Here is a 56,635-nt window from a genome sequence, read left to right as displayed (position 1 = left end):
TCGAGGGATCGTCCTTCTGCATCTCCTTGCCGAACGGGGACATCCATCCCGAACATCCACATGGACTTTTCTTCCAGGACACCCGTATCCTGTCCGGCTGGAGCCTCACCATTAACGGCCAGCCGCTTGAGCCGCTGGCGGCGGAGACGAAGGAGCCTTACCGGGCGCTGTTTGCCGGCCGCGTTCCCCGCTCGGACGGGTATGCGGACAGCCCGCTGATCGTGGAGCGCCTGCGCGAAGTGGGGACCGGCATCCAGGAGCAGGTCACCGTTCGCAATTACTCCCTGGAGCCGGCCGAATGCGTGATCTCCCTGAGGATTGAGGCGGATTTCGCGGATCTTTTTGAGGTGAAGGAGGCGCGGATCCAGCGGCGCTGGGACGAAACCCGCCAAGCGGACGGCGACGCGCTGACCATCCGGGCGCTCTGGCAGGAGATCCGGAAGAGCGTCACCATCCAGGCCCCCGGCGCAGACGTCTCACCGGAGGTCCTTACGTACCGGGTGTCCGTCCCGCCGCACGGCCAGTGGAGCACGGTACTCACCGTGGTGCCCGGCATCGAGGGAGCCGGTACCGCGGCGGCGTTCGTCCATACTGGCGGGGACGAGTTGTCCCCCCGGGACCGGCGCTGGCAGGAGTGGGTGGCCAAGATTCCGGTGCTGCACTTGGGAAACCGGTCCATCGAACGGACTTTGCGGCGCAGCTACGACGACCTGGGCGCCCTTCGCATCGAGGACCCGAATCATCCGGACCGCGTGGTGGTGGCCGCCGGCGCGCCCTGGTTCATGACCCTGTTCGGCCGGGACTCGCTGTGGGCCTCGGAAATGGCGTTGCCGGTGGACCCCTCCCTGGCCCTGGGCACGCTCCAGACGCTGGCAGACCTCCAGGGAAGCGTGGTGGACCCCATGAGCGAGGAGGAACCGGGGAAAATCCTGCATGAGGTCAGGCTCGATGTCTCCAGCGGTTTGGCCCTGGGCGGAAAGTCCATCTACTACGGCAGCATCGACGCGACGCCGCTGTTCGTGGACGTGCTCGGGGCAGTCAGCCGCTGGGGGTTCGCCAAGGAGACCATTGCCGCATTGCTGCCTCACGCGGACCGCGCGCTGGACTGGATCCGGGACTACGGGGACAAGGACGGCGACGGTTTCGTCGAGTATGAGCGCCTCAACGACCGGGGGCTGATCAACCAGGGCTGGAAGGACTCCTGGGACGGAATCAATTTTGCCGACGGCCGTCTGGCCCAGCCGCCTATCGCGCTCTGCGAGGTGCAGGCCTATGTCTACGCCGCCTACTTGGCGCGCGCATGGATGGCGTACGACGCCGGTGAGGCGGCTTTGGCGGACGAGCTCGCCGATCGAGCGGCGCAGTTGAAGAAACGGTTCAACGAGCAGTTCTGGCTGCCCGAGCGCGGATACTACGCTGTCGCCCTGGATGGAAAGAAGCGGCAGGTCGACGCGTGCGCGTCCAACATGGGCCACTGCCTATGGCTCGGCCTCGTGGACGAGGACAAGGCCCCACAGGTGGCCGAACGGCTGATGTCCCCCGAGATGTTCAGCGGCTGGGGCGTGCGAACCCTGGCAAGCGACATGGGCGCCTACAACCCGGCCAGCTACCACAACGGATCGGTCTGGCCACATGACAATGCGATTATCCAGGCCGGCTTGCTGCGCTACGGCTTTGTGGCGGAGGCACAGCGGATCTCCACGGCCCTGCTGGAGGCGGCCGAGTACTCGGGCGGCCGGCTGCCGGAACTGTTTTGCGGTTTCAGCCGGGACCAGTTCGCCGAGCCCGTGCCCTATCCGACGGCCTGCTCGCCCCAGGCCTGGGCAGCGACCACACCGATCCTGCTGGTGACGAGCCTGATGCGCTATGACGCCCACGTTTCCCGCGGCGGCCTATGGATGGATCCCGTACTCCCGGAGTCCTATGGCGACCTGCACATCACCAACGCGCCTCTGGCCGGGGGCCGGATCACCATCGATATCGCCGGTTCCGTCCCATCCGTGCAGGGGCTGCCCGAAGGGATGGTATTTCACCGCGGGCACCGGCCGTGGATTACAGAACTGGTGGAGCAAGCCAGCCAGCGCCGAAAGGCTCAGCAAGGGGCCCAGTCGGGCAGGCCGCCTTCCGGTTGATTTCTTTCTCGGCGCTGCAGAGGGCCGCCTGGGCGACGACGGAGACGGCCTGCGATTGGCTCCGTCAAAGAAGACGGTTGCTAGGCAAACCTAGTGCTCGGCAAACCTAGCTTTGGTTGCTTTTTTCGGTGTTCCTGGGAGCACGTCCGCCGAGGCGTGAGGTGACCAGGTGCGCCGCGGCTGCGCATGCTTCTCCCAGACTTTGCAGTCGTTCCCGCGAGACGCGGAACCGGGGGGCCGGGATCAGCACGGCGGCCACGATGTCGCCGCGGTGGTCGTAGACGGGTGCGGCCACGCCCACTTCGTCGATGGAGGATTCGCCGTAGTTGATGGCCCAGCCACGACGGTTCACATCCTTAAGCCTGATCTGGTACGCCTCGAGGCTGGTGTCATCCAGTCCCGGATAGGTGATGGCTCCGCTGCGCAGCAGGGCACGGACACGTTCGGCGGTTTCGGCGGAGAGGAAGACCTGCACGGAGGAGCTCATGGCGTCCTTGTAGCGCGCGCCGAGCGGGGTGGTGTGTTTGATCTGGTGATGGCTGGCGATCTGTTCCACGCACATCGATTCGGTGCCGTTCCACACCATGAGGGCGCTGGTCTCGCCGGTCTGTTCGGTGAGTTCACGCAGGACCGGGTATGCCACGCGCCGTTCTTCCAGTTCCGCGAGTAACGGGCCGGCGACGGCGATCAGCCCCAGACCGAGACGGAAACGGCGCGTTTCCGGGTCCCGTTCCACCAGGCGTTCCTGTTCAAAGGTGGACAGGATCCGGGAAACGGTGCTTTTGTGCAGGCCGACCCTGTTGGCAATCTCGGTGACGCCGAGCAATGGTTCGTCTGCCGTGAAGGTCCGCAGGACGGCGATGGCGTTGACGATGACGGAGGTGCCCTTGGTGTCGCCGTTTCCGTTGGTGTCAGGAGATTCTGCTGGAGTCATGATATACACCATCATTCCGTATGGGAGCCGAAAAGCGGCGCCACGTTGGACGTGGCGCCGCTTCCTTGCGGGCTAGGGTTTGCGGGCTATGGTGTGCGGTTCAGGGGACGGTCAGGCGCTGATGATGTTGTACTCGGGGCCGAAGGGGAACTTGGTGATGTTCTCGGCTCCGTCCTCACCCACCACCAGGATGTCGTGCTCACGGTAGCCGCCGGCGCCGGGCGCACCGTCCAGGACTGTGATCATGGGTTCCATCGAGACCACCATGCCGGGCTCCAGCACGGTGTCGATGTCCTCGCGGAGCTCCAGTCCGGCCTCCCGGCCGTAGTAGTGGCTCAGGACGCCGAAGGAGTGTCCGTATCCGAAGGTCCGGTTGGCCAGCAGCCCGTGGCCCACGTAGATCTCGTTCAGCTCGGCGGCGATGTCCTTGCAGACAGCGCCGGGCTTGATGAGCTCGAGTCCGCGCTTGTGGACTTCCACGTTGATGTTCCACAGCTCCAGGGAGCGGGCGTCGGGTTCGCCGTAGAACAGGGTGCGCTCCAGTGCGGTGTAGTAGCCGGAGGTCATCGGGAAGCAGTTCAGGGACAGGATATCGTGTTCCTGGATCTTCCGCGTGGTGGCCCAGTTGTGGGCGCCGTCGGTGTTGATGCCGGACTGGAACCATACCCAGGTGTCACGGATTTCCGAATCCGGGAAGGTCCGGGCGATTTCGTGGACCATGGCTTCGGTGCCGATCAGGGCGACCTCGTACTCGGTGATCCCGGCGGTGATGGCGTTGCGGATGGCCTCGCCGCCCAGGTCCCCGATCCGGGCACCGTGCTTGATGACCTCGATCTCCTCGGCCGACTTGATCATCCGCTGGCGCATGGCGGCCTGCGCCACGTCCACCAGGGTGGCCCCGGCGAAGGCCGCCTGGATCTTGTTGCGGTTGTCCAGCGGGAGCGAATCGTCTTCGACGCCGAGCCGGCGGACGGAAATGCCGCGGGTGCGGAGGGCTTCCTGAATGGCGAAGATGTAGTTGTCCCGGCGCCAGTCGGTGTAGACGACGTTGTCGCCGTAGCTGCGGCGCCACGGCATGCCGGCGTCGATGTTCGCCGTGACCGTCACGGTGTCGTCCTTGGTGACCACCATGGCGTAGGAGCGGCCGAAGTAGGTGAACAGGAAGTCGGAGTAGTACTTGATGGAGTGGTAGCTGGTCAGGACGACGGCGTCCAGATCCTTCTCCTCCATGATCCGGCGCAATCCGCCGAGCCGGCGCTCAAACTCGGCGTTCGAGAAGGTCAGCTTTTCCTTCTGCCCGTTGTGCAGGACTTTCAGTCGCTCCAGTTCGGCGATGGACGAAGCGGTGGCGGATGTGGTGCTGGTCATTAGGGTGGTGCCTTTCTGCAGTGCTGTTCTTTTCGTGAGGAAAGTTGAAGAGACTGATCTACTCGTGGGTCAGTGGTTCCTTGCTGGTTTCCCGGGACACGATGACGGCAATCAGGGAGATGACTGCGGCAGCGACCAGGTACCAGGCGGGAGCCAGGTTGTTGTGCGTGGCGGCGATCAGGAGGGTGGCCATGAAGGGTGCGGTGCCGCCGAAGAGGGCGTTGGAGAGGTTGAAGCTGACGGCGAAGCCGCTGTAGCGGACGCGGGTGGGGAACATTTCGGCCAGGAAGCTCGGGAGTGTGCCGTCATTGAGTGTGAGCATGCCGCCCAGCAGGATCTGGACGAGGACGATGACCAGGAAGTTCCCCGTGCCGAGCAGGGCGAAGGCAGGCACGGTCAGCACGATGAAGGTGATGGATGCGGCGATGAGGACCTTTTTCCGGCCGTAGCGGTCCGAGAGCATTCCGGTCAGGAAGATGAACCCGATGTACGTCACCAGCGCGATGGTGGTGGCCAGGAAGGATTCGGTTTTCCCGAGGCCCAGTTCCGAGGACAGGTACGTGGGCATGTAGCTGAGGATCACGTAGAAGCCGACGGCGTTGAGCAGCACTGCTCCGACCGCCTTTAGCAGCAGCCGCCAGTGCTTGCGGAACAGGCTGGATACCGGTGCCTTGATGGCGTGGTCCTCTTCTGCCAGTTCGCGGAACACCGGGGTGTCTTCGAGCTTGGTGCGGATGTAGCGTCCGATCAGGCCCATCGGGGCTGCGAGCAGGAACGGCAGGCGCCAGCCCCAGCTTTGCATGGCCTCGGCGCTGAGCAGGGTGGTCAGCAGGCCCGCGAGCAGGGAGCCGAGCAGCAGGCCTGCGGCCGTGCTGGCGGGTACGACGGCGGCGTACAGGCCGCGCTTGTTGGCGGGGGCGTACTCCACCAGGAAGGCGGACGCGCCCGCGTATTCACCTGACGCGGAGAAGCCCTGCGCGACGCGCACCACCAGGAGCAGGATGGGAGCCCAGATGCCGATGGAGTTGAACCCCGGGATCAGTGCGATGCAGAACGTCGCTCCGGACATGATCAGGATTGACAGGGAGAGCGCATTCCGGCGCCCGACCCGGTCGCCGATGTGGCCCCACACGAAACCGCCGAGTGGCCGCACCAGGAACGAGATTGCGAACAGGGCGAAAGTCAGCAGCAGCCCGGTCTGGGGATTGGATTCGGGGAAGAAGACCGAGGCGATTGTTGCGGCCAGGTAGCCGTACACCGCGTAGTCAAACCATTCGACGAAGTTCCCGATGAAGCTGGCGGCGATCACCCGCCGCCGGGTTTCCTTGCTGACCACGGGGTGTCCCCCGCCAGGGCCGGACACGCCGGCCGTCGGAGGGTGTGGGGCTGCCGGGTCCGGAGCCCGTCGTGACTTACTGCCCGGAATGGTTGCCGCTGGGTTTGGTTCGTTACTCATATGTCCACCAATGAAAATTTGGGTTGCATTGAACGCAACGCTGTTGCATCAGACTATGCGTGACCTGAAACACAGTCAAGACCTCATGGATAATCCGCAAGAAGAATTTCTTTCCATCCCCACGCGCGGAAAAGTGATTGACGCAACACCTTCTGCGTTCTAGAGTTGCATTCAACGCAACACTGTTGCATTCATGTATGAGTTTCCTTGAACCGAAAGAGGCCGCCATGACGGGCACCCTGAATGAACCCCTGGCCAGCGTCGACGCTGAAGTCAAGCGGGCCATTGACCACGAGCTGGAACGTCAGCAGTCCACCCTGGAGATGATTGCGTCCGAGAATTTCGCCCCCGCCTCGGTCATGGAGGCCCAGGGATCGGTGTTGACCAATAAGTACGCGGAGGGCTACCCGGGCAAGCGCTACTACGGCGGCTGCGAGCACGTCGATGTCATTGAACAGCTGGCGATCGACCGGGTGAAGGCCCTGTTCGGCGCGGAAGCGGCGAACGTGCAGCCCCATTCGGGCGCCCAGGCCAATGCGGCCGCGATGTTTGCCCTCCTGGAACCGGGCGACACGATCATGGGACTCTCCCTTGCGCACGGCGGGCACCTCACCCACGGGATGCGCATCAACTTCTCCGGCAAGCTCTACACCGTGGTCCCCTACCACGTGAGCGAGCACAATCACCTGGTCGACATGGCTGAAGTCGAGGCCCTTGCGCTTGAGCACCGCCCCAAGATGATCGTTGCCGGCTGGTCGGCCTATTCCCGGCAGCTGGATTTCGCCGAGTTCCGCCGGATCGCGGATCTCGTGGGCGCCTACCTGATGGTGGACATGGCGCACTTCGCTGGACTCGTGGCCGCGGGGCTGCACCCGAACCCGGTGCCGTATGCCGATATCGTCACCACCACCACGCACAAGACCCTCGGCGGGCCGCGCGGCGGCGTGATCCTGAGCAAGGAGGAGTACGCCCGCAAGATCAACAGCGCCGTGTTCCCGGGGCAGCAGGGCGGGCCGCTGGAACACGTGATCGCGGCCAAGGCCGTTGCCTTCAAGATCGCGGCCTCGGCGGAGTTCAAGGAACGCCAGGAGCGCACGCTCGAAGGCGCCCGGACCCTTGCGTCCCGGCTCCTGCGCGATGACGTCGCGGCGGCAGGGATCTCGGTGGTCAATGGCGGCACGGATGTGCACCTGGTCCTGGTGGACCTGCGGCACTCCGAGCTGGACGGGCAGCAGGCCGAAGACAGGCTGCACCGGATCGGCATCACCGTGAACCGGAACGCGGTTCCGTTTGACCCCCGCCCACCCATGGTCTCCTCGGGCCTGCGGATCGGGACCCCCGCCCTGGCTACCCGCGGCTTCGGCGCCGCGGAGTTCACCGAGGTGGCGGACATCATCGCAGCGGCGCTCATCGCACCGGCCACCAACAACGAGCTCAGCGACGAAACCGCCGCCGGGCTCCGCGGGCGCGTGGCCGCCCTGGCGGCACGATTCCCCCTCTACCCGCACCTTGGCGACAAGGCAACCGGGCTTGAGGCAGAACTGATTGGAGCAGCACAATGACCACGGAACATCTGCCGGAACACCCCGACTTCCTGTGGCGCAACCCGGAGCCCAAGTCCTCCTACGACGCCGTGATTGTCGGCGGCGGCGGGCACGGGCTGGCGACCGCCTACTATCTGGCGAAGAACCACGGGATGACGAACATCGCCATCCTGGAAAAAGGCTGGCTCGCCGGCGGCAACATGGCCCGGAACACCACCATCATCCGCTCCAACTACCTCTGGGATGAGAGCGCGGCGATCTATGAGCACGCCCTGAAGCTGTGGGAGATCCTGCCGGAGGAACTCGAGTACGATTTCCTGTTCAGCCAGCGCGGGGTCATGAACCTGGCCCACACCCTGGGAGATGTCCGCGAAAGCATGCGCCGCGTCGGGGCCAACAAGCTCAACGGCGTGGACGCCGAATGGCTGGACCCGGGCCAGGTCAAGGAACTCTGCCCCATCCTGAACACCAGCGACAACATCCGCTACCCCGTGATGGGTGCCACCTACCAGCCGCGGGCCGGCATCGCCAAGCATGACCACGTCGCGTGGGCCTTCGCCCGCAAGTGCGACGAGCTCGGCGTGGACATCATCCAGAACTGCGAGGTCACCGGCTTCCTCAAGGAAGGGAACCGCGTCGTGGGCGTCAAGACCAGCCGCGGCACCATCCACACCGAAAAGGTCGGTCTCTGCGCCGCAGGACACAGCAGCGTGCTGGCCGAGATGGCCGGGTTCCGGCTCCCCATCCAGTCCCACCCGCTCCAGGCCCTGGTGTCCGAACTGCACGAACCGGTCCACCCCACCGTCGTCATGTCGAACCACGTCCACGTCTACGTCTCCCAGGCGCACAAGGGCGAACTGGTCATGGGCGCCGGCGTGGACTCCTACAACGGCTACGGACAGCGCGGCTCCTTCCACGTCATCGAGGAGCAGATGGCGGCCGCCGTGGAGCTCTTCCCGATCTTCGCCCGGGCCCACGTGCTCCGGACCTGGGGCGGGATCGTGGACACCACCATGGACGCCTCGCCGATCGTGGGCACCACCCCGGTGGAGAACATGTTCGTCAACTGCGGCTGGGGAACCGGCGGGTTCAAGGGCACCCCGGCTGCCGGCATGACGTTCGCGCACACCATCGCCACCGGCGCCCCGCACCAGCTCAACAAGCCCTTCGCACTGGAACGCTTCGAAACCGGTGCCCTGATCGACGAACACGGCGCCGCCGCCGTGGCCCACTAGAAAGAGGTAAGGACATGCTCCTGATCCCCTGCCCCAACTGCGGCCCCCGGGACGAAACAGAATTCCACTACGGCGGACAGGCCCACGTGGCCTACCCCGCCAACCCGGCAGAGCTCACCGACCGCGAATGGGCCGAGTACCTGTTCTACCGTGACAACACCAAGGGTGCCTTCGCCGAGCGCTGGGTCCACAGCACCGGCTGCCGGCAATGGTTCAACATGCTCCGCGACACCGTCAGCTACGACATCCAGGCCGTCTACCCGATGGGCACACCCCGGCCTGCAACGGCCATCCCGGCAGCGGCAGAATCCGGCACCGCGAGCACCGGCGCTGACAGCACCACCACCGGGAACACCGCGCCCAGCATCTCCGCAACCAGCACCGCTTCCAGCACCCCCGCCCCGGAAGGAGCAACCAAGTGACTTCCCAGAACGCCCGCCTCGCCGCCGGCGGACGCATCGACCGCAGCATCTCCTGGCGTTTCACCGTGAACGGCGAGGAATTCACCGGCCACCCCGGCGACACACTCGCCTCGGCCCTGCTGGCCAACGGCCGGATCGCCGCCGGCAACTCCCTCTACGAGAACCGGCCCCGCGGCATCATGTCCGCCGGGGTGGAGGAAGCCAACGCCCTGGTCAGGCTCGCCCCGCGTTTCCCCGGGCACGTGGCCGAGTCCATGCTCCCCGCCACCACGGTCACCCTGGTGGACGGCCTGAAGGCGGACCTGCTCAACGGCCTGGGCCGCCTGGACCCGGAGGATGACCGCGCCGAGTACGACAAGAAGTACGTCCACACGGACATCCTGGTGATTGGTGGCGGCCCGGCAGGCCTGGCCGCCGCCCGCGAGGCCGTGCGCACCGGTGCCCGCGTGATGCTTCTGGACGATCAGCCCGAACTGGGCGGAACGCTCCTGTCCGGATCCACTGCGCCGGAACTGGCTGAGGCTATTGAAGGCAAGCCGGCGCTGGAATGGGTGGAGGGCGTGGAAGCCGAACTGATCTCGGCGGCGGAATGCACCGTGCTGAACCGCACCACCGCCTTCGGCGCCTACGACGCCAACTACGTCATCGCCGTTCAGAACCGCACCGACCACCTCTCCAGCCCGGCCGCGCCCGGCGTGTCCCGCCAGCGGATCTGGCACATCCGCGCCAACCAGGTGGTGCTGGCCCCCGGCGCCCACGAACGCCCGCTGGTCTTCGAGAACAACGACCGCCCCGGCATCATGCTGGCTTCTGCCGTCCGCAGCTACCTCAACCGCTACGCGGTGGCAGCCGGGCAGCGCGTTGTCATCAGCACCAGTAACGACAGCGCCTACGCCCTGGCTGCTGACCTGCGCACTGCCGGCGTCACCGTCGCGGCCGTCATCGACGCCCGTCCGCGCCTCTCGGACGTGGCTGTTGCCGCCGTCGAATCCGGCACGCGGGTGCTGATCGGCAGCGCCGTCGCGGACACCGCCGCTTCTGAGTCCGCCGACGGCCGGCTGGGCAGCGTGACCGTCCGCAGCATCAACGACGACGGCGCACTCACCTCCGGTATCGAAGAGATCGCCTGCGACCTGCTGGCCGTCTCCGGCGGCTGGAGTCCGCTGGTGCACCTCCACTCGCAGCGGCAGGGAAAGCTGCGCTGGGATGATGACCTGGCGGCCTTCGTGCCGAGCACCGTGGTCCCGAACCAGCAGATCGTCGGCTCCGGCCGCGGCAGCTTCGAACTCGAGGACTGCCTGGCCGAAGGCATCTCCGCCGGAGCAGCGGCCGGCATCGCCGCCGGCTTCGCGTCTGTTACGCAGCCGACCGTCATCAGCGAGCCGACGGCGTCCGCCCCGACCCGGCAGCTGTGGCTGGTGCCTGGTCAGTCCGGTACGCCGGAAGACTGGCACCACCACTTCGTCGACTTCCAGCGCGACCAGTCGGTGGCCGACGTCCTGCGCTCCACCGGGGCGGGCATGCGGTCCGTGGAACACATCAAGCGCTACACCTCCATCAGCACCGCCAACGACCAGGGCAAGACCTCCGGCGTCAACGCCATCGGCGTCATCGCCGCGGCCCTCCGCCAGGCCGGCGAAGCATCCCGCGGGATCGGCGACATCGGCACCACCACCTACCGTGCCCCGTTCACCCCCGTGGCCTTCGCAGCCCTGGCCGGACGCCAGCGCGGCGAGCTCTTCGACCCCGCCCGCAAGACGTCCATCCACCCGTGGCACGTCGCCCGGGGAGCCCTGTTCGAGGACGTCGGACAGTGGAAGCGCCCCTGGTACTACCCGCAGGCCGGCGAGGACATGGACACCGCGGTCCTGCGGGAATGCGCCGCCGTCCGCGGCTCCGTGGGCTTCATGGACGCCACCACCCTGGGCAAGATCGAGATCCGGGGCAAGGACGCCGGCGAATTCCTGAACCGCGTCTACACCAACGCCTTCAAGAAGCTCGCGCCGGGATCGGCCCGCTACGGCGTCATGTGCACCCCGGACGGCATGATCTTCGACGACGGCGTGACCCTGCGCCTGGACGAGGACCGGTACTTCATGACCACCACCACCGGCGGCGCCGCCAAGGTGCTGGACTGGCTGGAGGAATGGCACCAGACCGAGTGGCCCGAACTGGACGTGCACTGCACCTCCGTGACGGAACAGTGGACCACCATCGCCGTCGTCGGCCCCAAGTCCCGGGCCGTGATTGCCAAGCTCGCCCCGCAGCTGGCCGCCGACGGCGGTCTGGATGCCGAGGCGTTCCCGTTCATGACCTTCCGGGAGACCACGCTGGCCTCCGGAGTGCAGGCGCGCATCTGCCGCATCTCCTTCTCCGGCGAACTGGCGTACGAGATCAATGTGCCGTCCTGGTACGGGCTCACCACCTGGGAAGCCGTGGCCGCCGCCGGTGCGGAGTTCAACATCACCCCGTACGGCACCGAAACCATGCACGTGCTGCGTGCCGAAAAGGGCTACCCGATCGTCGGGCAGGACACCGACGGGACCGTCACCCCGCAGGACGCCGGCATGGAATGGGTCGTCTCCAAGGCCAAGGACTTCATCGGCAAGCGCTCCTACAACCGCACGGACGCCGTCCGCACCGACCGCAAGCACCTGGTCAGCGTGCTCCCGGTGGACGGAACGATCCGCCTGCCCGAAGGCACGCAGCTCGTGGAAAAGGGCATCACCGTCAACCCCGCCTACGGCTCCGTGCCCATGCAGGGGTTCGTGACCTCCAGCTACCACAGCGCCGCCCTGGGCCGTTCCTTCGCCCTGGCCCTGATCCAGAACGGCCGCAACCGCATCGGCGAGACCCTCGTGGCCGCCGCCGGGAACCAGCTGGTTGACGTTGTCGTCGCCGAAACCGTACTTTTTGACCCCGAAGGGACCCGCAAAGATGGCTGAAACAGCAGCACTCGAAAACTCAAAACAGATCCGGAATGCCCGGCAAAGCCCCGCCTCAATCCTGAGAGCGGCCTTTGAATCAGGGTCCGTTACGGGCGCGGTGAAGCTGAGCGAGGTGCAATTCCTAACCATGGTCGGCGTCAGGGTTGACCCGGACACCGAAGCAGGAATGCGAATCTCCTCCGTCACCGGAGGGCTGCCCCCAAGGTCAGGAGACGTCCGCGGCACCGGCGACACCGCCGTGCTCTGGATGGGACCCGAGGAATTCCTCGTCGTGGCACCCACCGAAGCCCACGAATCCCTCGGCGGCAATCTCATCCAGGCACTGCGCTCGGCCTTAGGCGACGGCGAAGGCCAGGTCGTGGACCTCTCTGCCAACCGCACCACGTTCGAACTCAAGGGCCCACGGGCCCGGGCCGCGCTGGAAAAGGGATGCTCCCTGGACCTCCACCCCCGTGTCCTGAAGACCGGCACCGCGCTGTCCACCGAGATCGGCAACATCCCCGCCATCCTCTGGAAAACCGGAGACGAGAGCTACCGCATCTTCCCGCGTGCCTCCTTCGCATACTTCCTGGGCCGCTGGCTCCTCGACGCCATGCGCGAATACGCCTCTCCCGAGGTCCCGTAATGGCACTCAGCGTCCTGGACCTGTTCTCCGTTGGCATCGGGCCGTCCTCCTCCCACACGGTCGGCCCGATGCGGGCAGCCAAACGGTTTGCCAACGGGCTGAGCGAGGAAGGCCAACTGCCGGCCACAGTCCGGGTGCAGGCCGAACTGTTCGGCTCCCTCGGCGCCACCGGCCGGGGCCACGGCTCGGACAAAGCCGTGGTCCTCGGGCTCCAAGGCCTGGACCCGGAAACGGTGGACACGGCCACGGCAGATGACCAGGTTGCGGCAGCCGCCCTTGACGCCGAACTGTGGATAGACGGCGACCACCGGGTGGACTTCAACTGGGACGAAGACGTCGTGCTGCACCGGCGCAAGTCCCTCCCGGCCCACCCCAACGGCATGACTTTCCGGGCGCTGGACCACACCGGGGCAGTGCTCAGCGAACGCAGCTACTACTCCATTGGCGGCGGCTTCGTGGTGGACGGCGACGCGGAAGGCGCCGACAGAGTCGTGGCCGACGCCACCGTCCTCCCCTACCCGTTCACCACTGCCGATGAGCTCCTGGAAATCTGCCGCCGTGAAGGCATGTCCATCTCCGACGTGATGCTCGCCAACGAGCTGGTCTGGCGCAGCGAAGCGGAACTCCGCGGGAAGCTGCTGGGCCTCTGGGCTGTCATGCGCGAATGCGTGGACAACGGCTGCGCTGCCGAAGGCATCCTGCCCGGTGGCCTGAACGTCAAACGGCGCGCACCCTCACTGTTCCGGACCCTCGCCGCTTCGGCCGCCACCGCTGCAGGCACGCCCGATCCCGTCCAGGCCCCCGCTGATCCCCTGCTGGCGATGGAATGGGTCAACCTCTTCGCACTCGCCGTCAACGAGGAAAACGCCGCCGGCGGACGCATCGTCACCGCCCCCACCAACGGCGCCGCCGGCATCGTCCCGGCCGTGCTGCACTACTACGTCAAGTTCGTTCCCGGTGCCAACGACGACGGCGTCGTCCGCTTCCTCCTCACCGCGGCCGCCGTCGGAATTCTCTTCAAGATCAACGCCTCCATCTCCGGCGCGGAAGTCGGCTGCCAGGGCGAAGTGGGGTCCGCCTGCTCCATGGCCGCGGCCGGGCTCTGCGAGGTTTTGGGCGGAACACCGGCGCAGGTGGAAAACGCCGCCGAAGTCGGGATCGAACACAACCTCGGACTGACCTGCGACCCCGTGGGCGGGCTGGTGCAGATCCCCTGCATCGAACGCAACGCCATCGCCAGCGTGAAAGCGATCAACGCCGCCCGCCTATGCCTCCACGGCGACGGCAGCCACAAGGTATCCCTGGACAAAGCCATCAAGACCATGCGCGAAACAGGAGCCGACATGAAAACCAAATACAAGGAAACCTCCCGCGGAGGCCTCGCCGTGAACGTGATCGAGTGCTGAACTGTGGAAACCGCAAATAGCAGTGCCCCCGAATACGTTCTGACACTCGACTGCCCGGAAACGCGTGGAATCGTCCACGCAGTGTCCGGATTCCTGCTGGAACAGGGTTGCGACATCCTGGAAAGCAAACAATTCGACTCACAGCTGGACCGCCACTTCTTCATGCGGATCCACTTTGGATCGGCCGGGGACCACGCCACCGTTGATTCGCTCGGGGATGCCTTCGTGTCCGTAGCCGAACAATTCGGCATGCACTGGCAGCTGCGGCGCCACGGGTCGAAACGGCGGGTCCTGATCATGGTCTCCAAATTCGAGCACTGCCTCAACGACCTGCTGTTCCGGGCACGCATCGGGGAACTGCCTATCGATATCGTCGGCGTCGTCTCGAACCATCCGGATCACAGAGGGATCGTGGAATGGCACGGGATTCCGTTCTTCCATGTGCCCGTCACGCCAGATACCAAGGCTGCGGCCGAAGAACGCCTCCTTGAACTCGTCGACCGGTTGGACGTCGAACTGGTCGTCCTGGCACGCTACATGCAGGTCCTCAGCGACGAACTGACCCGCCGGCTGGACGGTCGGGCAATCAACATCCATCACTCCTTTCTTCCCAGCTTCAAAGGTGCGAAGCCCTACCACCAGGCGCACGCCCGGGGCGTGAAGACCGTAGGAGCCACCGCCCACTACGTCAACGCCGAGCTCGATGAAGGGCCCATCATCTCCCAGCAAGTCGTGGAAGTGGACCACACCTTCGGGCCCGACGATCTCGTGGCCGCCGGACGCGATACCGAGTGCAAAGCACTGTCCAACGCCGTCCGCTGGCACTGCGAGGGACGCGTGATCCTCCAGGGAAACAGGACCGTAGTGCTGCGTTAGATTCGCCACGCGGCAGCAAAGGCGCACGGATCGTGACTATGCCGCACCGGCTTCTGGAACCACAAGACCTAAGGAAAGAGACACTTCGTGAACCACCCAATACCTCTTCCACGGATCACGGGCAGCAGCCGCGTCAAGCGCGGCATGGCCGAGATGCTCAAGGGCGGCGTCATCATGGACGTCGTCAACGTCGAGCAGGCCCGCATCGCCGAGGATGCCGGTGCCGTGGCCGTCATGGCGCTGGAACGCGTTCCCGCCGATATCCGCGCGCAGGGCGGCGTGTCCCGCATGTCCGATCCGGACATGATCGACAAGATCATCGCGGCCGTCTCCGTCCCGGTCATGGCGAAGGCCCGGATCGGGCACTTCGTCGAGGCCCAGGTCCTGCAGTCCCTCGGCGTGGACTACATCGACGAGTCCGAGGTCCTGACCCCGGCCGACTACACCAACCACATCGACAAGTGGAACTTCACCGTTCCCTTCGTCTGCGGCGCCACCAACCTCGGCGAGGCCCTGCGCCGCATCAACGAGGGCGCGGCCATGATCCGGTCCAAGGGCGAGGCCGGCACCGGGGACGTCTCCAACGCCACCACCCACATGCGCCAGATCCGCGCCGAGATCAAGAAGCTCGCCGGCATGGCCGAGGACGAGCTGTACGTCGCCGCGAAGGAGCTGCAGGCCCCGTACGACCTGGTCAAGGAGGTTGCCGCGTCCGGCAGGCTCCCCGTGGTCCTGTTCACCGCCGGCGGGATCGCCACTCCGGCCGACGCCGCGATGATGATGCAGCTCGGCGCCGACGGCGTGTTCGTCGGCTCCGGCATCTTCAAGTCCGGCAACCCCGCCCAGCGCGCCGCCGCCGTCGTGAAGGCCACCACCTTCTTCGATGACCCGGACGAGATCGCCAAGGCCTCCCGCGGCCTGGGCGAGGCCATGGTCGGCATCAACGTCGACGAGATCCCGCAGCCGCACCGCCTCGCCGAGCGCGGCTGGTAGCAATTCCACAATGAAAGGAACCGCCATGGCAATCCGCCGTGATGACTGGTACCACCTGATCGGAGCAACAGTGGAAATTCGGCGGGAGGGAGACCCCGTTCGTATAGGCCGCGTTGACCACGCCACGCAGGATTCCAACGTCCTCTGGCTCGCCCAGGAAGGCAACAGCCCCCGAAAGATGATTGACAAAGTCCAAGGCTACGAAGCATGGGCGCTCTGACCTTCCACGCCAAAGCCGCTCTGACGGAGGAACGGCCGCAATCCGGCAGCCCGATCCCCACAAGCTGCCCCCTGCTACGACCTGGCAAACATCCGCGCATATCCGATCAGCCTGGGCATCTCCGCCTCTGAGTTGTCTTACAACGCTGTTTGATTACATCGAACGTGAGAGTCAGCTGCGAGGCAAGGTAGGGAGACATTTTAATCTGTTGGCTTTCGCAGACGCAGTGGGTCTCATAGACATGTCTCGCATGCCTCCGGTTGGAAGGCGCATGAGTTATCGCGCTGGCGGGACCAGCTGCGCTGTCAGTCGAAGATCCCTGCCTCCGGTACGACGTGCGGGAGGGCTGACCTTTCCGGAGAGGGTGGCTTGTGGCCGTCGTAGGCGCATTTCTTGAAGGCGCCTTCTTTGTCCATGAGGATGCGCATGTGGGGGTCTGCGTGGTTCAGCCACCAGGTGCTGATCCCGAGGGCGGGATCGAGGCGGAGGTGTTCCCAGGCCCGCCAGATTGATTCCATCCGTATCAGGGCCTCGGGGTGTTTGTACCATTCGGGGCACCAGGCGAAGGCCGCCCCTTCGTTGACTTCCCGGACATAGGACTGGGCCAGGAGCTCGGCGAAGAACTCCACGGCACCGGAGTAGACCAGCTCAGGCTCAGGCCCGGCATGGCTCTGACCGCCGCTTGTGGACTGGGCCTCGTCGTCGCCGAAGGCGTCCCCGAACTCTTCACTCACGCCTTCTCCCCATCGGTCCAGGGGTTGTGCGCGGGAACGGTCACCGGCTCCCGCTGGACCTTCTCTGTGCGGCGAGGGAGTCTTTGACCTTCTGGGCGTGGGGTCCGTTCATCCACGGAATGGTTTCGATCATGGTGGCCGGGGCGCCGGAGGCGAGTAGAATGGCCCGGAAACGCGGCAGTGCCGTCAGGTCGGCCACGGAGAGGATCTCGTCCTTGTTCTCCTGCCGGGAGGATGAGGACCCGGTTTTGCTGTGGCTGCGGGAGACGTTGATGTAGCTGTACTGCCCGATCAGGCGGGAGAGCTCGTCGAGGTAGCCGACTTCGGAGACGCCGCCGCCGTAGATTTTCACGTTCGACGCGGACCAGAGTTTCCGCATGCCTTCCAGGGACCAGACCTCGACGCCCTGGGACCAGGACTGCAGGATGGTCATGAGGATGATGCCGCGGGAGCCGTAGTGGCTGTACTGGTCCGGCAGGGCCTTCCACCGGCACACGTTGGCAGCCTCATCCAGGATCCCCAGCAAAGGTGTCGCGAGCCGGCCGCCGGGCTGGGAGGTGGCGTACTTTTCGGCTGCTTCCACGACGGCGACGGTCAGGGCGGTGACCAGGGGGCCGGCGGTGCCGACCCCTTCGCGGGAGAGGCTGTAGAGCGTGCCTTTTCCGCGCACGAACTCTTCGGGGACGAACCGGGGACGGGGATCGGTGGCCACCGTGGTGCCGGGCAGGGGTGTCACCCATTGGCTGACGTCGCGGTCGGTCAGGCAGGAGACCATCTGGCGTGCCGTGCCGTAGACGCCGGCCCGCTGCTTTTCCGGTTCCCTGATGTGGCCAACAACCATGTCTGCCAGCAGGTCATAGCCTGCGGTGCGCAGGATGTCGGCCGGGGCCTCGTCGTGCGGGCGGGTCAGCCAGGTGTAGACCTGCGTGATCGGCGTGGAGTTGAGCGAGGCGGCCAGCAGGAGAGCCTTGAGCAGGTTCTGCCCTGCCGGGTCGAAGTAGGCATCCGGCTTCGTCCCTGGCTCGCGGGAGCCGTTAGCGAAGTGCCGGGCCATGTTCCCGGCCGTGGCTTCGTGCTTGACGTAGGACAGAGGGTTCCACCACCAGCTGGGCTGTTCTTCCGCGACGGCCTGCGGGTCAAAGACCCACACGTCGCCGACCTCTGACCGGATCGGACGGGTGACGTCCACGATGTCGCGCTTGTTCGACGTGGCAATTACCGCACCGGGCGCGTCGAGGATCGCCGGGACGGCGTAGGACGTGGTCTTCATGGTCCGGGGCCCGGCAATGAGGATCAGCATGTCCTCCCAGGAAGCCCACAACGGGCGCTTCCCGGCGACACTGCGGCCGAGGCGCACACCCGTGGAGTTCTCCACTCCAAGCCGCACGGCGGTGGCCGTCGCCCCTTTGGTGCCCAGGTGATCCAGGTCTTTGCCACGCCCCATGTGGACGGCGGCCTTATCCACACGGGTGCGCTTGTGCGCGCTGCGGGAGCGGACCACCACCACCGTCACCGTCAGGGCGACCAGCACGCCAAGCAAGACGCAGGCCACGATCGTGGACTGGACCGGCCACGGCACCCGGCCCTTGGCCAGTCCGGCGATCAGATCGATCGGGTGCGCGGGAGGGGCGTCGATGCCGGCCATCCAGGATCCCAGGTGCGCGGAGACCCAGGAACCGCCGCCAAAAATGACGGCCGCACCGATGGCGAGCCAGATCCCCAGCGCGTCGTCCAGGCCGGTTCCTTTGCGGTTCGGGGCGCTCATGCCGCACCCTCTTCCCGGAGCCCGGCAGATGCTTCCGGTTGCGGCCGGGTTTCCGCCGGTAACCAGCGTTTATTGGTGTCGTTCAGGGACGCCTCGATGGAGGTGAGCCCGATCTGGACGGGGATGCCGGGGCGGCCGCCGACCTTGATCAGGAACTTCCCGCGTCCAGGGGGCTCGACGTCACCGCCGCGGGAGTCCCAGGCGGGCGGGTCCTGCCAGGAGATGAGCTTCTGCTGCTCCTGCCCTGACAGCGGGATCGCGGCGGTCAGCAGAGGCATCTCCGAGGCGGGCAGGCCTGCGCAGATGACCATGCCGGAGCGTTCGACGAAGCCGCGGGCCTTCATCCGGTCCTCCTCTGCCGGGAGCGCGAGGAGGTCGGACATGGTGTGGGAGATCATGACCTGCCCGACGCCGACGGAGCGGTTGAGCCGGGTGAGGGCGTCGACCCGGTCGACCATGCCCTTGCCGGCACGCAGTGCCCTCCACAGCTCATCCAGGACGACGAAGTAGTTCCGGCGCGGTTCCAGCCCGGCGTCGGCGAGAGCGTTGGCGACGTTGACGGTGCCAAAACCGTAGGACCAGCACGCCAGCAGCACGGCGGCCTGCAGGTCCGTTTCCGTCTCGTCGATGCTGGAGACGTCGAACACGACCGCGCGGTCCCGCCGCATCGGGTTGGTGGTCTGTCGGGAGAAGATTTCGCCGAGCTTCCCGCCGCCGGTCAGGCCCAGGAGGGTGGCTTCCAGGGCCCGGGTCTCCTGCAGGTAGACGTTCATGTCTCCCCGGTCCAGGGCGACCTGGCGCAGCTCGTCCGGTGCGGCGGTGATGACGTCGAGCAGGTCTTTCAGAACCGGGACGCCGTCGAAGGTTTCATCGAGGACGCGCAGGGCGCGGTCCAGGATGGTCTGTTCCTGGTCCGTCGGCGGGTTGTTGCGGCTGATGGTGATCAGGGAGACGACCATGGTCAGGCGGCGGCCGTGGGCGTCGGCACGGACCCGGACCGCCGCGTCATGGTGGCCCTGTTCCTCGAGGAGCCGGGCGGCCTCGACGGCCTGGCCGGGGTCCAGGATGTTCAGGTACCCGCGTCCCCGGCCCAGTTCGATGACCTGTCCGCCGAGCGCGGCGATGGCGTCCACATGCTCGCCCTTCAAGTCCCCGAGGACCAGAGGGTGGACGCCCTGGCCGGAGAGACCCAGCATCATGCGGCGCACGAGCGTGGACTTCCCCAGACCGGGTTTCCCGAGGATGAACGCGGAGGGGTTGGAGATGAGGTGGGCGCGCTGGAACCAGCTGATCGGGTCACAGCAGACCGTGGCCTGGGTTTCCTCGTGCCGGCCCAAAGGGACGCCGATCATGGGCGAGGACGTGCCCGAGCTGAACGGCCAGAGCCCGCAGACCTGCACCGTGGTGCCGCGGTATTCGCGCACGGCCGGGACCAGGGACGCTGAACCGCCTCCGCGGCCGCCCCAGCCGCGTGAACCGGGAACCCGCCCACGGACCGTGGCGGACTTCCTGGCCTTCGCCGTCTTTACTGTCTTTGCTGGCAAAAGCCTCATGCGGGCCATTTAGAGTGCCTCCCTGATCTCGCTGGGCAAAAGGATGTGCCTGGGCAGGACCAGGCCCAGGGGCAGGGAGGCGGCGAAGGCGGTGTCCTGGGAGCCGTAGGCCCGGCGCAAAAGTACTCTCGCGGTGCCCGAGGTCTGTTCGACGGCGGCGACCGCGTCCGGGAGCCGGTCCGCGTCGGTGACGGTGGCGGTGACGACCAGGCCGAAGTTCACCAGCCCGGCCCCCTGGGCCTCTTCGGCGGCGGTCTGCGCGGCGGAGCGGGCGTCGACCAGGGCGCGGGCGCTGGGACGGTTCCCGGAGCTGACGCGGACGTTGGCGTTGTTCTGGTCCCGTTCGACGACGGCGGCCGCCCGGGCCGAATCCATCGGACGGTACAGCAGGGAGACGCGTTTGCGGTCGATGTCCCCATGCGGGGCCAGCAGCCGGGAGAGGACGGAGGAGTTCACCGAGCCGCGCGGGGCCCCGGTCATGGTCCAGGACACGGAGAACGCGCTGTCGTGCCGGTAGTCATCCCAGCCGGCCTGGGTGGCGGTGGGGCCGACCTCGCCCCAGGTGAGGGTGACCGGGGATCCGGCGGCGTGGGCTTCATCAATGATCAGCGCAGCCGGCGGGTCGTAGGCGATGCGGACGACCTCGCAGAGTTCCTGTGCCGGCATGGGCCGGGCGATCCCGGCGCCGGTGGCCTGCAGCCGGGCACCCAGGCCCGGGATCCGGGAGGCCAGGTCACGGGCGACGTCCTCCGGGTCCCGTTTCCGGGACCCGGTGCGCAGGGACGCGCTGAAGGTCAGGGACACCCAGGCCCGGACGGTGGCCGAGCCTTCCGGGTAGGTGCGGACGACCTCGCGGAGGATCGCCTTCGCGGCCTCCGGGGCGTCGGGGTGGATGTTCATTTCGACTTCGTTGCGGAGCCGGTAGCCGGAGTCCGGAGCGGTCTCCACGGTTACGGCGGCGGCTTCCAGGCCTGCTTCGTCGCCGAGGCCGGCGATCCAGCCGCCCCAGTTCGCGACCCAGGCGTCGACCTGTTCCGGGTCGACCAGGGACGCGCCGTCGGGTTCGGTGGAGAAGATCACGGTGAAGTGGTTGGTGGTGGGGACGTGGAGCATGGCGAAGGGGCGGTTGTAGGAGTCGTTGAACTCGTACAGCCGGGACTTCGCGGCCAGGCCGGGCAGCTGGTACAGGCCCCACCCGGTCACCCCGAGCGGGCCCGAGCGGTAGAGGTTGGTGCCGCCGGAGCGGGCGAGGCGGAAGTTCATCCGGGTCGCGAACCGGTCCACCGTGGATTGGCCGTGCTTGTCCTTGACCGTCAGCAGCAGCACCAGCAGACCCGCGGTGCCCAGGACGGCGAGGCCGGCGACGAGGCCCCCGATCGCGAAGGTGATGATGCCGGCCAGCAGGCCGGCCATGACGATGCCGGTGCCGATCGCGCCCAGGCTGCCCAGCCCGGCGGAGCGGGGTACCCGCCAGTTGCCGTAGGACGGTTCCTTGTATTCGGTGTTAATTGTTGCCACTGGGGCCCTCCCCGGTTGAATCCTGCGCGGTCTGTTGTGCGGCCTGAGAGGTCCTTGACGCTACTTGTGCTCCGGCGGCGACGACGAGCCCGGCGGGTCCGGCGGCCTTCGCCGCACCCGATGCCGCGCCCGATGCTGCACCGGCCCCGGCTGTCGCGGCGGTGCCGGATCTGCCGGTGGTGCCCTTGCCCGGGGCTCCCCCGGGTCCTGTTGAGGCAGGTGTGGGTTTGGCGTTGCCGCCGTTGCTGCCGCCGGCGCCCTTGCTGCCTTGGGCACTGGCGCCGGTCTGTCCGGGCTGGCTGGCCGGTGTGGGGGATGCGTTGCCGCGTCCGCTGCCGGAGCGTCCCATCGAGACAGCACCGGTGGCCATGGCTCCCACCATCGCTCCTGCTCCGCCGCCGGAGCCGGAAGCGACCGCTCCGACCATGGGCGTGACGAAGCGCATCAGCGCCGGGAGCGCGAGCAGGGCGACGATCATGAGGGCGAAGCCGGTGATGGATCCCAGCAGGACGTTGCTGCCGGTGGAGGAGCCCATGAGCTTGAACGCCACGGCGTAGACGATGGCCGCGGCGGGCTTGTAGAGGATGAAGGCGATGGTCCAGCCGACGGCTTTCTGGAACCACTGGCGTCCCATCTCCGTGTTGGTGAAGGCTGCCGTTGTCGGCAGGATGCCGGCCAGGATCACCAGCATTCCGCCGCGGACGATCATGAGGACGATCTGCACCAGCGAGGCGATCAGGCCCACGAGGCCGAGGATGATCAGGATGAAGACCCCGACCCCGGTCTGGTTCGTCAGGATGAGGATGTTCATGGCTGAAGCGAAGCCCTTGCCGTCCGTTGCGCGGTCAATGATCGAGGCGGAGAACGCGTCGGCGGCGATCACGAGAATGGAGATCACTGCCAGCCCGAGGCCGGACACCAGCGTGAGGGTCAGCAGGGACCGGAGGAGGTCTTTCAGCGGTGCCCCGCGCTGCTCCCAGATCATCCGGGTGCCGCCGAGGATGACGGACAGCACCGCCAGCGCCAGCGTCCAGTACCCGAGTTCGGAATTGACGAAGCCCACGACAGGACTTGGCGTCACGCCGTCCCCGGTAGCAAGGTTCGCCGTCGGCATGCTCACCCAGAACGTGGACAACGTGGTCACCATCTGGCTCATGCCCTCCATGATCGACTTCGCCAGATTCGTTATAGCGTCGTTTGTTGCTCCTGCGACGACATTGCCCAGCGCGCACGTGGGATCTATGAGACTGCATTGTTTTTCTGCCATGTCAGGCCCCGGACCAAGGGATGAAACCACTCAGATCGCTGAGTGCGGTGATGTCGTTGATCAGCCGGCCGGAGTCCGCTATCGCTAATTTCCAGTCGCCGTCTGCCCACTCCATGGGCAGGACCGCATGCCCCAACACTCCGGCGGATGTTTGAAACGCGATGTCCACATTGGCTGCACTCCGCGAATAGCTCTTGATAACGAAGCCGCGAAACTGGACTGAGGTGTTGGAGCTGCCGGATGACGGCATTGTCCTGGAGTCCGCCATGGCTATGTCCCGGCCCGGACCGGGCATCAAAAGTCTGTCCGTCATTTTTTGATTGAGCTTGGGGTCCCCTGAAGAACCCAAAGCCACGAGATTGGCTGCCGCGTAGAGGGCTCCCGTTGGCGAGTGTGCGAAGCAGGACCGGAAGCCGTCCTCGTCGGTTACTCCCGGTCCGAAGGTCTTGGGATCAGTGGGTGCGGCCATTTTGCCGATAAGCGTCCACGTCGACTTTGGAGTTGACCCCAGTGCAGTCTCCGACGTCGAGGGCAGCCCGCAAATGCTTTTCCCTGTGGCGTCGGCAGACTTCGTGGGTGCTGCCGAGACGTTGTCCGACGATGAGGACGGTGCCGGCTGTGCGGTGCCGTCTCCCTTCGGGAGGAAGAAGATCACGACGACGGCAGCAATCATTGCGATGACCAGGGCGGCCGAGATGATGAATCCGGGCCTGGTGAACGGACTGCGTCCGGTGGTGCTTTGGGTGGATTCGCTCATGATGAACCTCTTCCGGATACGGGTTAGACGAAGGCGCGGACGATGCCCGAGGCGCCGGTGATGATGATGCAACCACCGAGAACCCAGCCGAGCTTGCCGAGGTGTTCCCCGCCGTTGCCGCGGGAGAGCTGGATGACCATGCCGATGCCGACGATGATCACACCCAGGACGCCAAGGACCAGACCGATGCCCGAGGCCCAATTCAGGATCGTCAACAGGCCCTTGGCCTGTTCCGGGACGGTGGGCGTCGGGTTCGGGATAACGCTGAGCGGAAATCGGGAAATGATGTTCTGCATGATGAGACCTTTCGGCAGGTATTGCTGATGTGAGGCTGGCGGTCAGGTGGTGAGGGCCGCGACGTCGGTGGCGAAGCGCTGGTAGTCGCGTCCCGGCGGACCGGCGCTGGTGTCGCCCAGCCGCCAGGATTCGACCCACGGGAGGATCCACATCCTGGGTGCGCCGCCGCCGACCAGGGCGGCGAAGTCCCGCAGGGGTTTGGGGAGTTTGCCGGGGGCGTCGGCCAGGACCGCGAGGCCGAGCAGGTCAACGGCAGGGGTGGCACCGGAGGCCCACTGAATGAGGGCGCTCCGGGCGGCCTTCAATCCGCGCATATCCGACCGGCACACCAGCAGCACTGATGGCTTGCCGGAGGCGGCGTCGTGGACCGGCCACGCATGGTCTGTCGAACGTGCGCCCATCAGGATGCTGGCCAGGCGGCTCTCGCCCGCTCCCCCATGCACGCCCGTGACCCACGGTGTGGCGGTGCCGGTGACGGTGCCGCAGCCGAGCCTGTCTGCCGCATCCGGTTCGACCATCCCCAGCACTGGAGCGTTGATCGTCGCTGCGGGCGGCAGCTGGACCTCCACGGCAGCGACGAGGGTGCCGGTGGCCGGGGTGGTGATCCACGGGTTCCATGGCTGGTTCATGGGTCCTCCTTTCGGAAGTTGTTGTGTCGGGGAGGTGTTAGAAGCCGCTGGCGACGGCAGCCGCTGCCGCCAGCCAGGCCCGCTGCGTGGCCGGCTGCAGGGCCTCATAGCGGATGGGTCCGTTGACCAGGGCCGGGTCGTACGGGATCCGCACCACCGCCCGGACGTAAGGTGCGAAGCCGTCCGCGATCCGCTGCGCTTCGTCCCTGGCCCGTTTGAGCGCGTCACCACTCATGCTGCGCCTGGCGTCGGTGGACTCGGAGACGATCACGGCGGCGTTGCGGGCCAGCTCCGCGTCGTGCCCGCCCCGGGAATCGAGGGTCTGCAAGGTCAGCCGTGCGGCTTCGGCGCGGTCCTCGACGGCCGTCACGGGAACGACGAGCTGGTCGGTGTGGTCGATCATCCGCCGCCAGTTCGCGGCCCGGGCGGTGTTGCCGGAGTCCATCACGACGAGGCGGTAGTACCGGGTGAGGACCTGGTGGGCGATGTCCACTTCCTCGGCGGTCACTTCGTGATCGCCTTCCTCGTTTTCGTCCGAGCGCAGGACATCGAACTTGTCCGCCGTCTGGTGGTGGACGAACTTCGCGATTTCGGCGGCATTGGTGCCGGGTGAGAGCAGGGTCCGGGAGGAGTCGATCAGGTCCAGGACGCTGCGGTCGTGGGCGCCCTGTTCGGTCCGCCAGCCCAGGGTGCCCTGGGATTCGTTGTTGTCCCACGCGACCGTGGCGGCGCCGCTGTAGCGGGCGAGGATGGCCGAGAGCATCACGACGGTGGGGGTTTTGTTCGCACCGCCCTTGCGGTTCACCACGGCGATCGTGCGGGGGCCGGGCCAGTGCTGGCTGACCGTGCGGATGTCCTCCCGCTCGGCCATCTCCTGCGCCGAGGGGTCCATGCGGACACCCAGCCGCGTCAGGGTTCCGCGCCAGCCCTGCATGGCCGGTTCCAGGACCGGGGCGCTGACCAGGAAGGAGGCGTCTTTCAGGCTCCGCCGCGCCGGGGCGTCCTCCACCGCCGGTGCCGCTGCGGTAGCTGTTTCGGGGGTGGGGATCATAGCCGTTCCCGTCGGTGCGGTGGTTCCAGTCGATGCGGGAGCTTCACTGACCGGCCCGGGTTGGGCCGGGGCCGGGTGTGGCCGGGCCGGTTCGACGGGAGCTGTCCCGGTGACGGCCGCTGTCACGGGTGCGGCGGTGGCCGCGGGAGCCTCGGCCCGGCGGCGTGCCGGCTTCGCGGTGTAGCTCACGGATTCCTTGCTGCCGTCGGGGCTGACGAGGAGTTCCCCGTGTCCTTCAGGGTCATCAATCGCCACCCGGACAGGCCGGTTCAATGTCTTTGCTTCCCCGACCACGATGGCCAGGGCGTTCTCGCGGAGCTGCTGCAGGGACTCTGCCCGCGCCACGGTGCGGGAGTTCCCGGCCACAACGACGTCAGCGGTGCCGTTGTCACGGACGATGGCCTGGATCTTGGGGAAAGCCAGTACCTCTGTCGGGTTGAGACCCATGAGCTTCTTCCTTTTCTGGAGCGGGGTGGTTTGGGTTATCGGTCAGCCGGCGGGGTGAGCCGGTTGACCTTCCAGGTGGAGTCTTTGGAGGTGCGTAGCAGCTGGAGGGCGTAGCGGCCGGCATCGGTTGGGACCGTGACGGTGACGCCGTAGCCGTTGGATTCATCCACGGCCAGCGTCGCCCGCCCGGTCACCCGGAAGGCGGGTTTGTTGCCCGGATCCACTGTGGAGTAGTCGGCCGTGGCCTGCGGGGTGAGCCAGCGGGCGAAGTCGTTCGCCCACTGCGTGGCCTCTGCCTGGGGACGGGCGTAATCGGCCATGGCCCGGGTCGCGACCTCGGCGGCCTCCGTCTTGCTCTCCTCATCCCAGGCAATGCCCGACGTGGGCGGAACGGTCCCGCCCGGTACCTGTGACCTGCCCCCGGCGCTCAGCGAGACCGGAGCCGACGGACTGGCCGAAGCCGTGGCCGGTGATGAGGCCGGGCCGGTGGTGGCCGCCGGGGCGCACGCGGCGCACAGCAGGACGGCGGCCAGGGCTGTCAGGGTGCGTTTCACTTCTTCTCCTCCGAACCTGGCACGTACAGGAACGCGCTGGGCACATCGTTGTTCACGGTGCGGGTGTAGTACCTGTGGTCCTCCGGGGCGGGGTTGCCGTTGTAGCCCTCCTCCAGGTAGCTGCCGTCGGCATTGACGGCCTTCACGACGGCCACGTGGCCGTAGGTGGGGTCCGCTCCCCCGGCTCCCGGGGCGTACCAGACGACCGCCCCGACCCGGGGCGTCGGGCCGGTGGGCCAGCCGCGGGCGTTCCAGCCATCCCGCCAGGACAGCGCCGAACCGAGATTCACGCCGTCCGGCCGGAAGGTGCTGTTCAGAATCCTGTATGGGGCCGCGGTGCCGCCGAGCTGCTGGTTCACCCGCCACAGGGCGAAGTCCACACACTCCCGGTTGAACATTCCCAGCGCGCTCGGCTGGTAGATGGCGGCGTTGGCCCAGGGCAGGTCATCGCCCACACCGGACCGGCCCGGCAGTGCGCAGCCCCGGGTCCCGGAGACCTTGACGTGGGCGAGAGCGGTGACGAGATCCATGGCCGGCTGCCAATAACGCTGGTAGTGATACGGATCCGCGTTGCGCTGGACCCGGTTGGCGGCGATCGTCGGCTCCAGCTGCTCCCAGCCGGCCACCCTCTGCAGGGCCTTCATGAAGTTCCCGGCACTTCTGGCCGGGTCCATCCGGTCCGCAAAGGAACCCCAGGCACCGTTGTCCCGCTGCTGGAACAAGCCCCGGGAATCGGGGCCGGCGCCGTCGCCGTAGTCCAGCACTTTCAGCCCGGACTCCCCCAGTGCCACCATGACGCTGACCATCTGTCCCTTCAACGGCAGGTTCAGGCTCTTCCCGGCGTTGATGATGGCCGTGGCGTTGGTCAGCTGCTCGGTGGAATAGCCCGAAACCTTCGCGAGGCCCGAGGCGGCAACGGTGCTTGCACCAGGTCCGCAGCCCGCTGCAGCGGGGGTGGATTGGAACAATACGACAATCGAAAAGAGGAGTCCGAAGAATAGAGAAGGCACTGCCAATGCTGCGCCCAGCAACATTCCCTTCGACTTCATACCGTTTCCCTCGACTCCCCGCGAGGGGCCCCGACGCGACCAGGGTTTACGGATTCCGTTGCTCCCTTCACATGGGAAATCCCAATCAGCGAACTCGGCTGAACCATCCGTTATCTCCCCCCCTGACATCACTTGAACTACCTGGTCGGCCGATGGACTCGGAAGAACGAGCCGCGCCTCCCTCCCGGGAGCAGGAGGCAGGGAAGACCAGCACGGGTTAGGAACTCGCTTAATGCCTTCATCAGTGCCTAAAATATAGCATGATCAGTGCATTAAATGCATTCAGCAAGGTGTTAAACGCATTGATGAAGGGTATGTGAGTGTCGATGAATGCGAAACAAGTATGAAAATGGTGTTGTTTAGGGGCAAAATGGGGGGCGTGCCTAAATACGCCCTTCCCGAGGAGAACTGGTCAGAGGATCTCCTCTTGGCCCAGAGGGTTATTAGCACCCCGGCCCGCCTGGCTATCGTTGGATATCTCTACACGCAGGGGCCGACACTCCGGGCGACGCTGATCAAGCAGCTCTCCCTGGACAGCAGCCTGGTGGGCAGAAATCTCGATCAGCTTGAAGACCTCGGGATCCTGATCGGGGACCCTCCGCGCGGTGAGCGCGTAGGCCGATCTACGAGGTGGGAAGTCAACCAGGACAAGTACAACGGGATGGCGAAGGCGCTTTACGAATTCCTTGGCATTGACCTGAAAACCCTTCCCGGGCAGGACGCGCAGGAAGGCTAGTACCCCAGACCTTCGCCGCCTGTGACAGGAATGAGAGCGCCGGTCAGGTACGTCAGCGTGCTGACCTTGTAAATGGCGTCTGCGATTTCATCCGGCTCCGCTATCCGCCTCAGCGGCGATCTTTCAATAAGCCTTGCCATGTCAGCCGCATCGACCTTGGCCAGCATGTCGGTCTTGGTGGGGCCAGGGGCGACGACATTGATCCGGATTCCACGCGGACCGGCCTCCCACATAGCAGAGCGCACCAGGCCATCAAGTGCAGCCTTCGATGATGTGTAGTGAGCAGAGCCGGGAATCCCGGTCCGGGATGATTCAGAGGAGATGAGCACAATGGATCCGGAACGAGCCCGTCCCATGTATTTCAACGATTCCTGGACGCTGGTAAAAGCCCCGAAAAGGTTCGTTTCCATGACTGATCGCAAGTCTTCGTCACGCATCCGAATGAGAAGATCTTGACGGGCAACCCCGGCGTTATAGACCACGGTGTCGAGCCGTCCGAAGGTGGCCGCTATTTCCTTGAAAGCTGCCTTCAACGCAGGTGTATCCGTCACGTCGCACTCGATTCCGTGGACACCGTCCGCTACGCCGCTTCCGCGGTGGGTGCCGGCTACGGCGTAACCCTCTTCCAGGAAACGCCTGGTAGTTGCTTCACCAATCCCCCGGGATGCTCCAATTACAAATGCCACCGGCGACTCAACCATAAACTTGCCCACGCCTGCACTCTACAGGTAGGGTCCAGAGTGGCCCGGCGACTCCGCAGGCCTATATCTCCCATACCTCAAGTGTGCTGCTGGACAGTGGTGTGCTGGCTTCCAACCCTCGATTTGTTAGGGCTTAAAGTCATGCACCCCGATGCACTCAATGCCGTATGCGCCGCAGCTTCAACCCCGTCCCTCCGGATTCTGCGCGCGTTGAACCTCCTTCAGGTTCCGCAGCGGCCCGAGGAGATTGCTGAGGGACTTGAGCTATGTCTCTCCGTCGTCACTCATGAACTTTCCACGCTGGAAGCAGCCGGAATTGTGAGAACCATTGACGGGCACGTCCACCTGGGCGTTCATCTGAGCTCTTTCTTTGGCGAGCCGTTAACGCCTTCGGTAACAGAATCCCCATGCCAGCGACGAAGGGCTATCCGTGTCTAAGCAAGAGATCGATGCAAAAGGACGCTGGGTCGTCCTGGATACCACGCAGGACGGAGTGTCCCTGCTGGCCGTCGGCACCGAAAACCATCCGGGCATCAGCCCAAGGAACTGGCTGGACGAACGGACCAGGACGGTTCTGTTCGACAAACTCCGGACGACACTCTCCTCAGGTGAGGCCTTCGAGGGCATCGTCCGCTACGGGTCGGCTGAATTTGCCGTCATAGCCAAGCCCGTCGTGTCTCCGGACGGCAAGCAAATTGTGGGTGCCTATGGAATATTCGAACACCCCGGGCACCGGATCCCCGACGCCCCGCTCCTGGGCGCGTGGCAGTGGCGGGTCTGCAAGCAAACCGGGAAGAACGTGGGCGACGACTCCTCACTGTGGGACGCCAATCTCTTTAAGATCTATGGAATCGAACCTGCCACCGTCGAAAGCAAGCGCGGACCTGCCGGCGAATGGCTGGCCAAGCTCATTTCCACTAAAGACCGAGACACCATCAAGCTGGTGATCGACAGCGGCATCTCCGTCAACAACCGCAGCCGGCACCTGCTGTCCTACGAGGTCGTCTACGGCTACGGAAGCGCCAGCCCGGGTAAGAAGCAGATCGCCCTGTCGGCCCGGGCCTATGACGACCCCGATTATCCCGAGGCAATCATGCTGCGCGGTTTCAGCCGTGAAGTGGACTCCCCTACGAAACTCGTCACTCCGGGCCTCTCGCCCGTCTCGGCCGGCCTGGTGACTGAAGCGCTCTTCGCATTGGCAGCCGACCGGGCCTTTGCCGCCATCGACATGCAACAGGAAGTGACGTTCCGGACCTCCAGCAGATGGGCGGACTTCGGACTCCTCCCGGACTTTGAAGGAAACCTGGCAGCTCTAGCCCACCCTGACGACAAGTTCAGCTTCGAGCATCACCTCGCAGCGGCAGCCGCAGGCCGTGTAGGGCCCGAGTCATCTGCGAGTGTGCGGCTCAGGACCACCGCCGAAACGTGGCAGGAATTCGCCGTTGCTGTAGCGCCGATCGGTTCCATCGACGGTCAGAGCCGCTATCTCATGACGAGCCTGGTACCTGCCGGACAAGGAGCATAAATGGGAATCATGGATGGAAAGACAATACTCGTCACCGGTATTTTCACAGAGCGCAGCATCGCCTACGCAGCGGCCGAGCTCGCACAACGAGAAGGCGCCTCCCTGATCTTCACGGGCTTCGGACGCCGTTCCAAAATCACTCAAAAAATAGTTCAGCGGCTCCCCTCCCCCGGTCCGGTTCTGGAGCTGGACGCCACCAGCCAGAAAGATCTTGACTCGCTGCACAGCAGGATCCTGGAGCACACAGACAGCCTGGATGGCATCATCCACTGCATCTCTGCCAGCAAACCAGAAGCCGTCGGCGCCGGCTTTATGACAGCGGACTGGGACGACCTATCTACGAGTCTTCAAGTCTCCGGCGCGTCACTCCAAGCCGTCACCAAAGCCTGCCTCCCCGTACTCAACGACGGGGCCAGCATTGTCGGCGTCACCCTCGACGGAACGCCGGTATGGCCTATTTATGGCTGGGCTGGAGTGGCTAAAGCCACCTATGAATCCACCAACAGGTACCTCGCCTACCACCTCGGCGCGCGGAAGATCCGAACTAACCTGGTGGCGTGCGGACCCTTGGACAATTTCACGGTCGCAGCCATCGACGGAATCGAGAGTACAGACGGAGTATGGGAAAGCCGTGCGCCCCTGGGCTGGGATCGGACTGACCTGCAGCCTGTGGCCAAGGCAGTTATAGCGCTGCTCTCCGATTGGTTCCCAGCCACCACCGGCGAAATTATTCACGTCGATGGCGGCTACCACATCATGGGGATGTGACAGGGCTCTGCCATGTTGGAGGCGCCCGCAACTCGCTTGCCACTCGATGGCACGTGTCACGCCCAGAGGGCGGGCACATCACCCAAATTGCACCTACTACGCTCGGCCGACGAGTACACCGGATCAGCGCCGCCCCTTCCTGTGCGGTTTTGCGATTCGGACGTACATGTTTCTGTTTCAACACACCGAGGGTGTTTCAGTTTCAATACCGGGATATACGGCATCGCGGTGATAGCTTCAATTTCAGAAGGACCGGAATGGACGGTATTCCGCCCTTAGGACCGTGAGATGTTTGGTCCGACCAATCTATTGAAGTAACGGTGGCCTTCAGCCACTGAGTTCAAAGGACAGGGATGATGGCTCCAGTAAACCGTAGTGGCCGGCGCTCCAAAGGTGACCGCAAATTCGTCGGATTCCGCATCGCTACCCCCAAAGCAGATGCAATGGACCTCGTTGCAAAAGCAGAGGGCTACCAGTATGTCAGTGACTGGCTGTCCGATTTGGTCGACGCACGCCTCGCGAACACTAACCTTCACTCACTAATCCAGCAGGAGGAGTTGCCTCTTGGCCGCTTAGCTTCTTAAAAGTGGAAGGCCCGCACTAGGCGGGCCTTCGAAGCTTGAGATTCACGATCCGGGATGCTTGCCGGCTGACAGATCGTAAATCGTTTGGAAGTCCTTCGCAGGGCTTCCGTTGTGTTACAAACCGGTCTTGGCGGACCGGCCCTTACTCATTCCCTCTGACAGGAACAAAGCCATCGTACAACAGCACGCCCGCGTGCTGCCAGCCATATACGACGCTGGCGTGTCGCGCGAGCCATCCTCTACGTACAGCCCCGCCCAGGCGTGGGCTGCCTTGGCGCCTCTTCTCGCAGGTCAGCCCCGGGTCCGTCTCTCTAGGGACGCCGGAAAGACGTACCCGCAGAAGCATGAGCGTGCTCTGACCGAGGCCCTTCCCACCTTTCCTGCCGCCGTCCGTATCTTCGGCAAGGACGGCACCTGCGCCGCGATCTTCCTGGACTTCGACTCCTCTGTAGCCGGTGTTGACTGGGTGGAAGCCGACGTGAGGGCAGTCCAGACCTGGCTGCACAACTGCGGTGCCCGGTGGATCGAGGACTACTCCCCCAACGGCGGCCGCCACGTCTACATCCCGCTGGAGAAGCGGGTCACCTTCTCGGAAGCGCGCGATCTCGTCGAGGCTCTGGGCACCCGCCACCGGAGCCTGGACAAGACCCCGCACCAGAACCTTCTGCACGGTTGCATGCGCACACCCGGTTCCCCTCACAAACACGGCGGTCACCAGGAACTCGCCATGAGCCTGACCATGGCCTACGACATTGCCCGCCGGCCGAACGGAGCCGGTGTGTGGGCCACCATGAACGCTGACCTGGAGGCGGAGATCGGCGCCGTCCGGGCCCTGCGTCTCGAACAGTCCTTCACCCCCGCAACCAGCGAAGCGCCCAGCGGTCTTCACCTGACCGGCCGGATGTCCCGGGCCATGCAGCAGATGGCGCTCACCGGTCTCTACGACGCCAACCGGTACGCCTCCGATTCGGAGGCACGCCAGGCAGTCGTCACCGGGGCTGCGGCCGCCGGCCTGGAGCTGACCGATGTGGAACGCCGGATGCTGCAGGGGACCTGGCCAGGGCTCGCATCCTTCTACGCCCGCTATGCCTCCCGCCACCGCATCCCGGCACTCAAGCGGGACTGGATCAAAGCGGTCGAATACCTGCGGAAAAACCCGGGATCCAAGGCAGGAAAGAACACTGCACGTATATCCCCCACAAGCCAGCCAAATACACAGCCCCTGGGACTACAAGGGAATACAGTTTCGTCTAATCCTGATGCTGAACACCGGTTCATCCGAACCTGGAGAAACGCGCTGAAGCTAAAAGAACACGGCTACGCAGAGTCCAGGACAGGGCTGGCCAGGAGGATGGTGCTGCGGGCGCTGGGGGAGGCAGCCCACCTGACAGGGTCCCGGTTCATTGAATTCGGTGACCGGTCTATTGCGGTGGCGACAGGCCTGGACCACACGACGGTCGGTACACACCTTAGAGCCCTGCGCGCCGAGAATGATCCGCTGGTGATGCTGGTCGAGCAGGGCCGGGGAACGAAGGGAGACCTCTACATGTTGACGGTGCCTGAAGGGGTGAAGACGGCGGCTGAAGATTTGTCCTGGCGTAAGGGGAAGATCCACGCCCTCCGGCCGGTGTTCAGGGAACTGGGTCTGCCGGCGGCCTTTGTCTACGAGGCATTGGAGCACTCCCCCGGGCTAACTACCGCGGAACTTGTGCAACTGACGAGGCTTTCCCGCACCGCGGTCAGTGAAAGCCTCGAGGTGTTGGCTGCCTGGGACATGGTGACCCGGGACAAGACACGGGCCTGGTCCGTGGTGGCCACGACGTCGCTGAAGGAACTGGCCGAGCACTTCGGAGTCATGGAAGCCGTCGCGGCGCAGCTGCACAAATACCGGATTGAGCGGATCCTGTGGAAGGAATGGCTGTCGAAGAACGTCAACACCGTCGCCGAACTGTTCTCCCCCGGTGAGGACTATCCCTGGGAGGCCTTCGAAGGGCCGCCGGATGAGTGGGCCCTGGCGGATATGGCGTTCACCAGGGCCGGGTGATTTCGTTGACGGGTCGTTGATCCGGCACGGTTTCTTGCGCCCTCTCGCCCGCCATTCCGCGGACTATTTGGTTGATCAGTTCCAGGCCTTGCGTCGAATCGGCCCCGCCCCCCTGTCGACTCTCCGCTGCTGGTGCAGGACGCCCCCGCAACGCATGCGCAAATGGTTCCATTCGCGGAACTGGCAGCGAACCACAGCCCACGACCACTCCCCCGCCGGGCACCCGCAGACGCTGGACGAGGCAACGCCCTGGTTCGCAGCCATGCTCCGAAGCCCTGCTCGGTCGTAGTGAGTAAATGCCACCTTTTGCGGACGGGACTCCTCTAGCCTGGCTGCTGGACCCCACTCCCCCGGTTCAGCCGGGAAGCACCTCTTTCGCAAATGGAACCATTCCCTCAACTCCGCAAATGGTGCCATTTGCTCACAAGCCCGTCCCGGTAAGACACATCGATCAAGGCCTCGGGGGATAGCACCACGCATCGGCACAGTGGTCATTCCTGGATCTGTCAGCCTGGGGATTCCTCATCCCTGTGTCGTGCCATGTCGAGCTGGGGCGGCGAGGACGAAGAGGCGTTCGCCGATGAGACCCGGGCGCCAAAGCTTGGCGGCGCCGTGGTTGCCGGCACAGCGGTCACTGGGCGGCTGGACCGGATGCTCCGGGCTCTATGCCATTGTTTGCTCATACGGCACCCTTTGCGACCGATGTGGGATTAGCCCAAATACCCCTATTTGCGAAAGTAGTACCAACTGCTCATATGGTGGGATATGCGCTAATCCTTCTTTTTGCGCAAACGTTACTTTGATCGCTAGTGCGGCCATTTGAGCAAATGCCGCCATAGCGCGAGACGGTCGCCGGGGAGCGTCGTTCGCAAATACCGCCATTTGCGCTCGAGCGCTGCTGCACAATGCCGGAGCTTCCTTTGAGCAAATGCCACCATATGCGGCGCGCCAGGGTGCCGAGGCGCAGTCCTGCCCGCTTGCTCAAATAGATCCATTTGCGCATCTCTTTCATGGCCGCGTTCGCGTTGGCCCGATGTCCTGGCAGCCCTGTGCTACAACCCGGCTCCGGCGCAAAAGGAACCATTACATCGGGCCTCCCCCAGGAGCAGGCACGGCTCTTGTCTCGTCAACTGGTGCGCAAATGGAACCATTTGCGCACCAGTCTGACCCACCAACCAGGGGCGGCATCTGCGCAAAAGGTGGCATGGGCGCAGTATGCGCAAAGGGTGGGATATGCGCCGTTCTCTCAAACTCCACTTATGGTTCCATTTGCGCCAAAGGTGGGAGTCGCGTGAAAGGAACCATTTGCGCCGACACTCCCGCGTGGCGCCCGGGCATACCGGAGGGGCGCCGCTAGTCTGGTCACATCGGTTGCCGGCCCGATGTGTTCCCGCCACAAGCGGGCTTTCTGCCGCACCGTTTTTCTACGAGCAGTGCAACGGAAGGTACCCCAGACATGTCGGCAAAAATCATCGCCGTTTGCAACCAAAAAGGTGGCGTCGGCAAGACGACCCTAGTGACCGGCCTGGCCGAGGTCTTTTCCAGGACACTCGGTAAGAAGGTCCTGGTCATCGACGCGGACCCGCAGTACAACGTGACCTCCGCCCTGGGCGTGACGGAACCGGAATTCACCCTCAACGATGTCCTCTACGGCGACGAGTCGAACAACCAGAAGATCATGCCGGGTGTCGCAGGCGACGCCATCATGCCGGCAGGGGAGGCCTGGCAGCCCCGGGCCGACAAGAACGAAGACTTCCCGAGACTCGACCTGATCGCGGCCGAACGCAACTTGGCCTCCCGCGAACGCGACTCCATGATGGCTCGCGAGCACCGGCTTCGGATTGCCCTGAAGGGTGTCGCCGAGGAGTACGACATCGTCCTGATCGACTGCGCACCCTCGCTGGGGCTCCTGACAGTCAACGCCCTGACGGCCGCCACACACGCCCTGCTCGTGACAGAACCGCGTGTTGCCTCAGTCGAGGGGCTGTCCGAGATCGTCACGACTATCTCCGAGGTGCAGGAGAACCTGAACGAGACCATCGAACTCCTGGGCGTCATTGTCAACAAGCAGAAGAAGCGCGCCGACCAGATGCACTGGATTGAGAAGGTCAACGCCAACTTCGGCGACCTGGTCTTCGAGCCGATGCTTCAGGACCGCGAAGTGTTCGCCAAGGCGCAGGCTGCCTCGCAGCCGCTGCGGGCATGGGGCTCCGAGGCCGCCCCGCACCGGGCTGACCTGGTCCAGCTGGCCACCCTGATCTGGAAAGGTGCAGAGGCATGAACCGCCCAGGACCCGCCCCCGAACGCGGAGGCACACCCAGCGCTCTGGACGCTGTCCGTAAACGCGCCGGACTGGTGAAGGCCCGCAACACCAGCGTCATTGCCGACATGACCCGCACGGATGTGGATGAGCAGGCGGGGGAGACACAGCCGGCAACTCTGCACGCAGTCCCTGCACCCGCGGCAGCGCCCGAGCGGACGCCCACAGCCCCTCCGCAGGCATCGGCTGAGGCAGCGCCGGTCCAGCAAGCTCCCGTAGTCCAGGCGCCGGCCGTCCAACAAGCCGCGGCGCAGCAGGCACCAGTTCAGCAAGCTCAGCAGCCACAACCTGTCGCCTACGCGCAGCCCGTTCAGCAGGTTCCGCAGCAGACTCAGGTCCTTCTCCGGCAGCCCGCGCTGGAGCCGCCGGCAGCCGAGAAGAAGATGTACCGGAAGACCAGCTTTTTCCAGTCCAAGGAGTCGGGCGCCAGGATGCGGTCCGCGTACATGGCGACCCGCCACCTGACCGGATCCAGGACGCTCTCGGACTTCATCCTCGCCGCCGTGGAGCGTGAGGTAGAAGCCCTGGAGCGCCAGTACAACGAAGGGAACCTGTTCACTGCAGACCCCGGCAGCGTGCCCCGCGGCCGGCCCCTGGAGAGCTAGTGGGAGTGTGGCGCTACCGGTCGTAATCGGAGCAGCACTTCCAATTCGCCGTGCATCTTCTGGACGGCTCGAGGTCCTCTGCGGTTTCGCCTCGGCCGCCGTACATGAACTCCGGGAGGAGCTGGTATGAACCCTGGTGTACCTCGCCCTCCTGCCCGGATTCCAGCAGAAGGTACGCGCACTGTTTTCCTGGCCCAACGGCTACGTCACCCACAGTCCCGCGCAGGTCGTCGTCGGCCGGCCGGAGTGACGGGCCGGCCGCCAGGTCAGACGCTACCTAGCCGCGGGCTGTCCGGATTCATCAGCGAATTCTTGCGGGAATAGGCGAAGAAGGCCAAGGGTGCGGTGCTCGATGAGCTGGTGGCCGTCACCGGCTGGTCAAGGGCCAATGCCCGTCGGGCGCAGTCCACGGCCCGTAAGCGTAAGGGGCCGGCGAAGGCTGTCGTGCGCAAGCCGCGGGGACGTACCTACGGCTACGACACGCTCAAGGTCCTGATCGAGGTGTGGCGGTTCGCCGGAATGCCATCGGGCAAGTACCTGGCCGCGACCATGGACCTGTGGCTGCCCAAGCTGGAGGCCTTCGGGGAACTGGACAAGGACAGGCTGACCCCTGAGGTGAGGGCGCAGCTGCTGAAGGTCTCCGGTGCCACGATCGACCGGCTGCTCAAGCCGACCAAGGACGCCGGCAGACCCAAGGGCCTGTCCGCGACCAGGGCCGGGCCCCTGCTGCGCAACTCGATTACGGTCCGCAAGGCCGGGGATGAACACGAACAGGCTCCCGGCTTCATCGAGGCGGACATGGTCGTCCACTGCGGCCCCACCCTGGCCGGGGAATTCGCAAGGACCCTGACCGCGACGGACGTGTTCACCGGCTGGACCGGGAACGTCGCGGGGCGTGAGACCAATGCTCGGGAAAGTCACGCTAACGGGTTGATGACCCTTGAGCGTCGGGTAACGACCGTCTACCGACACCTGGCCGCGAGGAACGAAACGCCGTGAAATCCACGTCGACAAGCCGTGTTGGGAAACAACGACGGAAAACCCTGGTGACAACAGAATCGACATGCTCAAGAACAAAATTGCCGCCAAATCAAGGAAGACCAATCACTAACGTGACTTTCCCGAGCGTTGGTCCTCAACCCCCGCGCCCGCCGGCGATGGGCTGGCGGGAACGCGTCGTTCTGCTCCAGGGTGTCCAGAGCGCTTGACCTATCCAATGTATCCATTGGATAGGTTGTAGCGTATGGATACATAAGATAGTTTGGATACATTGGATACCAGACCCAACGTATCCAATAGGGACATTAGTGCTATTAGCTCTAATGGATACGTTGGATCTATTGGACAGATTGGATACACACTTTGAGTGCCACAATCTACGCAGTAATCAATCAAAAGGGCGGGGTGGGTAAGACCACCGAGACCATTAACTTGGCTCGCGTGGCCAGCAATGACCTTCGCCGTACGCTTGTCATCGATGCCGACGCGCAGGGGAGCCTCACCGGCATCCTGGCGGCCGACGAAGTGGCCGCCGACCAACTCTCATTCGCGGACATCCTGGTGGGCGAGGACATCGCGGACGTCGAGGTTCAAGGTATCTGGCCGTCGCTAACCGTGATCCCGGGCAACCAAAACACGAACAAGGCAACGAAGCAGCTGCATACCGAGCACGGAAGGGAGTACAGGCTCCGTGAAGCCGTCGAAAAAGTCAGAGCGGATTACGACCTTATTCTCATTGATTGTGCCCCCAGCCTTGACCTCCACACTGTCAACGCCCTCACAGCCGCGGACCGCGCGATTGTCATGACGCAGCCGGGCAAGTTCTCTCTTGATGGACTGAGCCAGCTGCAGCAAAGCTTTGACAGCGTGCAGAAGTACTACAACCCACTGCTGACGGTCGCCGGCATCGTGGTTAACGGCGTACGGAACACCATCGGGCACCGGAACTGGGTCCGCGACCTCGAAGAAAGCACCCCCTGGCCCATGATTGGGCCATACGTTCCAATGAGGAGCCTCATCCAGGACGCGCAAGAGGCCGCTTACGGCCTGGACCAGTGGACGGTTGAAGCGAAATTGGCGCGCGAAACGTACGAGCTTTACGCCCGCCACTACGGTGCCCTGGAAAAAATCGATCTACTGCGACACCTCGAATTAGCGTTCCCCAAGCACGACTTCAGCAGCACGGAAGGGCTCTAGATCATGGCAACAAACCGACCCGCGCCTAAGCGCAGCAGCTTCGGTGCGACACACCCCATTGAGCACACGGAGGATGCTCCGGCAATTGCACAGCTCGCCCCGGCACCGCGGCCAGCCCTCGTGCCAGAGACAGGGGGGAGTGAGGCTGTCAGAGGCGAGACCGAGGCTCCCAGCGCCCGCCGCAAACCTGGGCCGGCCCCGTCCGGAAAGGTCAAGAAGAAGGCTGCCGTGTGGGCTGATGAGGAAGTGATCGAACGGATACGCGGGGCGTGGTTCCACACCCCAACAACGTCCGGGGAGAGGGAACTGTCTTTCTCCGACTTCCTACTTCAAGCAGCGCTTGCCCGCGCTTCCGAGCGGGAGAAGGCATACAACAAGGGCAAGGAGTTCCCACCCGCCCCCGCGGGAAGCATCGGCGTAGGACGCAAAGCCTAGGCCCGGTGTATCCATTAGCTCCTTTGTATCTAATGGATGTAATGGATATGGGGTTGGCAAGTAATGCGTAGCGAACCCGGCTAGCGTGGCCCCTGAACCATTCTGGGTAAGGGGACAGCCGATGGCAGGGCCACGCCCCTATTTTCAACCCTCACGGCGCGGCAGCGCCCCTGGGCCGCTGAAAATGACAGCAGGGCAGCGCCACCCAAAATAGGTCAAACGATGTGCAAAAATTGCCTCAAAACCCCGGAAAATAAGGGCAAAAGCCATTGTTTTTCATATGAAAAATAGAATTAAGGTAGAAAGTCACCCAGACGAACGCAACTCATTTGATACGAAACCAGGTTGAGTATTTGAAGCTTTGAGCGCCACCTGTTCGTGCGGTTCAGCGCCGGGGTTCGTGCCAGAGAGCGCCAGCGGTCGCGTGGCCTTGGCGCCGCTGACGCCCTCCGTGACAGTTTGCTAGGCGGTTGCGAGTGCTGTGTGTTCGCGCATGTTGTAATTGCCTGTCTCGACCCAGATCGTGTTGTGGATGATCCGGTCCATGATCGCGTCGGCGTGAACGCCGGAGCCGAGCCGCTGGTGCCAGTCCTTCTGCGAGTACTGGGTGCAGAACACTGTTGAGGTCTCCCCGTAGCGGCGTTCCATCAGTTCCAGCAGCATGGTGCGCATCGATTCCGTGGGCCGATCCAGCAGCCACTCATCAATGACCAGCAGGGTGAATGCCGCATACTTGCGCAGGCAGGGACTGCTGAAGGTTTGATTGACACTTTGCCTGTGAGGATTTGATCCTTGCGGGTGGAAGGATGTTCATCATGCCCAAAGCCTTTCCCGAAGAGTTCCGCCGCGATGTCGTGGCGGTCGCCCGCAAGGGCGAAGCGCCCATTACCCAGATCGCCAAAGACTTCGGTGTCTCACCGGCCGCACTGCACCGCTGGATGAAGATCGCCGACAGAGAAGACGGGGTGAAGTCCGGGGCCGTGTCCGATGACGCCGCGAAGCTGCGGGAGGCCAACAAGCGCATCCGGCTCCTGGAGCAGGAAGCCGAAGTCATGCGCCGTGCCGTGGCCTACTTGTCCCGGGACATCAATCCAAAAAAATGATGTACCCGCTGGTCCGCGAGCTGGCTGCCAGGGACGCCCCGATCCGGGTTCCCGTGGCGGTGTCCTGCCGGGTACTGAATTTCTCCAGACAGGCCTACTACCAGTGGGCCGCCAACCCCGTCCCGTCCCGGGACTGGGAAGAAGCGCACCTGATCAACGCTGCCATCGATCACCACCGCGACGATCCTGCCTTCGGATACCGGTTCATTGCCGATGAGATCAACGCCAGTGCCGGTCCTGTGGCCAGTGAACGCCGGATCTGGCGGCTGTGCTCTCAGAACGGCATCCACTCCGTGATCCACCGGCGGCGCAGGTCCGGAATCAAGGCCGGCCCTCCGGTCCACGATGACCTCATCGAGCGGGACTTCAGTGCGGCGGCGCCGAACCGGAAGTGGCTCACGGACATCACCGAGCACCACACCGGGGAGGGAAAGCTGTACCTGTGCGCGATCAAGGACCTGCATTCGAACCGGATCGTCGGGTATTCCATGGCCGGGCGGATGAAAGCGTCCCTGGCCGTCACTGCCTTGGACCATGCCGTGGCACTCAGGAGACCAGCGGGCACGGTGGTGCACTCGGACCGCGGTTCCCAGTTCAGATCCAGAAAGTTCGTCCTGGCCCTGAACGCCTACGGGCTGAGCGGATCGATGGGAAGAGTGGGCGCCTGCGGTGACAACGCCGCGATGGAATCGTTCTTCTCCCTGCTGCAAAAGAACGTCCTGAACCGGAAACGTTGGGAGACCCGTGCCGAGCTCAGGCTGGCCATTACGACCTGGATCGAGCGCAGCTACCACCGCAAACGCCGTCAACGCGCCCTCGGACGGCTGACACCCATCGAGTTTGAGACAATAAAAAACGTGGCCTCAGCCGCATAGGAAATTATCAACCCCAGCTGTCAACTAAGCCTTCAGCAGTCCCGTATCCGTCTTTCCTGGGATGAATTTCTGGTGGGCTATCCAGTCGGACAACTTCCCGGATGTCTTTCCCGACGGGACGCTGTGGGCGCCGCTGCGAGGCAGTTCCGGACAACGGGTCGCCTCCTGGGAAACGTTGCACAACGTCCGACCAGGGGACCTTGTCCTGCACTATTCCCGTCCCGCGATCCGCGGCATCAGCCGGGCGGCCACGCTGCCAGCGCCGGCATATCCACCGCCCCGCGGATACAAAGAGCCTGCGGATACGGAGGGGACACTGGTCCTCACGGACCCTGTATATGAAGTCCACATCCCGTGGAAAGACGTCCTCGACATTTTGCCCCCGGGACAAGGCCCTCTGACCGCAATGGGCACGTTGAACAGGGGCTACTTCTATAACTTGGACAGCGAAGGTGCCCTGCAGTTGTTGCAGCAGGCAGGGCTGGAGATCACCGATGACCCTGATGAGGGCCGGCAAGAGGCCGTGTCGGCCGACCAATACTTTGATGGTCCGAGCAACAGGTGGACATTAGGGGCAGTCCGGACAGAACAGCGTTTCCTGCGGAACCAGCAGCTGCAGCTTAGGGGCAGTTCCTGCTCGCTCTGCGGACATTCCTTCCCGGAACAGCTCCTGGTCGCCGCCCACATCAAGCCCCGCTCGGCCTGCTCTGAGAAGGAGCGCATGGACACCCGCAACGTGTCTATGCTCGCGTGCCTCTTCGGCTGTGATGCGCTGTTCGAGCTCGGCTACGTCGTCGTCGGCGAGTCGGGCGTCATCGAAGCGGGCAAGCCCGGGCCCGGGCAGGTTGGGGACCGGATCGAGGGTCTCGTGGGCCGCAAATGCGGGGCTCATGACGAGCGATCGCGCGGCTATTTCGCATGGCACCGGCAGGCCCATTCCGGCAAGCTGATCAAGCAGTCGCGAAGGACGCCCGACCCGCCGCAGGATCCATCACCGTCGTAGAGAGTTACCGGCAGAACGTCGCGTGCCACTTCCCAGCCCTCCGTGGCGTCGCAAACGGTCCTCGTCAGACCAGTTCGTCACTTGCCAGGCTGACGCAGCGGTAGACGGTGGCGTGGCTGGCCGGGATGATCTTCCCAATATCGGCCGGCTGAGCTCCTCGGCCTTCAGGTCTCGGGCGCGCTTGACCCTCTCATGGGCGGCGGTGACTTCCCCCCGCCCGGCCTTCCGCCCGTGTTTGGCGGCCGCAGCCATGCCTGCCCTAGTTCGCTCGGCCAACTGGTCGCGCTAACCCATGCAATGCAAGACAGATCAAAGCTCGGTTGAGCGAACCAATGTCCGTCGTGAACCCGTTCCGAAAGTTGTACCTGTGAAGGGGGTGTACGGGATTTTTGGGACAACTTGCGCGACGGTCAGGTTACGCGGCGTTCCGGGGATTCTTGCAGCGGGGGAGTGTCCCACTTTGAGTGGCTCGCGTCCAAGGAACTGGGACACTCCCGCCGGGGCGGGAGCCTTTCTAAGGAAGTTTGGGTTGCTGCCAGGTTCCGTAGACAACACGGCGGTCCCTGCGCGACATGAACTCCACCGCTGGCCTCATACGAGTAATGGCTTCGCGGTCCCTAAGCCCGCAGAGACTCATTTCAAAGTCCCACGACCGCCGTTGGTTCCGGTCAAGGATGAAAGGAAACCCCGGCTCCTTTGATGCGCTCGGGGCTTGGAACAGAGACTCGACGCCACCTCCCCCATGAGAGGCAGGGATTGTCTGAACGGGGGAGTTTTTGCGTTCGACCTGCCAGAAGGCAGAGAGAATCTGTGTGGCGTGGTTGCCTCTGTTGGCGACTTCGACGCTGAACGAGGTTTTGTCCGGCTCAGCCGTTCCCAGGCCGCCCGGCCATTGGGCTCCATTGACGGTGACGACGGGGCGATCCCAGCGCCAAGTCCGGCAAGCCACGGAAAGCGCCAGTAGGAATGCCGCCGTGGAAACAATTTCTGAGTAGCCCATGGGGAAATTATGTCTTGGCAACGCGCAGCTACGCAGCTGGCGCCGTCTCAGTTCTAAGGAATGGGCACGCAGAATATGGCAGGGGTTACCCAGGCGGTAGTTTGAGCATCACCATCAGCGTCGCATTTTAGGAGCACTATGAGTCAAGTTCGACCCAGCGAAATAAACAATCTCCTCTCTCGCGTTAGGCAGCGGAGCTACGTCCATTACCTCTACGACATGGACCTAAAGAAGCTCCGAGGATTCGAAGATGCTCAGATCAGATTCGATTTTCCGGTGACTGCATTGGTTGGTCCCAACGGCGCGGGGAAGACGACGGTGCTTGGTGCGGCCGGACTGATCTACGAAGAGGTGAAGCCCCGACGGTTTTTCATCCGTAGTGGCATTTACGACAGCTCCATGAGCGGTTGGCGGGTTGAGTACAATCTCATGGCCGACAAGCACATGACTGCTCGAACCGCTTCGTACTCGGACGCGTCAGAGGATGCTCGTCGTAGCAAATGGAACCGGAAGGCCGTGATCAGGCCAGTCAAGGTCATAGGCGTCAACCGGACGCTCCCAATGTCAGAACGATCCGAGGTATATAAGTTCGCGAAGGGCGATTTTGAGGGTGTATCCGAGAAATCGTTTGCGAAGGACGTCGTAGCTGCCATCGCACGAATTCTCGGGAAGGATGCTGCCGGCTACGTAGAGGTCTCCGCAGACGCCGAGGGTAAGTACTCAATCCTTGCTCAGAAACCGTCCAGTAGCGATGCGCCTGCCTACTCAGAGTTCCACTTTGGTGCAGGAGAAGCCAGCATCATCCGAATCGTTGGCGAGATCGAATCGGTCGCGGACAACGCCCTCATCTTGATTGAGGAAGTGGAAAACGGCCTCCATCCGATCGCGACCCAGAGGTTGGTTGAATATCTGGTTGAAGTTTGTCGCCGCAAGAGCTGCCAGGTGATTTTCACGACGCATTCCAACGCCGCGCTCAAGCCACTTCCAGGCGATGCGGTCTGGTCGTCATATCGGGGACAACTTACCCAGGGGAAGCTCGACGTGGAATCGCTCCGTGCCCTTACTGGAGAAATCGATGCCCGTCTGGCAGTTTTTGCCGAAGACAAGTTTGGCAGTCTTGTGGCCGAGGTAACTTTGCGTCGATATGGGGATCTGATTGACGAGAAGCTGGACCTAAAGGGAATCGAGATTCACGCCCTTGGTGGGGCGTCTCAAGCAAGGGATCAAGCCCGCCACAACAACGCCAGCATGACACGGAAGTATATGGCGATTGCACTCCTCGATGGCGACAAGCGGAAAGAGGATGGTTACAACCCAGGGAACACTCCGAAACTCAACATCGACGACCAGCCCTTCGTTTCGTTCATCCCTGGAATCACGGACCCGGAAGAAGTAATTCTCGACGACATCTGGCACTCTCTAAAAGAAGACGGGAGGCTTTTGTCGCGGTTGACCCTAGCTCTTCAAATGGACACGGCACACCAGTCAGAGGTAGCGGATGCGATCGAGGCTGCCCTCCACACGAATAAGGACAGACATACCGTCTTTGCCGAGATCGGTGACAGCCTGGACTTCTTGGCCGAGGCCGTGACAGCTCGAGCGTTCGTATCCACTTGGGTCAACTTCAACGATGAGAAGGTCCGGGAGCTCTGGGATCCCCTTGCTTCGCTGTTGCCGCGCCTCTCCGATCCAGCACACTGACGACTAACTGATGCTCCGCGGCCGCGCCCCCGAGAGCGGGTGGCCGCGGGGCTCCGTCTGTCATTGAGGCGGCCGATGGATAACAGCTGTGTCAACGGGGGCCGGATTAGCCGTCTGTGCGGATCGCGAGAAGCTTGTGCCCTCCGGTATCTTTTCGTTGAAGGCTTCGCGGGCGTCTTCATAGGTTTCCCCCTAGACGCTGACGCGTTCATAGCTGCCGGCGGGGGCCTGAATCGTGCCGGTAATTTCCACCTGATCACCTTATGCCCGGCCGAACCTAGGCGCCCTCCAGCGCCTCTGCTTCCGCGGCGTCGAGAAGGCCCGCGGCGTCCGCGCCGGTGGCCCGGGCCAGGTCGTCCAGGGATTTGAAGTGGACCCGGGCGAGGGTGATGGCCACCAGCTCCAGGTACGCGGTGCCGTTGCGCTGTTCCAGGCCGCCGAGATAGTCGAGCATGCGCCCCTCCAGGGTGCCGGGGCCTTCGGATTCTTCGGCGGCGAGCCGCGTCAGTGTGAGGGCTGCCAGTTCCGGGTTGTCGTAAATGAGTCCCATGGGCCAACGCTACGCACCCCACTGAGCCCGTCAAGAGCCGGTTCTACCGCCAGCGGTAGGCTTCCAGCGCCCGCAGCAGGGGAACGGGGCCATCTTTCAAGTGGTCAACTGGGCGGGTCCCGGCCATTTCCCGGGACGGGGTGACCATCCAGACGGTGAAGTAGTTGTGAGGGATGTCCAGCTCCATCGCGCGCTGAAAGAGCGCCGTGACAGTCGGCTGGAGCTGTCCGCCCGGGAGGAACTGGAATCCCGGGCAAAAGGTCCCGTCGTCAATGAAGACACGGACGAGCTGCCGCATGACCGGTTCGGGATCTTCCATGAGCTCGGAGAGCCGGCGCCGCACCTGTGCGAGGGCCGGCAATGTAAATTCCGTCCGGATCCCTGCCCATGTCTGATCGCTGATTGGCTTGGCGTTCAAGGTCGCCGCATGCCTAATCGCTTATGCCTTCCAGCAGCCACTGCGCCGCGAGCGGGTTCCGGCGCAGCGTGAAAGTCCGCAGGGCCGAGTTTGAAGTACCCAGGCGGACCTGGACGCGCCAGTATTTGACGCTGACCAGGTCTCCGCTGCCCACGGCTGCCGTGCGTCGGGTGTCCCAGCAGGCGTCCCTTCCGAACCAGTGCTGGGACTCCGTGTCGGGATCAACAATCCAGATCCGTCCGTCGTGACGGATGGCGAGGGGTTTCCCCGCCTGGTCGAACCGGACCTGGACGTCATCGGTGCGGGTGTGGGCTTCGGATGTGAGGGTCATGTGGGGTGTTCTTTCGTGGTGCGTCTGCGTTGGTTTTAGGCGGCTTTGACGAGGGGCAGTTCGTCCCAGTGCGTGGTGTATCTGGGGGAGAGCATGTCCCGTTTCATGGTCCAGTCGAGCCGGCCCCTGATGCCGGCATGGCCCAGGCCGATGGAGCCGCGGCCGTAGCGCTTGCTGACGTCTTCCAGGAGGGTGCCGATGCCGCGTTCTTCGTGCGGGTTCTCGAAGATTTCCAACGGCTTTTGGTTCCCGCCAGGACGCAAGTCGGTGACCATGATCCCGGCCCGGACGTACTTGACGCCTTCGTAGACCTGGGGGAGCAAGGCATGGGCTGCCTTGGTCAACAGCACGGGATCCGCGGTAGGCATCGGCAGTGCGACGCAGACCGAGGGGAAAGATTTCTCGTTGGGGTTGAAGTGTGATGTCCCGGCGAACGCGGTCAGCAGCTTCGCCTGCAGGTCGTGCTTGGCCAGGCGGGCGCTGGCCATTTGGGCGTAGACGCTCATGACCTGCCGCAAGCCTGCAGCGGTGGTGATCGGCGTGGCGAAGGACCGGGAGAAGATCAGCTGGTCCCGGCCGATCCTCTCCTCTTCCATGGGGATGCAGGGCGTGCCCTGCAGCTCCAGGACGGTGCGCATCATGACGATGGAGAACTTGTCCCGGATGGCCACAGGGTCAGCCCGTGTGAGGTCCAGGATCGAGAAGATCCCCATGGCGTTCAGGCGCTTGGTCAGTCTCGTGGCTACACCCCAGATTTCGATGACGGACAGCCGCCCGATAAGTGCTTCCCTCTGGGCTGCCGGCACGGACTCCCACCGGCACACACCGTTGAAAGCGGGATTGTTCTTCGCCCACTTGTTGGAGAGTTTGGCCAGGGTCTTTGTCGGGGCGATGCCGACGCAGACAGGCACGCCGACGTGCCGCCGGCACGCGTCCTTCATGGTGTGCCCGAGGTCCAGCAGCTCCTCCGGGCTGCCCTTCACGCCCAGGAAAGCCTCATCTATGGAGTAGACCTCCAACCAGGCTGAGTAGCGGCCCAGGAGTTCCATCACCCGGGCGCTGATGTCCCCGTACAGTTCGTAGTTGCTGGAGAGCGCGACGAGGCCCCATTCCTTCGCGCGGGGTTTGAGCTTGAACCACGGCTCACCCATGGGAATGCCGAGGGCCTTGGCCTCGGGGGAGCGGGTGACGGCGCAGCCATCGTTGTTGGACTTCTGTGGCCTGGCTGGTTATGTGGCCTCGACGGTGACGTGGTGGGCATTGGCCGCTGGTTCTCAGTCTGAGCCGGTGTTCCATGGCACATAACGTTTGGCTGGGGCGATGGTGGTTACTTCATTTTCTTTGAGGAGAAAGGAAGTTGCCATGTTGGAGGATTATTTCGCCAAGCCGTCAACTGTCGATCGGCTCCGGAGCTCATGGATGGGCGCGGAGATCGAGAGTTACGTTGATTGGCTGGCCGCTCACCAGTACAAGGACCGGTATATCTGGTCCCGGGTTCCGGTCGTCTTCGCGTTCGGCGAATTTGCCAGTGCCCGGGGCGCCACCACTATTGGGGAATTGCCTGCGCACGTGGACGCGTTCGTGGAGCACAGGGTTGCACTTCACCACGAGCACACAGGCTCGACCCGTTCGATGACCAATGAAGTCCGGGGCCCTGTGGAGCACATGCTCGCGGTTGTTCTGGCCGGGTACGCGCCGACTGGACGGAGGCGCGAGCTTCATCCGTTCGCCGACACTGTCCCGGGCTTCTTCGATTATCTGGTCCAGGAGCGAGGCCTCCGTCCGTTTACGGTGCGGGGCTACCGCATCCACCTGGACCACTTCGAAACCTACCTGCGGCAGATCGGCGTGGAGTCGATTCGGGAGATCTCCCCGACGATCCTCAGTGCCTTCCTCGTGGAGCGCGCTGGCGCCGGACTGGCCAAGACTACGGTGCGTGATGAAGCGGGTTCGTTGAAGGTCTTCCTGCGTTATGCCCACCGCCAGGGCATCCTGTCCAGAGACCTGAGCTCGGCTGTCGGTTGGCCCCAGGTCTACCGGCTATCGGACATTCCCCGCTCCATTTCCTGGGCCGACGTCAATCAGGTCTTGGCCAGTGTTGACCGCCGGACCGAGACGGGCAGGCGCGACTTTGCCATTCTGCTCCTGCTGGTCACCTATGGGCTGCGTGGCCGGGAAGTCGCCGCGTTGACCCTTGATGACATCGACTGGAAGCATGAGCGTTTGGCGGTCCCCGAGCGCAAGGCCGGGCACTCCACGGCATTTCCTCTGTCTGTTGTGGTCGGCGAGGCTGTCCTTGACTACCTTCAGCATGGGCGCCCAACAAGCAGCGACCGTCACGTGTTCTTTCGTGCCGTGGCTCCGCGCCAGCCGATCAGCGCCGCCGGGGTTTCGTCCTGCGCCCGCTTCTACCTGCTCAAGGCCGGCATCGACGTGCCCCGACCGGGCTCACACACGTTACGCCACTCGGCGGTGCAGCGCCTCGTTGATGCGAACTTCACCCTGAAGACCATCGGTGACTTCGTCGGGCACCGCTCGTCACGATCCACCGAGATCTATGCCAAGGTCGCCGTCGAGGCGCTCCGCGAGGTCGCCCTGGGTGACGGGGAGGCGGTGCTGGGATGAACGGGAACCTTGCTACCGCCGTGGCGGACTTCCTGGCCTACAAGCGGGCACTGGGCCGGAAATACCTGAGCGAGGAAGCGACTCTGCATTTGCTCCTTGCCTTCGCCGAACAGCACGCGGTGACCGATCTGGCGGACCTCACCCCGCGCCTGCTCGATGAGTTTGTTGCCTCCAGGCCACGGCACCGGGCCCGCAGTTTCAACCACCTCATCGGAGTACTCGGAAGTTTCCTTGACTGGGCAGTCAGTCAGCAGCGTCTGGATGCATCACCCTGGCACGGAACCCGGCGCCGGGACACGGACCGACGGCTGCCCTTCCTGTTCGAACCAGCCCAGGCCCGCCAGCTGCTCGAGGCGGCAGCTGCCCTTCCCGACAACCCCCGGGCCACCGGCCGGGGCCCGACCTACCATGCCATCTTCGCCCTGTGCTACGGACTCGGACTCAGGGTCGGGGAGGCCTGCGGCCTGCACCTGGACGACATTGATACAGACAGGCAGCTCCTCATCGTCCATGGCGGCAAGTTCGGCAAGAGCCGTCTGGTCCCCTTCGGACCGCGCATCGGAGAGCTGCTGGCCCTCCAACTCGAGCGCCGACGCGGGGAAGATCGAGCCGAACCGGGTGCGCCGCTGTTCACTTTCGACGGCCGCCACTGCGTGCATACAGGCAGCGCGAGCGAAACGTTCAGCCGCCTCGCCGCCGGCCTGGCGTTCCCTGTTCCTGAGGGCACCACAGCGCCCCGCTTGCACTGTCTGCGTCATTCCTTCGCCGTGGGCTGCCTGCTGCGCTGGTACCGGGAAGGCGTGGATCCATCGGCGAGGCTCTTTCAGCTCTCAACGTTCATGGGCCATGTGAACCCATCCTCGACCGCTGTCTACCTGACTATCACCCCGGACCTTTTCTCCGAGGCAAGCCATCGGTTCGAAGCCTATGCCGAACCTGCATGGTTGGAGACGGAGCCATGACCGGAACACAACAGCTCGGGCCGCTGATCCACTCCTTCTTCATCGACCACCTCGTCACCGTCAAGGGCCTGCGCCCTGCTTCAGTACGCAGCTACAGCGACACCATCCGGCTGCTGCTGTGCTTTGTGGCCCGGCAAAAGGGAACCAAGATCACCAGACTCACCCTCGAGGACCTGACCTTCGATCACGTCCTTGGCTTCCTGCGCTACCTCGAAAGCGACCGCCACAACCACGTACGGACCCGCAACCAACGCCTGGCCGCCCTGCACACCCTTTTCGAATACATCGCCACCCGGGAACCGACGATGCTCGAAACCTGCCAACGGGTTGCCGCCATCCCCATAAAACGGGTGGCACCTGCCGAGACGCACTTCCTGGAACGCGACGAGATGCAGTCACTGCTGCGGCACCTGCCACACGCCGGCCGCCTCGCCCAGCGGGACCACGCCCTGATCCTGTTCCTCTACAACACCGGAGCGCGGGCACAGGAAGTCGCAGAGCTCCGGGCCGGAAACCTGCAGCTCGTCAAGCCATACCTCGTCAGGCTCCACGGGAAGGGAGACAAATGGCGGACCTGCCCGCTCTGGGACCAGACCGCGAAACTTCTCACCGCGCTGCTCGACTCATCAGGCCAACCACGAGCAGCAAACGCCCCGGTCTTCTGCTCGACAACCGGTGAAGCTCTCACCCGCTTCGGCATCTATAAGGCCGTGCGGCGCCTCGCCGGGCACCTCGACGATCCCGGCATCGACCGCACGGTCAGCCCGCACGTCTTCCGCCACACCGCCGCCATGCACCTCCTTGAATCCGGAGTCGAAATCAACGTCATCCGCGGCTGGCTCGGGCACGCCGACCTGACAACGACGAATCGCTACGCTGAAATCAACACCAGGACAAAAATGGAAGCCCTGCGGGCCACCGAGCCGCCCGATCCTTCGGCGGCACGCCGCCCCACCCCCGTCTGGCGATCCGACGAATCACTGCTCAACTGGCTCTCAAACCTCTGATCGTTATGTGGCTCGAACCAACCAAACCAACCGGCCAGAACCGGGCACCGGCGGCCGGGCCACATAACCCGCCACGCCACAGAAGACGGATTATGTTCCGCGGAACATAATCCGTCAGCACGATCACCGGCCGGCCCTCCAGTGCCGGGTTGAAGGCCCGTTCGGCGGAGGCGTAGAAGCAATTCACGTCCACGTGCGCGATCTCCTGCATACGCCGCATGGTTGCCGGTCTGGACATGGTGGCCCCTAGAGCCGGTGGAGGCATCGAACGGCGACTCCCCAGACGGCCAGGTCGGCCAGGGCCGGGACGCGGATATCGGGGTAGGCAGGGTTCTCAGCCCGCAGGACCACACCGGATCTTGTGATCCGGAGCCGCTTGATGGTCAGCTCGCCGTCGAGCACCGCCACGACCACGTTGCCGTCCTTGGGTTCCAGGGCGCGGTTGACGATCAGCTCATCGCCGTCGCTGATCCCTGCCCCCTCCATGGAATCCCCGGTCACCCTCACGACGTAGGTGGACGTGATGTCCTTGATCAGGTGCTCGTTCAGATCGATCCGACCGTCAAAGTAGTCCTGTGCGGGCGACGGATACCCGGCCGCGACGGGGACCGGAGAGATCAGCACCGACAACAACGATGCGCCCGCGTCTATCACGCGGGGACCGACAACAACGCCCACAACACACCTTTATTCGAATATATGTTCGACTCTTCTTTGAGTGTACCCGCAGGGCCGGACATTCGTTCCGCCGGTTCCGGCTGGCGCCCCCACTACGGAGCGGGTTGTACCCAATGGGGACAGCTTTGAGCTGCGCGGAGGGCTCCAGTCGGTACGACAGTGCCGGAAAGCGCGTCAGTTTTTTGCTGAGTCACCGGCTCAAGACCATTTCCAGTATTAACGTTTTTGGCTGCTGTCCTTTTGCGGAAGGGAACACCCCCAGGGGCCGGCACGCATGTTCCGGCCTCTGGCCTGCTTCAACCCACGCCGCCCCCGTTCACCCTCCGGACAGCCGCCACAGATCCAGTCCCATCCGCACCGCCGTCAGCAGCAGCGCTGCAGCTGCGATCCAGACGCCCGCGATCTGCCAGGCGCTGGCCCGTGGCCGCCCGTTATCCTCCATGCTTCTCCTTCTCCCTCGCCCCACGTCGGGGATCCATCCTAGAAGCCAGGAACGACAGCCTGGCGGCCGCCGCTTCATGGCCGGGATGCTTGTGCATGCGTTGCCCACAGCCTCCCGCGCCCAGCCGCCCGCCGCTGTGGACAACCGGCGTCAGCCCATCCGCAGAAAAGACCCGGCGTGCCGTCATCTCCCGGGCGAGTCGTCATCCAGGGCTCCCCATGGTTTGTAAGTCTTGCGCTGCCCCGGGCCCAGTCGCCGTCGTGGCCGCAGCCGTTTCGGCCCCGGGGCGAGACCGTCCAGGCGAAGGGCGAGGCAGGAGACGCCCCCCGAGCTCGCGTGCTGGGGGTGGGCGGCCCTGCACCCGAACCGGCGCTCCAACGCCAATCGAAAAGCAGGTAGTAGGAGTAGTATTGATACTACTCCTACTACCTTTGACTGGATTGAAGAGGTGCTTTTGATGACGTTGAGCGTGAAAGATCGCGTCTATGCCGCGGCCGAGCAGATCAGTGCCGAGCGCCGGCCGACCGTGTCGACGGTCCGCGCGGCCGCCGGCGTGAGCAACGCCGACGCGACCCGGTACCTGAAGGAATGGACCGAGGAAAAACAGGCCGCGGGCGGGCAGGTCGCCGCTGCACCGGCGGCTCTGCTGGAGCAGGCGGCACGCCTGGCCGGGGCCTGCTGGGCGGAAGCGTCCACCCTGGCCGCTGAACGCCACGCCGCCATTGAGGCAGCGTGGGCGCAGGAACGAAAAGACAAGGATCTTGAAATCGCGGAGCTCGTCGACGACCTGGACAAGGCCGGCGCCGAGAAGGATGCTGCCGAGGCAGGGCATGCCGAGGAACTTGAACGCCTTCAGGCGCAGCGGGGCGCGTTGGAGCGCCAGCTTGCTGTGATCGGCAAGCAGCTGGAGGATTCACGGGAGTCCGAGCGGGCCGCTGCCAAAGAGGCCGCAGACGCTTCACGGAAGCTGGCGACGGCCGAGGTCCGCGCTACCACGCTTGAACAGGTGCACAATGCCCTGCTCCAGCGCGTGTCCCCGGAGGCGAAGAATGCCGGTTAGCTAAAAGACTCAAGTCCGGCCTCTCCGTATTTCACGGAAACCGGCACGGATCAGATCCGGGCTGCAGTCAAGGCTGTCGCGACCTCTCGATGGGGGTGCGCGTCAAACACCCTGTCTGCGGGTCAGGAGGCTTTGGCGAGGTATTGGGCCAGCGCTTCTCTGAGGATCTCGCTGGGCTTGCGGTGCTCCATTTCGGACCGGGCAACCAGTTGCGCGTCCATGTCCTTCGGGAGCCGGATGGTCCGGGACGGGGACGTTCCGGTGCTGCTCAGGGACGGCTTGCCCACGGCTCTCTTTACCGCCTCGGGGGAACCCAGGGCTGCTTCCAGGAGGGTGCGTCCGGCGCCTGGCCCGGACGCCTTGGTGATGCGGGCGTCGGGGCTGATGTCGGCGGTCTCCGCCCATTTCCCCAAGGCATGGAAGCGGGCCTGTTCCTCCGGGGTCAGGTCCTGGCCGCCCTTTGTTTTCTTCTCACTCATTCCGTTGTTCCTCTCTCGGCAATGTCGAGTATCTTCCGCCTCGCCTCCATCACGTGGAAGACCAGGATGTCGTTGGGCGGTGTTATGACCGCCATGACTTCGAGAATCATCCGGCGGTCCCGGGAAGGGCCGATAAACAGATCCGGACGTGCGCCCGATTCCACCCGCGGCTCATCGAACTGCTCAACGTGGTAGATCTGGTTCAGGATCGCATTCAACGCATCCTCACGGGCAATTCCATGCTTGTCTGCGCTGTCCGCCCACCTGATCGCCATACGAATATTGTCTCACAATAATAGTTTATTGCAAGACAATATTAGGGGGTTGCTTCTTCGGTCCGGGCGAGGGCGACTGCCGCCGAGGCGGCAGTCCTGCAGTCGGTTCCTTCAGGGCCAGCCCGGGGTTGTGCACAGTGTGGACAGCTTTGAGCTGTGCGGAGGGCTCCACCTGACCACAATGGGCACAACCCCGGGACCAAGGAACTGGGTTTCCGCTGCGCTCCACCCAGGGAAGCGGCCCTGCGCTTCGCTCCGGACGGTAAAGCCCTGTTTTTGCCTTACATGGGCCGGATTTTTCTCCGAACAAGGCCACTGATCGTAGCCGGTCGGGGGGCCCGAGCAGTCAACCCACGCGTGCACCCATGGCCGCCGGTCCGGCCGGGCCTGCCCACCAGGTAGGCCCGGCTACGTGCCGGCCTTTCTTCATGCCCGCGCGTCTTCGGAAACCTTGTGCCACAACAGGAAAGCCGCCAGGCCATTCAGGACCGTGATGAAGACATCGCCCGCCGCCGGCCGGCCGATGACGAGATCGAGGCCCACCAGCACCAGCGATCCGGCTGCGGCGACCGTGAATACCACGGCCAGGAACCTCGGGATCCGCGGAGACTCCATCCCAGCACCGTGCCGCAGCCGGTGTGGGCGGCTGGAACGCGGTGGCTGATCACTCATGGCCTCACCCTACTCAGGAGGAAGGGCATGCTCGCAGAACTCACACCCACTTAGGCGTCCGCTGGCGCGGCCGGCTGTTGGGTCCAGGTTCGCCGTCGCAGGGCTCCGGAGACCCTGGCCCTGTCTTGTCTACGACGTCTTTTGGTTGCTGTCCTTATGGTGTTGACGGGTGGTTCCGTGGCCGTTGTAGGGTCGTGGCTACCCGGGGGAGGCGGGTATGGCTTTGTTGCTGTGGCCGGACGATTCACGTCGTGACGGCTTCGAAGGATTGGCCGCCCGCGCTCTTCGCGATGACCCGACCGCTGATTGAGAGACGCGACTTGAATCGCCGGATAAGGACACGACGGCGCGGTTATCTGCCGGGATTTCAACCGTACGACAGACTGGAGGTTTGTTTTGGCGAAATTGTGGGCCGGTATGGATGCCGGCAAAGCCCATCATCACTGCGTCGTGATCGACGCCGACGGAAACCGTCTGCTCTCGCAGAAGATCCCCAACGACGAACCAGCCCTGCTCGAGCTCATCGCCACGGTCCTGACACTCGGCGACGGGGACGAGGTCATCTGGGCAACCGACCTGAACCACGGCGGACCGGCGCTGCTGATCGCCATCCTCGTCGCCCACGGCCAGAACCTTCTGTATATTCCGGGCAGGATCGTCCACCACGCCTCCAAGCTCTACCGCGGCGAGGGCAAAACGGACGCGAAAGACGCCGCTGTGATTGCTGACCAGGCCAGGATGCGCCGGGATCTGCAGCCGCTGCGGGCCGGGGACGAGATCAGCACCGGGCTGCGGATCCTCACCGCCCGGCGGGCCGATAAATCCGCGGACCGGGTCCGGGCGATCAACCGGCTGCAGGCCCAGCTGCTCGAATACTTCCCCGCTTTGGAGCGGGCCTTTGACTACAGCCGCTCCAAAGCCGCCCTGTTCCTGCTGACCCAACACCGGACCCCGGACGGGATCCGCCGGACCGGGCAGGCCAGGCTTCAGGCGTGGCTGAAGAAGCACGGGGCCCGTTCCTCCGCTGCTGTTGCCGCCGCTGCGGTCGATGCCGCGAAATCCCAACACACCACCGTCCCGGCCCAGCACGTCGGCGAGCTGATCGTCGCCGCCCTCGCCCGGGAAATCATCACCCTGAACGAGGAATTGGCAGAGCTGGACGCCCTGATCGGCGAGAAAGTCACCGAACACCGGCACACTCAGGTGCTGCTGAGTATGCCCGGCTTCGGACCCGTCCTCGCCGCCGAATTCCTCGGCGCCACCGGCGGGGACCTCACCGTCTTTGAAACCGCGGACCGGTTCGCCGGCGTCGCCGGGCTCGCCCCCGCACCCAGGGACTCCGGCCGCATCAGCGGCAATCACCACCGGCCTCGGCGCTACGACCGACGGCTGCTCCGGGTCTTCTACCTCTCCGGGCTCTCGGCCCTGAAGAGCTGCCCAGCCTCCCGGGCCTACTACGACCGAAAACGCGGTGAAGGGAAAACCCACATCCAGGCCATGCTCTCCCTCGCCAGACGTCGCCTCAACGTCCTCTGGGCCATGCTCCGCGACGGCACCACCTACACCCCTCTCCCCGTTCAGGCAGCCCGGCTGGCTGCCTGACACCGCGTACGTGCCCGCTCGACCGGTTCCTGGTCCTGCGAACGGTGGTTCTGCCAGCCCTCAGGCAGAACCACCGGAACGGGGCGCAGGGCCAGGTGGCAATGAATCACGCCTCTGCCCCGGACCTCTGCTTCACAAAAGCCCCGGGTTACCGCCGC

50 protein-coding genes and 4 pseudogenes (1 of these 54 only partly in view) are annotated in these 56,635 nt (G+C 64.4%); 28 read left to right on the top strand and 26 right to left on the bottom strand.

The genetic code is table 11. From position 1 onward, the window contains the following. Positions 1-2,132, top strand: partial view of an amylo-alpha-1,6-glucosidase gene (locus tag ACQCSY_RS22815; RefSeq protein ID WP_211878378.1) — the 3' portion only. 61 nt of this gene lie to the left of the window's left edge; 2,132 of the gene's 2,193 nt are visible here — the last part of the coding sequence; its start codon lies beyond the left edge, outside the window; the stop codon is at positions 2,130-2,132. A gap of 106 nt (positions 2,133-2,238) precedes the next feature. Here ACQCSY_RS22815 and ACQCSY_RS22810 read toward each other — a convergent pair whose 3' ends face one another. From ACQCSY_RS22810 to ACQCSY_RS22800, 3 genes are all read right to left on the bottom strand, one after another. Beyond that, on the bottom strand, positions 2,239-3,066 hold the full coding sequence (locus tag ACQCSY_RS22810; RefSeq protein WP_427136579.1) for an IclR family transcriptional regulator: 828 nt from the start codon (positions 3,064-3,066) through the stop codon (positions 2,239-2,241). Positions 3,067-3,177: 111 nt separating this feature from the next. Next, positions 3,178-4,434, bottom strand: coding sequence for an aminopeptidase P family protein (locus tag ACQCSY_RS22805; RefSeq protein ID WP_211878372.1), 1,257 nt, complete (start codon positions 4,432-4,434; stop codon positions 3,178-3,180). A gap of 58 nt (positions 4,435-4,492) precedes the next feature. After that, a complete protein-coding gene (locus ACQCSY_RS22800) occupies positions 4,493-5,890 on the bottom strand; it encodes an MFS transporter (protein ID WP_211878370.1) in 1,398 nt (465 codons plus the stop codon). A 227-nt stretch (positions 5,891-6,117) separates the two neighbouring features. Here ACQCSY_RS22800 and glyA point away from each other — a divergent pair, with 227 nt between their 5' ends. From glyA to ACQCSY_RS22755, 9 genes are all read left to right on the top strand, one after another. Further along, entirely contained in the window at positions 6,118-7,452 is a 1,335-nt protein-coding gene (gene glyA, locus ACQCSY_RS22795) for a serine hydroxymethyltransferase (RefSeq protein WP_211878374.1), read from the top strand. Continuing rightward, a complete protein-coding gene (locus tag ACQCSY_RS22790; RefSeq protein WP_211878368.1) occupies positions 7,449-8,669 on the top strand; it encodes a sarcosine oxidase subunit beta family protein in 1,221 nt (406 codons plus the stop codon). Before glyA ends, ACQCSY_RS22790 begins: the two co-directional genes overlap by 4 nt. 14 nt (positions 8,670-8,683) lie before the next feature. Beyond that, a complete protein-coding gene (locus tag ACQCSY_RS22785) occupies positions 8,684-9,091 on the top strand; it encodes a sarcosine oxidase subunit delta (protein WP_211878350.1) in 408 nt (135 codons plus the stop codon). Further along, a complete protein-coding gene (locus ACQCSY_RS22780; RefSeq protein ID WP_427136578.1) occupies positions 9,088-12,036 on the top strand; it encodes a sarcosine oxidase subunit alpha family protein in 2,949 nt (982 codons plus the stop codon). The genes ACQCSY_RS22785 and ACQCSY_RS22780 overlap by 4 nt, the downstream gene beginning before the upstream one ends. Then, the gene (locus ACQCSY_RS22775) at positions 12,029-12,664 is read left to right on the top strand and encodes a sarcosine oxidase subunit gamma (protein ID WP_427136577.1); all 636 of its coding nucleotides are present in this window, start codon (positions 12,029-12,031) and stop codon (positions 12,662-12,664) included. The genes ACQCSY_RS22780 and ACQCSY_RS22775 overlap by 8 nt, the downstream gene beginning before the upstream one ends. Further along, positions 12,664-14,070, top strand: a complete 1,407-nt coding sequence (locus ACQCSY_RS22770; RefSeq protein ID WP_211878346.1) for an L-serine ammonia-lyase — start codon at positions 12,664-12,666, stop codon at positions 14,068-14,070. The genes ACQCSY_RS22775 and ACQCSY_RS22770 overlap by 1 nt, the downstream gene beginning before the upstream one ends. Positions 14,071-14,073: 3 nt before the next feature. Beyond that, positions 14,074-14,946 carry a formyltetrahydrofolate deformylase gene (gene purU / locus ACQCSY_RS22765; protein ID WP_211878345.1) on the top strand — a complete coding sequence of 291 codons (873 nt, stop codon included), beginning with the start codon at positions 14,074-14,076 and terminating at the stop codon, positions 14,944-14,946. Positions 14,947-15,033: 87 nt separating this feature from the next. After that, positions 15,034-15,939, top strand: coding sequence for a pyridoxal 5'-phosphate synthase lyase subunit PdxS (gene pdxS / locus ACQCSY_RS22760; protein ID WP_307857026.1), 906 nt, complete (start codon positions 15,034-15,036; stop codon positions 15,937-15,939). A gap of 25 nt (positions 15,940-15,964) precedes the next feature. Continuing rightward, positions 15,965-16,159 (top strand): hypothetical protein, encoded by a 195-nt coding sequence (locus ACQCSY_RS22755; protein ID WP_211878344.1) that lies wholly within the window; start codon positions 15,965-15,967, stop codon positions 16,157-16,159. A gap of 305 nt (positions 16,160-16,464) precedes the next feature. Here ACQCSY_RS22755 and ACQCSY_RS22750 read toward each other — a convergent pair whose 3' ends face one another. The 11 genes from ACQCSY_RS22750 to ACQCSY_RS22700 form a co-directional block, all read right to left on the bottom strand. Further along, positions 16,465-16,893, bottom strand: a complete 429-nt coding sequence (locus ACQCSY_RS22750) for a DUF4913 domain-containing protein (protein WP_211878343.1) — start codon at positions 16,891-16,893, stop codon at positions 16,465-16,467. A 40-nt stretch (positions 16,894-16,933) separates the two neighbouring features. Then, positions 16,934-18,658, bottom strand: coding sequence for a type IV secretory system conjugative DNA transfer family protein (locus ACQCSY_RS22745; protein ID WP_427136576.1), 1,725 nt, complete (start codon positions 18,656-18,658; stop codon positions 16,934-16,936). After that, positions 18,655-20,220, bottom strand: a complete 1,566-nt coding sequence (locus ACQCSY_RS22740; protein WP_427136575.1) for a helicase HerA domain-containing protein — start codon at positions 20,218-20,220, stop codon at positions 18,655-18,657. The genes ACQCSY_RS22745 and ACQCSY_RS22740 overlap by 4 nt, the downstream gene beginning before the upstream one ends. After that, entirely contained in the window at positions 20,221-21,729 is a 1,509-nt protein-coding gene (locus tag ACQCSY_RS22735; RefSeq protein ID WP_427136574.1) for an SCO6880 family protein, read from the bottom strand. Next, complete coding sequence (locus tag ACQCSY_RS22730; RefSeq protein WP_427136573.1) at positions 21,716-22,885, bottom strand: hypothetical protein; 1,170 nt, start codon at positions 22,883-22,885, stop codon at positions 21,716-21,718. The genes ACQCSY_RS22735 and ACQCSY_RS22730 overlap by 14 nt, the downstream gene beginning before the upstream one ends. Before the next feature lie 112 nt (positions 22,886-22,997). After that, complete coding sequence (locus ACQCSY_RS22725) at positions 22,998-23,753, bottom strand: hypothetical protein (protein ID WP_427136572.1); 756 nt, start codon at positions 23,751-23,753, stop codon at positions 22,998-23,000. A 23-nt stretch (positions 23,754-23,776) separates the two neighbouring features. Next, complete coding sequence (locus ACQCSY_RS22720) at positions 23,777-24,049, bottom strand: hypothetical protein (RefSeq protein WP_211878335.1); 273 nt, start codon at positions 24,047-24,049, stop codon at positions 23,777-23,779. Positions 24,050-24,091: 42 nt separating this feature from the next. Continuing rightward, positions 24,092-24,679 (bottom strand): DUF6668 family protein, encoded by a 588-nt coding sequence (locus ACQCSY_RS22715; protein WP_211878334.1) that lies wholly within the window; start codon positions 24,677-24,679, stop codon positions 24,092-24,094. 37 nt (positions 24,680-24,716) lie between these two features. Continuing rightward, positions 24,717-26,177, bottom strand: coding sequence for a chromosome partitioning protein ParA (locus ACQCSY_RS22710; protein WP_427136571.1), 1,461 nt, complete (start codon positions 26,175-26,177; stop codon positions 24,717-24,719). A 35-nt stretch (positions 26,178-26,212) separates the two neighbouring features. After that, the gene (locus tag ACQCSY_RS22705) at positions 26,213-26,731 is read right to left on the bottom strand and encodes a hypothetical protein (RefSeq protein ID WP_211878332.1); all 519 of its coding nucleotides are present in this window, start codon (positions 26,729-26,731) and stop codon (positions 26,213-26,215) included. Continuing rightward, entirely contained in the window at positions 26,728-27,780 is a 1,053-nt protein-coding gene (locus ACQCSY_RS22700; RefSeq protein ID WP_211878331.1) for a CHAP domain-containing protein, read from the bottom strand. Before ACQCSY_RS22700 ends, ACQCSY_RS22705 begins: the two co-directional genes overlap by 4 nt. Positions 27,781-28,150: 370 nt before the next feature. Here ACQCSY_RS22700 and ACQCSY_RS22695 point away from each other — a divergent pair, with 370 nt between their 5' ends. Continuing rightward, positions 28,151-28,516: a winged helix-turn-helix domain-containing protein gene (locus ACQCSY_RS22695; protein ID WP_427136619.1), complete on the top strand. Its 366-nt coding sequence runs from the start codon at positions 28,151-28,153 to the stop codon at positions 28,514-28,516. On the opposite strand, the gene ACQCSY_RS22690 is transcribed toward ACQCSY_RS22695, so the two are convergent. Then, positions 28,513-29,229: an SDR family NAD(P)-dependent oxidoreductase gene (locus tag ACQCSY_RS22690; RefSeq protein WP_211878329.1), complete on the bottom strand. Its 717-nt coding sequence runs from the start codon at positions 29,227-29,229 to the stop codon at positions 28,513-28,515. The two genes, ACQCSY_RS22695 and ACQCSY_RS22690, sit on opposite strands and share 4 nt — an antisense overlap. A 418-nt stretch (positions 29,230-29,647) precedes the next feature. On the opposite strand from ACQCSY_RS22690, the gene ACQCSY_RS22685 reads away from it, so the two are divergent. From ACQCSY_RS22685 to ACQCSY_RS22645, 9 genes and pseudogenes are all read left to right on the top strand, one after another. Then, positions 29,648-30,742: a hypothetical protein gene (locus tag ACQCSY_RS22685; protein ID WP_307857024.1), complete on the top strand. Its 1,095-nt coding sequence runs from the start codon at positions 29,648-29,650 to the stop codon at positions 30,740-30,742. Then, positions 30,743-31,510 carry an enoyl-ACP reductase FabI gene (fabI, locus tag ACQCSY_RS22680; protein WP_211878328.1) on the top strand — a complete coding sequence of 256 codons (768 nt, stop codon included), beginning with the start codon at positions 30,743-30,745 and terminating at the stop codon, positions 31,508-31,510. It begins immediately after the preceding gene. 804 nt (positions 31,511-32,314) lie between these two features. Further along, entirely contained in the window at positions 32,315-34,138 is a 1,824-nt protein-coding gene (locus ACQCSY_RS22675) for a MarR family transcriptional regulator (RefSeq protein WP_427136570.1), read from the top strand. 1,456 nt (positions 34,139-35,594) lie between these two features. Continuing rightward, on the top strand, positions 35,595-36,419 hold the full coding sequence (locus ACQCSY_RS22670; protein ID WP_427136569.1) for a ParA family protein: 825 nt from the start codon (positions 35,595-35,597) through the stop codon (positions 36,417-36,419). Beyond that, positions 36,416-37,063 (top strand): ParB family protein, encoded by a 648-nt coding sequence (locus tag ACQCSY_RS22665; protein WP_246527399.1) that lies wholly within the window; start codon positions 36,416-36,418, stop codon positions 37,061-37,063. The genes ACQCSY_RS22670 and ACQCSY_RS22665 overlap by 4 nt, the downstream gene beginning before the upstream one ends. 136 nt (positions 37,064-37,199) lie before the next feature. Further along, a pseudogene (locus tag ACQCSY_RS22660) lies at positions 37,200-37,313 on the top strand (NADH dehydrogenase FAD-containing subunit); the annotation flags it as partial. 95 nt (positions 37,314-37,408) lie between these two features. Next, a complete protein-coding gene (locus ACQCSY_RS22655; protein WP_211878325.1) occupies positions 37,409-38,062 on the top strand; it encodes a hypothetical protein in 654 nt (217 codons plus the stop codon). Between the two features lie 363 nt (positions 38,063-38,425). Then, entirely contained in the window at positions 38,426-39,259 is an 834-nt protein-coding gene (locus ACQCSY_RS22650) for a ParA family protein (protein WP_211878323.1), read from the top strand. Positions 39,260-39,262: 3 nt separating this feature from the next. Further along, a complete protein-coding gene (locus tag ACQCSY_RS22645) occupies positions 39,263-39,694 on the top strand; it encodes a hypothetical protein (RefSeq protein ID WP_211878320.1) in 432 nt (143 codons plus the stop codon). A gap of 462 nt (positions 39,695-40,156) precedes the next feature. On the opposite strand, the pseudogene ACQCSY_RS22640 reads toward ACQCSY_RS22645, so the two are convergent. Then, positions 40,157-40,435: pseudogene (locus ACQCSY_RS22640) on the bottom strand (ATP-binding protein); the annotation flags it as partial. Positions 40,436-40,509: 74 nt separating this feature from the next. On the opposite strand from ACQCSY_RS22640, the gene ACQCSY_RS22635 reads away from it, so the two are divergent. The 3 genes from ACQCSY_RS22635 (at position 40,510) to ACQCSY_RS22625 (ending at position 45,376) form a co-directional block, all read left to right on the top strand. Continuing rightward, a protein-coding gene (locus ACQCSY_RS22635) for an IS3 family transposase (RefSeq protein ID WP_427136568.1) occupies positions 40,510-41,672 on the top strand; the annotation gives its coding sequence in 2 pieces (ribosomal slippage) (positions 40,510-40,788 and positions 40,791-41,672; 1,161 coding nt in all). Between the two features lie 406 nt (positions 41,673-42,078). After that, the gene (locus ACQCSY_RS22630) at positions 42,079-42,675 is read left to right on the top strand and encodes an HNH endonuclease (protein ID WP_427136567.1); all 597 of its coding nucleotides are present in this window, start codon (positions 42,079-42,081) and stop codon (positions 42,673-42,675) included. A 1,138-nt stretch (positions 42,676-43,813) separates the two neighbouring features. Continuing rightward, on the top strand, positions 43,814-45,376 hold the full coding sequence (locus ACQCSY_RS22625) for an ATP-dependent nuclease (RefSeq protein ID WP_427136566.1): 1,563 nt from the start codon (positions 43,814-43,816) through the stop codon (positions 45,374-45,376). Positions 45,377-45,653: 277 nt separating this feature from the next. Here ACQCSY_RS22625 and ACQCSY_RS22620 read toward each other — a convergent pair whose 3' ends face one another. The 4 genes and pseudogenes from ACQCSY_RS22620 to ACQCSY_RS22605 form a co-directional block, all read right to left on the bottom strand. Next, positions 45,654-45,926: a hypothetical protein gene (locus ACQCSY_RS22620; RefSeq protein ID WP_427136565.1), complete on the bottom strand. Its 273-nt coding sequence runs from the start codon at positions 45,924-45,926 to the stop codon at positions 45,654-45,656. Between the two features lie 43 nt (positions 45,927-45,969). Further along, positions 45,970-46,287, bottom strand: a complete 318-nt coding sequence (locus tag ACQCSY_RS22615; RefSeq protein ID WP_427136564.1) for a hypothetical protein — start codon at positions 46,285-46,287, stop codon at positions 45,970-45,972. 70 nt (positions 46,288-46,357) lie between these two features. Further along, positions 46,358-46,675, bottom strand: a complete 318-nt coding sequence (locus tag ACQCSY_RS22610) for a hypothetical protein (protein WP_427136563.1) — start codon at positions 46,673-46,675, stop codon at positions 46,358-46,360. Between the two features lie 35 nt (positions 46,676-46,710). Beyond that, positions 46,711-47,886, bottom strand: a pseudogene (locus tag ACQCSY_RS22605) (Y-family DNA polymerase); the annotation flags it as partial. Between the two features lie 151 nt (positions 47,887-48,037). On the opposite strand from ACQCSY_RS22605, the gene ACQCSY_RS22600 reads away from it, so the two are divergent. From ACQCSY_RS22600 to ACQCSY_RS22590, 3 genes are read left to right on the top strand one after another with little or no spacing between them, the layout of a single operon-like run. Then, positions 48,038-49,300 carry a site-specific integrase gene (locus tag ACQCSY_RS22600; protein ID WP_427136562.1) on the top strand — a complete coding sequence of 421 codons (1,263 nt, stop codon included), beginning with the start codon at positions 48,038-48,040 and terminating at the stop codon, positions 49,298-49,300. Next, complete coding sequence (locus ACQCSY_RS22595) at positions 49,297-50,262, top strand: tyrosine-type recombinase/integrase (RefSeq protein ID WP_427136561.1); 966 nt, start codon at positions 49,297-49,299, stop codon at positions 50,260-50,262. The genes ACQCSY_RS22600 and ACQCSY_RS22595 overlap by 4 nt, the downstream gene beginning before the upstream one ends. Continuing rightward, positions 50,259-51,269 carry a tyrosine-type recombinase/integrase gene (locus ACQCSY_RS22590; protein ID WP_427136560.1) on the top strand — a complete coding sequence of 337 codons (1,011 nt, stop codon included), beginning with the start codon at positions 50,259-50,261 and terminating at the stop codon, positions 51,267-51,269. Before ACQCSY_RS22595 ends, ACQCSY_RS22590 begins: the two co-directional genes overlap by 4 nt. Positions 51,270-51,378: 109 nt before the next feature. On the opposite strand, the pseudogene ACQCSY_RS22585 reads toward ACQCSY_RS22590, so the two are convergent. The 3 genes and pseudogenes from ACQCSY_RS22585 to ACQCSY_RS22575 all read right to left on the bottom strand — a co-directional run. Then, a pseudogene (locus ACQCSY_RS22585) lies at positions 51,379-51,507 on the bottom strand (hypothetical protein); the annotation flags it as partial. An 8-nt stretch (positions 51,508-51,515) separates the two neighbouring features. Then, a complete protein-coding gene (locus tag ACQCSY_RS22580) occupies positions 51,516-51,947 on the bottom strand; it encodes a LexA family protein (protein WP_427136559.1) in 432 nt (143 codons plus the stop codon). 316 nt (positions 51,948-52,263) lie between these two features. Continuing rightward, positions 52,264-52,389 carry a hypothetical protein gene (locus ACQCSY_RS22575; RefSeq protein WP_427136558.1) on the bottom strand — a complete coding sequence of 42 codons (126 nt, stop codon included), beginning with the start codon at positions 52,387-52,389 and terminating at the stop codon, positions 52,264-52,266. Between the two features lie 457 nt (positions 52,390-52,846). Between ACQCSY_RS22575 and ACQCSY_RS22570 the strand changes: the two genes are divergently transcribed. Then, positions 52,847-53,449 (top strand): DNA-binding protein, encoded by a 603-nt coding sequence (locus tag ACQCSY_RS22570; protein WP_427136557.1) that lies wholly within the window; start codon positions 52,847-52,849, stop codon positions 53,447-53,449. Between the two features lie 122 nt (positions 53,450-53,571). Here ACQCSY_RS22570 and ACQCSY_RS22565 read toward each other — a convergent pair whose 3' ends face one another. The 3 genes from ACQCSY_RS22565 to ACQCSY_RS22555 form a co-directional block, all read right to left on the bottom strand. After that, positions 53,572-53,928 carry a ribbon-helix-helix protein, CopG family gene (locus ACQCSY_RS22565; protein ID WP_427136556.1) on the bottom strand — a complete coding sequence of 119 codons (357 nt, stop codon included), beginning with the start codon at positions 53,926-53,928 and terminating at the stop codon, positions 53,572-53,574. After that, complete coding sequence (locus ACQCSY_RS22560) at positions 53,925-54,203, bottom strand: hypothetical protein (protein WP_427136555.1); 279 nt, start codon at positions 54,201-54,203, stop codon at positions 53,925-53,927. The genes ACQCSY_RS22565 and ACQCSY_RS22560 overlap by 4 nt, the downstream gene beginning before the upstream one ends. Before the next feature lie 426 nt (positions 54,204-54,629). Next, on the bottom strand, positions 54,630-54,875 hold the full coding sequence (locus ACQCSY_RS22555) for a hypothetical protein (RefSeq protein ID WP_427136554.1): 246 nt from the start codon (positions 54,873-54,875) through the stop codon (positions 54,630-54,632). A 417-nt stretch (positions 54,876-55,292) separates the two neighbouring features. Between ACQCSY_RS22555 and ACQCSY_RS22550 the strand changes: the two genes are divergently transcribed. Beyond that, positions 55,293-56,477 (top strand): IS110 family transposase, encoded by a 1,185-nt coding sequence (locus ACQCSY_RS22550; protein ID WP_427136618.1) that lies wholly within the window; start codon positions 55,293-55,295, stop codon positions 56,475-56,477. The last annotated feature ends 158 nt before the right edge of the window (positions 56,478-56,635 follow it).

The sequence above is a fragment of the Pseudarthrobacter sp. S9 genome (assembly GCF_050156545.1).
Classification (GTDB): domain Bacteria; phylum Actinomycetota; class Actinomycetes; order Actinomycetales; family Micrococcaceae; genus Arthrobacter.
This window is presented reverse-complemented; position numbering and strand designations above follow the sequence as displayed.

What these genes read in the sequence shown, in the direction of transcription:
- ACQCSY_RS22810 (WP_427136579.1), bottom strand. Translation starts at nt 3,066, where the DNA reads ATGACTCCAGCAGAATCTCCTGACACCAACGGAAACGGCGACACCAAG.
- ACQCSY_RS22805 (WP_211878372.1), bottom strand. Translation starts at nt 4,434, where the DNA reads ATGACCAGCACCACATCCGCCACCGCTTCGTCCATCGCCGAACTGGAG.
- ACQCSY_RS22800 (WP_211878370.1), bottom strand. Translation starts at nt 5,890, where the DNA reads ATGAGTAACGAACCAAACCCAGCGGCAACCATTCCGGGCAGTAAGTCA.
- glyA (WP_211878374.1), top strand. Translation starts at nt 6,118, where the DNA reads ATGACGGGCACCCTGAATGAACCCCTGGCCAGCGTCGACGCTGAAGTC.
- ACQCSY_RS22790 (WP_211878368.1), top strand. Translation starts at nt 7,449, where the DNA reads ATGACCACGGAACATCTGCCGGAACACCCCGACTTCCTGTGGCGCAAC.
- ACQCSY_RS22785 (WP_211878350.1), top strand. Translation starts at nt 8,684, where the DNA reads ATGCTCCTGATCCCCTGCCCCAACTGCGGCCCCCGGGACGAAACAGAA.
- ACQCSY_RS22775 (WP_427136577.1), top strand. Translation starts at nt 12,029, where the DNA reads ATGGCTGAAACAGCAGCACTCGAAAACTCAAAACAGATCCGGAATGCC.
- ACQCSY_RS22770 (WP_211878346.1), top strand. Translation starts at nt 12,664, where the DNA reads ATGGCACTCAGCGTCCTGGACCTGTTCTCCGTTGGCATCGGGCCGTCC.
- ACQCSY_RS22755 (WP_211878344.1), top strand. Translation starts at nt 15,965, where the DNA reads ATGGCAATCCGCCGTGATGACTGGTACCACCTGATCGGAGCAACAGTG.
- ACQCSY_RS22745 (WP_427136576.1), bottom strand. Translation starts at nt 18,658, where the DNA reads ATGAGCGCCCCGAACCGCAAAGGAACCGGCCTGGACGACGCGCTGGGG.
- ACQCSY_RS22740 (WP_427136575.1), bottom strand. Translation starts at nt 20,220, where the DNA reads ATGGCCCGCATGAGGCTTTTGCCAGCAAAGACAGTAAAGACGGCGAAG.
- ACQCSY_RS22730 (WP_427136573.1), bottom strand. Translation starts at nt 22,885, where the DNA reads ATGAGCCAGATGGTGACCACGTTGTCCACGTTCTGGGTGAGCATGCCG.
- ACQCSY_RS22725 (WP_427136572.1), bottom strand. Translation starts at nt 23,753, where the DNA reads ATGAGCGAATCCACCCAAAGCACCACCGGACGCAGTCCGTTCACCAGG.
- ACQCSY_RS22720 (WP_211878335.1), bottom strand. Translation starts at nt 24,049, where the DNA reads ATGCAGAACATCATTTCCCGATTTCCGCTCAGCGTTATCCCGAACCCG.
- ACQCSY_RS22715 (WP_211878334.1), bottom strand. Translation starts at nt 24,679, where the DNA reads ATGAACCAGCCATGGAACCCGTGGATCACCACCCCGGCCACCGGCACC.
- ACQCSY_RS22710 (WP_427136571.1), bottom strand. Translation starts at nt 26,177, where the DNA reads ATGGGTCTCAACCCGACAGAGGTACTGGCTTTCCCCAAGATCCAGGCC.
- ACQCSY_RS22700 (WP_211878331.1), bottom strand. Translation starts at nt 27,780, where the DNA reads ATGAAGTCGAAGGGAATGTTGCTGGGCGCAGCATTGGCAGTGCCTTCT.
- ACQCSY_RS22695 (WP_427136619.1), top strand. Translation starts at nt 28,151, where the DNA reads ATGGGGGGCGTGCCTAAATACGCCCTTCCCGAGGAGAACTGGTCAGAG.
- fabI (WP_211878328.1), top strand. Translation starts at nt 30,743, where the DNA reads ATGGGAATCATGGATGGAAAGACAATACTCGTCACCGGTATTTTCACA.
- ACQCSY_RS22670 (WP_427136569.1), top strand. Translation starts at nt 35,595, where the DNA reads ATGTCGGCAAAAATCATCGCCGTTTGCAACCAAAAAGGTGGCGTCGGC.
- ACQCSY_RS22665 (WP_246527399.1), top strand. Translation starts at nt 36,416, where the DNA reads ATGAACCGCCCAGGACCCGCCCCCGAACGCGGAGGCACACCCAGCGCT.
- ACQCSY_RS22645 (WP_211878320.1), top strand. Translation starts at nt 39,263, where the DNA reads ATGGCAACAAACCGACCCGCGCCTAAGCGCAGCAGCTTCGGTGCGACA.
- ACQCSY_RS22630 (WP_427136567.1), top strand. Translation starts at nt 42,079, where the DNA reads ATGGGCACGTTGAACAGGGGCTACTTCTATAACTTGGACAGCGAAGGT.
- ACQCSY_RS22625 (WP_427136566.1), top strand. Translation starts at nt 43,814, where the DNA reads ATGAGTCAAGTTCGACCCAGCGAAATAAACAATCTCCTCTCTCGCGTT.
- ACQCSY_RS22620 (WP_427136565.1), bottom strand. Translation starts at nt 45,926, where the DNA reads ATGGGACTCATTTACGACAACCCGGAACTGGCAGCCCTCACACTGACG.
- ACQCSY_RS22610 (WP_427136563.1), bottom strand. Translation starts at nt 46,675, where the DNA reads ATGACCCTCACATCCGAAGCCCACACCCGCACCGATGACGTCCAGGTC.
- ACQCSY_RS22600 (WP_427136562.1), top strand. Translation starts at nt 48,038, where the DNA reads ATGTTGGAGGATTATTTCGCCAAGCCGTCAACTGTCGATCGGCTCCGG.
- ACQCSY_RS22595 (WP_427136561.1), top strand. Translation starts at nt 49,297, where the DNA reads ATGAACGGGAACCTTGCTACCGCCGTGGCGGACTTCCTGGCCTACAAG.
- ACQCSY_RS22590 (WP_427136560.1), top strand. Translation starts at nt 50,259, where the DNA reads ATGACCGGAACACAACAGCTCGGGCCGCTGATCCACTCCTTCTTCATC.
- ACQCSY_RS22575 (WP_427136558.1), bottom strand. Translation starts at nt 52,389, where the DNA reads ATGGAGGATAACGGGCGGCCACGGGCCAGCGCCTGGCAGATCGCGGGC.
- ACQCSY_RS22570 (WP_427136557.1), top strand. Translation starts at nt 52,847, where the DNA reads ATGACGTTGAGCGTGAAAGATCGCGTCTATGCCGCGGCCGAGCAGATC.
- ACQCSY_RS22565 (WP_427136556.1), bottom strand. Translation starts at nt 53,928, where the DNA reads ATGAGTGAGAAGAAAACAAAGGGCGGCCAGGACCTGACCCCGGAGGAA.
- ACQCSY_RS22560 (WP_427136555.1), bottom strand. Translation starts at nt 54,203, where the DNA reads ATGGCGATCAGGTGGGCGGACAGCGCAGACAAGCATGGAATTGCCCGT.
- ACQCSY_RS22555 (WP_427136554.1), bottom strand. Translation starts at nt 54,875, where the DNA reads ATGAGTGATCAGCCACCGCGTTCCAGCCGCCCACACCGGCTGCGGCAC.
- ACQCSY_RS22550 (WP_427136618.1), top strand. Translation starts at nt 55,293, where the DNA reads ATGGATGCCGGCAAAGCCCATCATCACTGCGTCGTGATCGACGCCGAC.